Genomic DNA, 49,099 nt, shown 5'->3' on the forward strand with positions numbered 1-49,099 from the left:
TGCGCGTCGTGCCGGCTCTCGGCCCGCGTCCGACCGGAGTCCTGCGCGTCCCAGCAGGCGTAGGCCACGGTGGGGACACCCACGATTCCCAGAACACCGACGGCTATGACTGTTTTCCTGTAGGACTTCTTCTTCCGATGCTTCTGCATGCCGTGACCTCACTCGTGGGGCTGGAGGAGCCGCCATTCTTAAAAGGCCGCCAACGGCCTGGCAAGTTTCCGTTCCCGTACCACCGGGGGCATGCGAATCCCGGCTTGAAACGGGCCGGTGATCGTGCATGGTCACGATTCGATCACTGCCGCAACCGCCTGATGGATTCTCAGAAATACCCGTGACCAGGCAGGTCGGGGGAGGGTCCACCGGTACTTTGGATTCCGTTCCCGCAGGAGAGGGGAATGTCAATCTCAAACAGGACAAACGACGAAATATCGACGACCCGAAACCCCTTCCAGGCGCACCACGTCAACCTCCATGTCGTGACGCATGTCACCTCGCGCATGGTGGAACCGGTCAGCGCGAGGCCCCGACGCCGCAGACCCAGACGGGGAAAGCCGCACTCTCCGGCTCGATGTCCGCCTGCTCCGAGTTGCTCCCCGAATCGTCCAAGTCCGCCCAGGCGACAAAGCCCGGCTCGCTGTCGGCCAGAAAGCCCGCGACGACAGGACGGAGATCATCGCAAGCGAGGTAATTCCCGCCGAACGGCAACGCATCGGGGGCCAGAGAGGCAGTCGAGCACCGGAGCTGCCCGGCCTGCTCGTCATGCCACACGTAGAAAGTGGCCACTCCGGGAAAACCCAGCTCGCGAACGCGGCCCCGGATGGCGACAGCGGTCCGCTCGAAGGCGGCCACCACCTCGGAAACGGACAGCGATTCCCTGTCCCCTTCCGCCGCACTCAGCCGCCAGGTGTTGGTCTCCAACTCCACCCGCCGGTCGGCAGGGTCGAGCACCAGGGGTTCGTCCGCCACTTCGGCGATCCACGTCAACAGCACCGGACAAGTATGAAAGGAAACGGCATTCGCATTCACGCGGGGTCGGATAGCGTGCGCAGCCATGGGTGAGTTGATGGTGATCAGGCACGGGCAGACCGAGTGGAGCCTGTCGGGGCGACACGCGGGCCGGACCGACGTTCCACTGACCGACGCGGGCGAGACCACGGCCAGGGCTCTTGCCCCGAGACTGGCGGACCGCCGTCCGGTCGCCGTGTTCAGCAGCCCGCTGAGCCGCGCCATGCGGACGGCAGAGCTGGCCGGCCTGACCGGCGTCAGGCCCGATCCCGACCTGCTGGAGTGGGACTACGGCGGCTACGAGGGCCTGACCGCCGAGCAGATCCGCGAGTCCAGGCCGGGCTGGGACCTGTGGCGGGACGGCGTCGTACCCGGCGACGCCGATCATCCGGGCGAGCAACTCCGGCAGGTGGCCGCGCGCACGGACGCGGTACTGGACCGCATCCGTCCGCTGCTGAGCGACGGCGACGTCGCCGTCGTCGCGCACGGCCATCTCGCCCGCGTGCTCACCGTGCGCTGGCTCGGCCTCGACGCGTCCGAGAGCCGACTCCTCGGACACCCCCACCCGGGCACCCTCGCCTTCCTCGCCGCCGAGGACGGGCAGCCGTTCATCTCCGCCTGGAACGTCCCGTAGTCGATGCCCGGGTCCGCGGCGAGAAGGGCGTTCGCCGGGGCGGACGCCCCGCTCGCGACCGCGGTCTGATCAGCTGCCTTGAACGGCCGTGCGAAGTGCTCACAGCCCCTGGATGATCAGCCGCTTGCTGTCGGTGTTGCGGATGCGCAGCGGAGCGATCGCCTGATACTCCGGCGAGTCGTTCCACGCCCGCGCGGCAGCCGCGTCCGGGAACTCCACAAGCACGATCTGTCCAGGCGTCCAGGCGCCCTCCACGACGTCGACGTCTCCGCCCCGCGCGAGGTACCTGCCACCGTACGGCTCCAGCGTCGCGACAACCTGCGAGCGGTACGCGGCCAGTTCCTCGGCGTCACCGGTAAGTTGCACATCTGCGATCAGGTAAGCGGTCATGGGCCGACCCTATCCAGGGCGCACGGAGCCGTGATCACAAACCCGGCGAACCTTCACGGTCGGAGCGCTGGACGACTCGGTCCGGCAGCTCGGTGGGGCGCACGGTGGCGTCGTTCCGCTGGTTCTCGCGAGCCCCGATCTCGATCCAGTACCGCCGGGCCGGACCGTATTCCGTGTCCCGGATGCCTTCGAACACACCGCCGTTGCCCTCGATGGTCCTCACCGACGCGAGGTTGTCGACCGCGCAGACGAGCAGTACCCGGTCCAGGCCGAGCGCCCGCCCCTCGTCGAGGATCCGGCCCAGCGCCCAGGTCGCCAGCCCGCGCCGACGCGAGGACGGCCGGATGCCGTAGCCGATGTGGCCGAACTCCAGCACGAGGTCGTTGAGCCCGTACCGGAGCGCGATCCCGCCGTGTATCCGGTCGTTCTCGACGATCCATCGGTAGACACAACCCTGGCCGTTCTCGGCCCCCTTCGGGTCCGACCCGTCGGTCGACAGCCGTGCCACCCAGGCGGCGAACCCCTCGGGCGAGTCGACGTCATCGGACGGTCCCAGCCCGAAGCCGTCCTCGTGCGGGCCGGTACCCCACTCGTGATGCGCCTCGAGCCAGGCGGAGTGCAAGTCGGTGGTGGGCGCGATCAGTTGAGGCATGACGCAACGCTATCGACCCGGACCGACACGATCCACGGGTCAGAGTGCCGGGGCGGCCCTCTCCAGCCGGTGGGGGAGGGATCCCGCGGCGAAGGCGAGGATGTCGCCAGCCGCTTCGCGCAAGGTGCCGAAGTGGCGGTGCACGCCGTCCACCGGCGCGGAGGTGTTGACGCCCCACACCGTCATACCGGCACGCAGGCCGGCCTGCACCCCGGAGGGGGCGTCCTCGATGACCAGGCAGTCCTGAGGCCGGGCACCGAGCAGCGCGGCCGCCCGCAGATACGGCACCGGCGACGGCTTGCCCTCCTCCACGGCGGCCGCGTCCACCACGACCTCCGGGACCGGCAGGTCCGTCCGCGCGAAACGGCCACGCACTCGGTGCTCGTAGTTGGACGTCACCAGCGCCCAGGTCCCGGGCCGCAAGGCATCGAGCAGTTCCGAGGCACCCTCGAAAGCCGCGTAGACCCCGGTGCGGACGTCCTCGTCCTCCAACTCGTGCAATGCGGCAAGACACTTCTGAGGATCCTGGTCCGGAGCGACCTGAGCGAAGGTCTCCATCGGCCGGGTTCGCAGCGCCACCCGATGGACCTCGTCGGGGTCCAGCCCGTATCGCTCCGCCCACGTGCGCCAGACCAGGCGCTGATTGTCCAGGGCATCGATCAACGTGCCGTCGACATCGAACAGGACATACCTCATGGCGCCGGACGGGCGGGCTTCACTGATCACGCGCCGATCATGCCATCAGGCACTGAACAGGGGGTTTGCGGGACTGCTCTTACCGGGCCCACGCGGCGGCCCACCACCCGGACCGAGGCCCCGGGAACCGGAAGGCTTCGCCCGCCGACCTCACGGGTAAGGGACGCGAGCACCGGTGCGACGGGGGCCACGGCGCGGAGGACGGGGTGACGGGGTGAGGGAACGGACAGGGGTGCGGGAACGGACAGCAGTGCGCGCGTCGGCGGGGCTGCGGGGCCCGGGATGACGGTCCCGGGCCCGGCCCCGGCCACGGGCGTGGTGACCCGGGTGCGTGCGGCCCTGGCCGGGGTCGGGGGTGTGCTGGGGATCCTGATCGGGATCTACGCGGACGAGGCCCGCGCCGTGCTCGCCTGGGCCGGGGTGCACGCCGTCGCGCCGGCCGGTGTCGCGCTCCTCGCCGCGGGCGCCGGTTTCGGCCTCGGGTGGTGGGGCGGCAGCAGGGCCGGTACGGGCGGTCGGGGCGCGGGGCCGGTGGTGGTCGAGGGTTCCTTCGAGATCAGTGCCGACGACTTCGACGTGGACCTGCCGGCGGACCACATGGTCTTCGGGCGCCGGCTGCGCTACCTGGAGCGGGCCACGGCTTCGCGTGACCTGGTGGTCCTGTTGCACGGTCTGGGCACGGACGCCTCGGAGTTCCGCCCGTACATGGCCTCGGCCCGGCCGCACACCGTCGCGTTGACGGCGTTCGGTCACCATCCGGAAGAGGCGCGCGACGCGCGCTACCGACCGATCGGCCTGGCCACGCACACCGAGTTGGTCGGCGGCGCCATCAGGGCCCTCGCCCGGCGCCACCCGGGCAAGCGGCTCGTGCTCGTGGGGTTCTCGTACGGGGCCGACACGGTGCTGCGCCTGGCCGAGCGGTGGGCGGAGAGTCCGGAGCAGCGGCCCGCGCTCGCGGGGGTGCTGCTGCTGGATCCGAACATGAACCGGTCCACTCTCCCCGTCACCCGCGCCCTGGCCGGGCTGGACCTGTCCGATCCGGCGGCGGCGTTGCGCGGGATCGTGGCGGGGACCCGGGACCTGGACGCCTTCGGGAACTTCTGCGACTACCTGCACCGGATAGCCGGGAAGGACCTGGCGCAGGTGTGCCGGTACGCGGGCGAGGTGTGGGAGGACACCGAGGAGGTGGGGTCCTACGAGCGGTTCGTGCGCCGGTGCGAGCGGCTGAAGTCGGTGTGCGGGGGGCCGGTGCGGATCCATTTCTCCACGCGCTTCGAGACGCATTTCAACGATCTGGTCGCGCACGCGCGGCGGCGTGGCGTGCGGGGGGTGTTCGACCTGCGGCGGACCGATCACTTCGCGCTGTGCGCGGAGCCCGCGCTGAGGGCCCAGGTGGAGGCGCTGGTGGCAGGCTCTCCCGCCCCCGCTCCCGAGGGGTGAGCGCGGGCCGATGGCGCGGGCGGCCTCGGAGCCGCTCACGCGACGGCGGTCGCGGAGGCGCAGTCGGCGCAGTGGCCCGGGGTGGCCGAGCGAATGCCGCGCCCGCAGTCCTCGCACGCGCGGAGCGGGAGGACCGTGCGGTCCGGGAGTGCGGGGCCCCCGGCCCGGGAGTCCGTCAACCGGGGCGGTACGAGCTCCCGCAGGCGGTGGGCGAGCAGCGCCGCCGGGGAGTGGATCGCCGTCAGCGGCAGTGAGTTCGTGAGCGCGGCGGCCACGGCACTCGGGACGAGCCCCCGCTCCAGCCACACGGCCGCGGCGGGCGCGAGCCGGACGGTGTCCCGCTCGGACAGCACCAACCGCGGATCGCGCAGCCGCAGCCGAGCGAGCAACTCCCGCGCTTCGAGCAGCACGGCCTGCGGTACGTCGGGGACCGGTTCGGGCTCGGTATCCGGTTCCGGTTCCGGGGCGGGGGCCGGAGCCGGCTTCGGCTCGGACGCCCGGGGCGGGACATGCCGCTCGCGGGCGGCCTCCGTGAACCTCGCGGGCGGGTTGTTGTACGAGACCGTGCAGGTCACGACACGCCCGGACGGGAGCCGATCCCGGAAGCGCGACAGGTAGCCGTGCTCCTCCAGCTCGCGCAGGGCGGAGGCGATACGGACCTCGCCCTCCGGGAAACGGGCGGCGAGGGCCTTGATGGTCACCTTGGCGCCCGGCGGCAGCGACTGGATGTGCGTGGCCAGCCCGATCGCCGTCAGGGTCAGCTCGCGGTGCTGGGCGAGGTGGTTGCCGATCTTGACGTAGGCGCGGTGGTGGTCGTGGTTGATGTGTCGGATGCCCGACGGGGCGCGCAGGGGCGCGCTAAGCTGCTGGTCAGCCATTGGAAGGATGCTGCCTTCTCGATGGTCAGGCCCTCGGCGGGATGGCAGTCCCGCGCGGGGGCCGAACGCGTTTTAAGGTTGTTGAGGGTCAGACTGCCCGGCGAATTGTCATATGCGCCAGCCCGGTTGGGGTGATTCACCCGACCGAGTGAGAGGGGAGGGGGAGGTATGGAGAGGTCATTTCCCCCGGTTATTTAGTCCTTATACGTCGTGCGCGACCGGGCTTCGGTCCACCGGGTCGTGGAAACCTCGATCCGGCGAAATCGGACTCCCCAAAGCCATTTCCGCCCATACGGTTTTCAGCGGAGCCGGCCCGTGGTCGGTCCCCCAGCGCGTCGCCAACGCGGACACCAGGGCCAGCCCCCGCCCCGACTCCGCCCCGGACTCCGGCACTTCGGCCACTGCGGGCGGCCCGGCCTCGCGCCGGGTGTCCGACACCTCGATACGGAGCGTAGGCCCGGGCGCGAGCAGCAACGCCAGCCGGAAGTCCCGCCCGCGCACCCTCCCGTGCGTCACGGCGTTCGCGGCCAGTTCGGCGACGACCTGTGCGGCGTCTTCGAACGGAAGTCGATGTTCAGCGAGTTGGGCCACCGCGAGCGCGCGGGCGGCGCGTGCGCCGCGCGGGGTGGAGGGGAGCGTGGCGACGAGGCGGATTCCTGATTCACGTGACTCAGCGTGGCCATCCGTGCGTAACCTGAACAGAGTTGAGGGCGCTGTGTACGACGGTTGTCCAAGCGGGTCCCGTGGTGTCCTCCCGGTCCAAACGGAGGTGGCATGAACACTGACGGCGCCGACGAGTCGAGCTGGGAACTCGACCCGGACGACGAATCCGGGGCGGTCATCGCCACGGTGGGACGCCAGTTGAAAATGTGGCGCGAGGCCGCCGGCCTCGACCGTGCCAAGTTCGGTGAGCGGATGGGATACGGCCCGAACTTGATTTACAAGATCGAGCGCGGGGCCCGTATTCCGCGTCCGGAGTTCCTGGACAAGGCGGACGAGATCCTGGGGGCTGGTGGGAAAATCGCCGCCATGAAGGCGGATATCCAGCGGGCGCGGTATCCGAAGAAGGTTCGGGATCTGGCCAAGCTGGAATCCGAGGCGGTGGAGATCGGCGCCTACGCCAGCATCGTTCCGCACGGACTGTTGCAGACGGAGGAGTACGCCCGAGCCCTCTACGCGCAACGTCGACCGTCATACCCCGAGGACGAGATCGAGCGCTTGGTCGCGGCCCGTATGGCCCGTCAGCAGGTTCTCGGTCAACCCGAGACCCCGTTGCCGACTGTCGTGCAGGAAGAGGCGGTGCTTCGGCGGCCTGTCGGGGGGAGGATGGTGTTGCGCCGCCAGTTGGAACACCTGTTGGAAGTTGGCAGTCGGAGGCAGGTCGAGATCCAGGTCATGCCGACGACTGTGGAGGAGCACGCCGGGCTCGCCGGCTCACTCCAGTTGATGCGGCTCAGGGACGGAACGACCGTGGGACACAACGAAGGTCAGCTGGTCAGCCGCTTGATCACCGAACCCAAAGAGGTCCAGATCCTGGACATGCGCTATGGCATGATCCGGGCACAGGCTCTGACGCCTCGTGAATCGCTGAAGTTCATCGAAAAGGTACTGGGGGAGACATGAGCATCAAGCCGTCGACCGAAGGGCTCTCCACGCTGATGTGGGTGAAGAGCAGCTACAGCACCAACGACGGGCCCGAGTGCGTCGAGGTTGCCTGGACCAAGAGCAGTTACAGCGCCAGTGACAGCAACGAGTGCGTCGAGGTCGCCCGTACCCCCGGCACCGTCCTCGTCCGTGACTCCAAGCGCCCCGAGGACGCCCGCCTCGCCCTCACCCCCGCCGCCTGGACCGGCTTCGTCGCCCACGCAGCGACCGCGTGAGGAGACTGGGTCCCGCCGTCGAGGCCGTCTTCCGGTACCGGCGGCCGGACCCGGAGTGCTGGGACACCGTGATCAAGGCGCTCATCGCCGGACGCGTGGACCGGGACGCCGAGTACGCGCTGATCCAGGCCGGCCGGAGCGTCTCCGGCCAGGCCGACCGGCTGGCCCGGGGCTTGGCGGCCGACACCTGGGACAGTGGCGCCACCATGGCGTGCGCGTTCGCCCTCGCTGGGATGGGTGACAGCCGGGCGGTGCCCTCGCTGGAACGTTCCCGCTTTCCCTTCGGGCGTCTGCACGCGCACACCCTGGCCCAACTGCCCGCAGCCGATCTGCTGCCGCTGGTGCGGGCCTGCCTCCGGGATCCGGAGCGGCGCCGCGTCGACATCATGCTGGAAGTGCTGGCCGCGTGGGCCCCGCCGCCGGGCCCGCCGTGCCGGAGGTGGTCCCGTTCCTCGACATGGGCGCGGACTGGGCCTACCAGGCCCTGCGCGTCCTCGGCGGTGTCGGCCCCGCCGCGGCGGCCGTCGCGGACCGGCTGGCCGACTTCGCCACCGGACGGGACCCGCGCGCCCGCCGTCACCACCTGCGGCGGGCCGCCTGGGCGCACTGGCGGGTGACCGGGGACGACACCCTCGCCCTCGCCGTGCGCGGAGCCGCAGTCTGCACGCCCGTCTTCCTGGCTGACCTGGGGCCGGCGGCGTCCCGGTACGCGGGGACGGTGCGCGCGCTGATGGACTCGCCCGGGGCGTGGACCCGTACCGCGGCGGCCCACGCCTACTGGCGGATCACCGGCGAACCGGAGCCGGCCGTGCCGGTGCTGCTCGCGGCCGTGGACCCGGCCTGGACGGGGAACCCGGCGCAGCCCGTACGGGAGGCCGTCCGCCGGCTCGGTGAGATCGGCCCCGCGGCCGCCGTGGCCGCGCCCCGGTTGCGGGGGATCCTGGCCTCGGAACGCCGCCTCGCGTACGGGTTCCGGGGCGTATCCATCCTGGCGGACGAGATGTACACCCGCACCCTGGCCGAAGCCCTCACCCGCATCGACCCGTAGCCGGGAGGCGCCAGGCGTCAGGCGCGGCGGAAGCGGTTCGCCAGGGCCTCGGAGAAGGGGTGGGCGCCCGCGTGCTCGGGGTGGCGCGGGAGGCGGTGGGGGAGGGAGCCGTACCAGGCCCGCGAGACGAGGTAGCCGAAGGTGAGGCAGAGCATGCCGCCCACCGCGTCGAGCCAGAAGTGGTTGGCGGTGGCCACGATGACGACGAGCGTCGCCGCCGGGTAGAGCAGGCCCAGGATCCGGGCCCAGGGGGCCGAGGCGACCGCGAAGATCGTCAGCCCGCACCAGAGCGACCACCCTATGTGCATCGAGGGCATGGCGGCGTACTGGTTCGACATCTGCTTGAGGTTGCCGGAGGCCATGGAGCCCCAGGTGTGGTGGACGAGGACCGTGTCCACGAAGTCCTGCCCGCTCATCAGCCGGGGCGGCGCGAGCGGGAAGAAGAAGTAGCCGAGCAGGGCCACGCCCGTGGTGGCGAAGAGGATCAGACGGGTGGCCGCGTAGCGGCCCGGATGGAAGCGGTAGATCCATACCAGTACGCCGATGGTCACGATGAAGTGGAGCGTGGCGTAGTAGTAGTTCATGCCGACGATCAACCACGTCACCGAATCGACGGCGTGGTTGACGGACTTCTCCACGGCGATGCCGAGATCGTGCTCGATGCGCCAGATCCAGTCGGCGTTCGCGAGCGCGGCCGCCTTCTGCTCGGGCACCGCGTTGCGGATCAGCGAGTACGTCCAATAGCTGACCGCGATGAGGAGGACCTCGAACCAGATCCGCGGCCGGCGGGGCGAACGCAGCCGGGAGAGCAGGGCGCGATCGGACCGGGGGCGGGTGTCTGTCTCCGTCACGGGGGGTGACGAGACATCCGTCCCGGTTTCCAGTGTCTTCACGCTCGCTTCACCCATGAGATAGGAGTCTGCCAGATGCGTTCCCGCCTCCGATCATCCCTCGGGACGGTCTTGGCCGCAGCCTCTCCGACCTGGGGACGACCGACGGCCCTAGGGGCGGTTCCGCCCCCGGGCCTGACCGGGACCGGAGGCCGTGGAGCCGCGTACGACCAGCTCCGGGAGGAAGACGAATTCGCTGTGCGGGGCCGGCGTACCGCCGATCTCCTCCAGCAGCGTCCGGACCGCGGCCTGCCCCATCGCCTGCACGGGCTGCCGGATGGTGGTCAGCGGCGGATCCGTGAACGCTATGAGCGGGGAGTCGTCGAAGCCGACGACCGACACGTCCTGCGGGACCCTGAGGCCCTGCTGCCGGGCGGCCCGGATCGCGCCGAGCGCCATCATGTCGCTCGCGCACACCACCGCCGTGCAGCCCCGCGAGATCAGCGCGGAGGCGGCGGCCTGGCCGCCCTCCAGGGTGTAGAGGGAGTGCTGGATCAGCTCCTCCACCTCGGCCTCGTCGAGCCCGAGCCGCTCCTTCATCCCGAGCCGGAAGCCCTCGATCTTGCGGAGCACCGGGACGAAGCGCTTCGGCCCGACCGCCAGCCCGATCCGGGTGTGGCCCAGCGCGGTGAGGTGGGTGACGGCGAGCTGCATCGCGGCCCGGTCGTCGGGGGAGACGAAGGGCGCCTGCACCTTGTCGGAGAAGCCGTTGATGAGGACGTACGGGACGCCCTGCCCGCGGAGTTGGTCGTAGCGGCCCATGTCGGCGGTGGTGTCGGCGTGCAGACCGGAGACGAAGATGATCCCGGAGACCCCGCGGTCGACCAGCATCTCGGTCAGCTCGTCCTCGGTGGACCCGCCGGGCGTCTGCGTGGCGAGGACCGGGGTGTACCCCTGCCGGGTCAGGGCCTGGCCGATGACCTGGGCGAGCGCCGGGAAGATGGGGTTGTCCAACTCGGGGGTTATCAGCCCGACGAGCCCCGCGCTGCGCTGGCGCAGCTTCACGGGCCGCTCGTAGCCGAGCACGTCGAGCGCGGCCAGCACGGATTCACGGGTGCCTGCGGCCACACCGGGCTTGCCGTTGAGCACGCGGCTGACTGTGGCTTCGCTGACCCCCGCCTGGGCTGCGATGTCGGCTAGCCGTGCGGTCACGGGACTGGACTGTACCGGCTCCCACCTCACGAAGCCCACCACGTGCACGAATCCGTGGGAAGACGGACGGTGCGGCCGTCCGTCTCGACCGGGGCGCTGGAGAGCACGGGTCGGCCGGGCGCCGGCAGTTCGACGGGCTCCGGGCGGGTGTTGAGGGTGCACGCGAAGCCGGGCCGGGTGAAGAGGAGCACGCCCTCCGGTGCGGGGAGCCAGGTCAGCGGGCCGGCTTCCGGTGCGCCGAGGCCCGGCATGGCCCGGCGCAGTTCCAGGGCGGCGCGGTAGAGCTCCAGGGTGGAGTGCGGGTCGCCGGTCTGCGCGGCCACGCCGAGGTCGCCCCAGCCGTCGGGCTGCGGGAGCCAGGTGCCGCCGGGCCCGAAGCCGTACGGGGGCTCCGTGCCGGCCCAGGGCAACGGCACCCGGCAGCCGTCGCGCAGCCCGTCCTGCCCGGCCGTGCGCAGGAAGGCCGGGTCGCGGCGGGCCTCGTCCGGGAGGTCGGTGACCTCGGGGAGGCCGAGTTCCTCGCCCTGGTAGACGTACGCCGATCCCGGCAGGGCCAGCATCAGGAGGGCGGCGGCGCGGGCGCGGTCCAGGCTGCCGTAGCGGGTGCGGTGGCGTACGACGTCGTGGTTGGACAGCACCCAGGTGGTCGGGGCGCCGACCGAGCCGGTGGCGGCCAGGGACTCGTCGATGACGGTGCGCAGCTCGGCCGGGTCCCAGGGGCAGTTCAGGAACCGGAAGTTGAAGGCCTGGTGCAGCTCGTCGGGGCGGACGTACAGGGCGAGGCGCTCGGACGTGGGGGCCCAGGCCTCGGCGACACCGATGCGCCCGCCCTCGTAGGAGTCGAGGAGACGGCGCCAGGAGCGGTGGATCTCGTGGACCCCGTCCTGGTCGAAGAAGGGGAGCGGCTCGGTGCCGATGAGGGTGGCCTGGGCGCCCCGGCCGATGTCGGGCATGCCCGGGGCCTTGACCAGGCCGTGGGCGACGTCGACGCGGAAGCCGTCGATGCCGAGGTCGAGCCAGAAGCGCAGGACGGAGTCGAACTCCTCCGCGACCTCGGGGTGCTCCCAGTTCAGGTCGGGCTGCTCGGGGGCGAAGAGGTGCAGGTACCAGTCGCCGTCCGGGAGCCGGGTCCAGGCGGGGCCGCCGAAGACGGACTCCCAGTCGTTGGGCGGGAGCTCGCCGCAGGCCCCCCGGCCCGGGCGGAAGTGGTAGCGGGCGCGGGCGCCGTCCCCGGGCCGCGCGCGCAGGGCCTCCCGGAACCAGGGGTGCTCGGCGGAGGTGTGGTTCGGGACCACGTCGACGATCACCCGCAGCCCGAGCGCGTGCGCGGCCGCGATGAGGTCGTCGGCGTCGGCGAGGTCCCCGAAGAGCGGGTCGACGGCCCGGTAGTCGGCGACGTCGTAGCCGCCGTCCGCCTGCGGGGAGACGTAGAAGGGGGTCAGCCACACCGCGTCGACCCCCAGGCGGGCCAGGTGCGGGAGGCGCTCGCGGACCCCGCGCAGGTCCCCGACACCGTCCCCGTCGCTGTCCGCGAAGGAGCGCACGTAGACCTGGTAGATGACGGCATCGCGCCACCAGCCGCCGCTCGCGGCCGTACTCGCGGTCGCGTTGCTGGAAGCGCTTGCAAGCCGGGAGGCGGTCAGCTCATGGGTCATATCGGGGTCAACGCGAGTACACGCCCCGTGGTTGCGGGCCCGGACCCTCGAAGGTGACTCGAACTAACAGCAAGCTGCGGCAACCGTACGGACACACGGATGTAACGATCAGCTCGTCTTGCAGAAAATTGCCGCAAGCTCTTTCGGACGGCTTGCAGGCTTGTTACGTTCCCTGCAACTCGGGACCGCACGGGCGCGGCCGGGATCCATCGAAGGAGTTCATATGCGGCGTGGCATAGCGGCCACCGCGCTGGTCGCGACCCTGGCGCTCGCGGCGACGGCTTGCGGCGGTGACACCAAGGGCGACGGTGGCGAGACCAAGTCCGGCGGCGAGCTGTCCGGCACGGTCACCTGGTGGGACACGTCGAACGACGCCGAGAAGGCCAGCTTCCAGAAGATCGCCGAGGCGTTCACCGCGAAGCACCCGAAGGTCACCGTCAAGTACGTCAACGTCCCCTACGGCGACGCGCAGAACAAGGTCAAGAACGCCTTCAGCAGCGGTTCCGACGCCCCCGACGTGATCCGCGCCGACGTCGGCTGGGTCGCCGACTTCGCCTCCCTCGGCTACCTCGACGAGGTCCCGGCCGACACCGCGAAGAAGGTCGACGCCGAGTTCCTGAAGCAGGCCGCGGCCAGCGGCAAGTTCGAGGGCAAGACCTACGCCGTGCCGCAGGTCATCGACACCCTCGGCCTCTTCTACAACAAGAAGATGCTCGCCGACGCCGGCGTCCAGCCCCCCACCACCCTGGAGGAGCTGAAGACCGCCGCCGCCGCGATCAAGGGCAAGACCGGCAAGGCCGGCCTCTACCTGCGCGGCGACGACTCCTACTGGTTCCTCCCGCTGATCTACGGCGAGGGCGGCGACCTCGTCGACGCCAAGAACAAGACCGTCACGGTCGACAACGCGGCGGGCGTCAAGGCCTTCAAGACCGCCCGCGACCTCGTCACCTCGGGCGCGGCGGTCACCAACGCCACCGACGGCTGGACGAACATGCAGACCGCCTTCAAGTCCGGGGAGGTGGCGATGATGATCAACGGTCCGTGGGCCGTCGCCGACACCTACGCGGGCGACCAGTTCAAGGACAAGGCCAACCTCGGCGTCGCCCCCGTCCCGGCCGGCTCCGCCAAGGCCGGCGCCCCGCAGGGCGGCCACGACCTCGCCGTCTACGCCGGTTCCAAGAACCGCGAGGCCGCGCACGCCTTCGTCGAGTACATGACCTCGCAGGACGTGCAGGTGCAGTCCGCCAAGGAGCTCAGCCTGCTCCCCACCCGCACCGCCGCCTACGACCAGCCGGACGTGAAGGGCAGCGAGATGGTCGCCTTCTTCAAGCCGGCCGTCGACAAGGCCGTCGAGCGCGCCTGGATCCCGGAGAACGGCTCCCTCTTCGAGCCGCTGAAGGTCGAATACACCAAGGCGATCACCGGGGCTTCGAGCCCGGAGGACGCGGCCAAGGCGGCCGGAGTCGAGTTCCGCAAGATCCTCAAGGGTTGGAAGTAGTAGATACAGATGGCTGCTCACACCAGCCAGTCGGTGGCGAAGGCCGCGGGCGACGAGATCGGGAACACCGATGTCGCCCGCGGCCGGAGCCGCAGGACTGAGCGCAGCGCCGACGGCAGGACCGGCGGCAGGAACGCGGGTGGACTGAGGCGCGCCCTCGCCACCCACTGGTACGCCTGGGCCATGGTCGCCCCGGTGGTGCTCGTCCTCGGCGTGATCATCGGCTGGCCGCTGGTCAAGGGCGTCTACCTGTCGCTGACCAACGCCACCGAACGCAACGTCTCCCGCACCATCGGCGTCCGGCACATCGAGGCCACGTACGAGTTCGTCGGCCTCGACAACTACACGGCCGTCCTCAGTGACCCCGTGTTCCTCCAGCGGCTGGTGTGGACGGTGCTGTGGACCGTCGGCTGCGTGTCGATCACCTTCACGATCGGCCTGGTGCTGGCCAACATGCTCAACCGGGAGTTCCGGGGCCGCGCCGCCTACCGGATGGCGCTCATCCTGCCCTGGGCCGTCCCCGGATTCGTCTCCGTCTTCGCCTGGCGGTTCCTCTTCAACCGTGACAACGGCATCCTCAACAAGGTCCTCGACGGCGGCGGCATCGCCGCGATCCCGTGGCTCGACGACCCGACCTGGGCCAAGTTCTCGGTCATCGCCGTCAACGTCTGGCTCGGCGTCCCCTTCATGATGGTCGCCCTCCTCGGCGGAATGCAGTCCATCCCCGGCGAGCTCTACGAAGCCGCCGAGATGGACGGGGCCACCGCCTGGCAGCGGTTCCGCCACATCACCCTGCCCGGACTGCGCGCCGTGAGCATGACGGTGATCCTGCTCTCCACCATCTGGACCTTCAACATGTTCCCGGTGATCTTCCTGCTCACCCGCGGCGGACCGGGCGACTCCACCGAGATCCTGGTGACCCAGGCCTTCCGCGAGGCCTTCATCACGAGCCCGCGCGACTTCGCCGTCTCCGCGACCTGGGGCGTCCTGATCCTCCTGCTGCTCATGATCTTCGCGCTGGTCTACCGGCGCTCGCTGCGCAAGCAGGGAGAGGTGTGGTGACCGTGACCACGAAGCCCGCCACCGTCCGGGGCCGGGGCCACCGGTCCCCGCTCGCCTCCGCCGGCCTGCACGCGACCCTCGTCGTCGCGTCCGTCATCGCCGTCTTCCCCGTGCTGTGGATCCTGCTGACCTCGCTCAAGCCGGCCAAGCACGCGATCACCACCGACTTCGTCAAGGAACCCACGCTCGCCAACTACCGGTACCTGCTGGAGTCGAGCCACTTCCTCAGCTGGTTCGCGAACTCCGTCCTGGTCGCCGGCGTCACCACCGTCCTCGGTGTGTTCATCGCCGCCACCACCGGATACGCGGTCAGCCGCTTCAAGTTCCCCGGCATGAAGCCCCTGATGTGGACCCTGCTCATCACGCAGATGTTCCCGATGGCGATCCTCATCGTGCCGCTCTACAACCTGATGGGCGACCTCGGGCTGCTCAACCAGCCCCTCGGGCTGATCATCACCTACCTCACCATCGCCGTGCCGTTCTGCGCCTGGATGATGAAGGGCTTCTTCGACTCCATCCCGGTCGAGATCGACGAATCCGGCCGCGTCGACGGACTCAACCCCTTCGGCACCTTCTGGCGGCTCATCCTGCCGCTCGCCAAGCCCGGCCTCGCCGTCACCGGCTTCTACGCCTTCATCACCGCCTGGGGCGAAGTCGCGTACGCCTCCGCCTTCATGGTCGGCGACGAGAACCTCACCCTGGCCGGCGGACTGCAGACCTTCGTCACGCAGTACACCTCCAACTGGGGCGCCATGAGCGCGGCCTCCGTGCTCATCGCCATCCCCGCAGCGATCTTCTTCGTCTTCGCCCAGCGTCACCTCGTCGCCGGAATGACGGCGGGCGCCACCAAGGGCTGACCACCCTGCCCGCCCCGTCGTTCCCGCCCGATCTCTTCAAGGACACCATGACCCAGCACCTCGCCGACGCACTCCCCACCTCCACCGGCACCCTGCCCGGCTGGTGGAGAGAAGCGGTGATCTACCAGGTCTATCCGCGCAGCTTCGCCGACTCCAACGGGGACGGCATGGGGGACCTCGAAGGCATCCGCAGCCGACTGCCCTACCTGAAGGAACTGGGCGTCGACGCCGTCTGGCTCAGCCCCTTCTACGCCTCCCCGCAGGCCGACGCCGGCTACGATGTCGCCGACTACCGGGCCATCGACCCCATGTTCGGCACCCTGCACGACGCCGACGCGGTGATCCGCGAAGCGCATGGGCTCGGCCTGCGGATCATCGTCGACCTCGTGCCCAACCACTGCTCCGACCAGCACGAATGGTTCAAGCAGGCCCTGAGGGAAGGGCCCGGCACGCCGCTGCGCGAACGCTTCCACTTCCGTCCGGGACGGGGGGCGGACGGCAGCGAACCCCCGAACGACTGGGAGTCCATCTTCGGCGGCCCGGCCTGGACGCGCGTCGTGGACGAGGACGGCACCCCCGGCGAGTGGTACCTGCACCTCTTCGCCCCCGAACAGCCCGACTTCAACTGGGAACACCCCGCGGTCCAGGACGAGTTCCGGTCCGTGCTGCGCTTCTGGCTCGATCTGGGGGTCGACGGCTTCCGCATCGACGTCGCCCACGGGCTGGTCAAGGCCCCCGGCCTGCCGGACCTCGGCCGCGGCGAGCAGCTCAAGCTGCTCGGCAACCAGGTGCTGCCCTTCTTCGACCAGGACGGCGTCCACGAGATCTACCGGTCGTGGCGCAAGGTGCTGGACGAGTACGCGGGCGACCGCATCGGCGTCGCCGAGGCCTGGACCCCCAGCGCCGACCGCACCGCCATGTACCTGCGCCCCGACGAGCTCCACCAGGCCTTCAACTTCCACTACCTGAACACCGACTGGGACGCCGAGGCGCTGCGCGCCACCATCGACGAGTCCCTTGACGCGATGCGCCCGGTCGGCGCCCCGACCACCTGGGTGCTGTCCAACCACGACGTGGTACGGCACCGGACGCGCTTCGGCAGCCTGGAGCGGGCGCGGGCCGCCGCGCTGCTGATGCTGGCCCTGCCGGGGTCCGCGTACGTCTACCAGGGCGAGGAGCTCGGCCTGCCGGAGGTCACCGACCTCCCGGACGAGGTGCGCCAGGACCCCTCCTTCTTCAAGGCCAACGGCCAGGACGGGCTGCGCGACGGCTGCCGCGTCCCGATGCCGTGGTCCGGCGACCAGGCCCCGTACGGCTTCGGCACCGGCGGCAGCTGGCTGCCCCAGCCCGCCGAGTGGGCCGGACTGAGCGTGGCCGCCCAGACCGGCGACCCGGACTCCACCCTGGAGCTGTACCGCGCGGCCCTGCGACTGCGGCGCGAGCGGCCGGAGCTGGGCGCGGGCGAGGGCGTGGAGTGGCTGGAGGCGCCCGAGGGCGTACTGGCCTTCCGCCGCGGGGACTTCGTGTGCACGGCCAACACCACGGGCGCGGACGCTTGCATCCCGGTGCGGCCGGGCGCCCGGGTCCTGCTCTCCAGCACCGAGGTGGCGCCGGACAGCGGCGTGCTGCCCGCCGACAGCACGGTGTGGTGGCAGGTGTGACCTCCCCGTCGGGCTCCCCACTGCGGCTGACGGACATCGCCTCGCAGGCCCGGGTCAGCGAGGCGACCGTCAGCCGTGTGCTCAACGGCAAGGCGGGCGTCGCGGCCGGCACCCGTCACAAGGTGCTGGCCGCGCTCGACCTGCTGGGCTACGAGCGGCCCGTACGGCTCAAGCGGCGCAGCAACGGCCTGGTGGGGCTCCTGATCCCCGAGCTGACGAACCCCATCTTCCCGGCGTTCGCGCAGGTCATCGAGCAGGCGCTGGCCGGGCACGGGTACACGCCGGTGCTGTGCACGCAGACCCCGGGCGGGGCGACGGAGGACGAGCTGGTCGAGCAGCTGGAGGAGCGGGGGGTCACGGGCATCGTGTTCCTGTCGGGCCTCCACGCCGACTCGACCGCCGATCCCTCCCGCTACCAGCGGCTGGCCGCCCGCGGAGTCCCCTTCGTCCTGATCAACGGCTTCAACGAAGCCGTCAACGCCCCCTTCATCTCCCCGGACGACCGGGCGGCCGCCGAGATGGCCGTACGACACCTGGAGGACCTGGGCCACCGGCGCATCGGCCTGGCGATAGGGCCCACGCGCTACGTCCCCTCGGCCCGTAAGGAGCAAGGGTTCCTGGCGGCCGTTCCGTCGGCCGCCGCCGAAGGCCTCGTCCAGCGGACGCTGTTCACGGTCGAGGGCGGTCACGCCGCGGGCATGGCCCTGCTGGAACGGGGCTGCACGGGCATCGTGTGCGGTAGCGACCCGATGGCCCTCGGCGTCATCCGCGCGGCCCGCGAACGGGGCCTGCGGGTGCCCGAGGACGTATCGGTGGTCGGCTTCGACGACTCCCCGCTGATCGCCTTCACGGACCCCCCACTGACCACGGTCCGCCAGCCGGTCCGCGCGATGGCCACGGCCGCGGTGGGCGCCCTCCTGGAAGCGGTGTCGGGCACCCCGGTCCAGCGCACGGAGTACGTCTTCCAGCCGGAGTTGGTCGTGCGGGGGTCTACGGGGCAGGCGCCGTAGGGCTCACGGGGGCGGGGGGAGCGAGGGGCGAGGGGCCGCCTGTACGAGCTCCCCGCGCGAGCCCGCCATCTCCCCCCTCGACCTCCGCCCCCGGGCCGGTGGTTGCCCACCCGCCCCCTCGGGTGCGGGTGGGGTGTGGCGGGCGCCGTCGCGGGAGGCTGGCTTTCGGTACGGGCCAGGCTCCGGACGGCGGTCGCGCACCCCGGGGCTGATGACCGGGCGGGGGTGGGGAGGCGGCGACCTGGCGGTGCCCCGGCCGGGCGGCAGTGAAAAGGGTTGGGGATTTCCCGTCAGTCCCATCGTCCTTCCGCGTCGGGCCGGCCTGTCAAGGGCGCTCCCTTCGGTCGCGTCGCTGCGCGATCGCCTACGGCGACCCTTGACAGACCGACCCGCCACGGAAAGACAAGGACTGCCGGGAAACCCCCAAAAGAACGGGCCGGGGAGAGATCCAAGGACGGGCCATCAGCCATGTCCGACCCGGTTGAGGTGGGGCCGGGCCTCCCCTCGGGCCCACCGGGCCACCGGCCAGGCCGGGCAGGCGGCCACCCTCCCCGAAACCCCGACCACAAGAGCCCCGGCGGAGGGATGGGCGCGTCAAATCGCTACGCGCTCCTCGACGACGGCGTCCGGCTCCCGTCTGGGGCTGGTGCCGCGTCAGATCGCCACGCGCTCCTCGACGACGGCGTCTGGCTCCCGTTCTGGGGCTGGTGCCGCGTCAGATCGCTACGCGCTCCTCCTTGACGGCGTCCACGGTCGATTGGGGCTGGTCATGGGCCGCCTACGATCGCTACGCGCTTCTCGACGACCGCGACCGACCCCCGTCCGGGGCTGATGGACCCGAATCCAGCTCGGAATAGCCGCCGTCCGGCTCCTTTCTCCCCTCGACGGCGGTCAGACGCGGTCATGGAAGAGGATTCGAGGGCTTGGGCGGCCTATGACCAACCCCTGACGACTGGTGGACGCCGTCAAGGAGGAGCGCGTGGCGATCTGGGGCGAGACCAGCCCCAGGCGGTCGTCGGACGCCGAGATATGAGGAGCGCGTAGCGATTTGACGCGCCCATCCTCCCGCCGAGGGGCTTGTGGTCGGGGTTTCGGGGAGGGTGGCCGCCTGCCCGGCCCTGAAGCCGAGGTGGAGGGCCCCGAGGCCGGGCCCGGCCCCTGCCGGAGCAGGGCAGGACATCTCCGACTGGGCCGCTTGTCGTTCTTCCGCCCGGCCCGTTCTTTTGGGGGTTTCCCGGCAGTCCTTGTCTTTCCGTGGCGGGACGGTCTGTCAAGGGTCGCCGAAGGCGATCGCGCAGCGACGCGACCGAAGGGAGCGCCCTTGACAGGCCGGCCCGACGCGGAAGGACGATGGGACTGACGGGAAATCCCCAACCCTTTTCACTGCCGCCCGGCCGGGGCACCGCCACACCCCGGCCCCCCCCCCGCGCCCAACGACCCCCGGCGCGGGTACCGCCCCAGCCCCCCGGCCCGGACGAACAACCCACCCTCCCGCGAGGACGCCCGCCACCGCCCCACCCGCACCCGAGGGGGCGGGTGGGCAGGTGCCGGCCCGGGGGCGGGGGCTGCGGGGGGAGAAGTCCCGCCCCGGAGAAGCCGTCAGCCGCCCGGCGCCTCCGTACCGCCGCCCGGGGGCTTCGGGGCGGGCCAGCCGCGCGGTCGGCCCTCCGGCCGGCCGTACGGTTTGGCTTCCGCCCCCGTGAGCTGCTCGTCCAGGGCCAGGGCGGCGGCGATCAGGGCGAGGTGGGTGAACGCCTGCGGGAAGTTGCCGAGTTGCTCGCCGGAAGGGCCGATCTCCTCGGCGAACAGGCCGACGTGGTTGGCGTAGGTGAGCATCTTGTCGAAGGCGTAGCGGGCCTGGTGCGGCTTCCCGGCGCGGGCGAGGGCCTCGACGTAGAGGAAGCTGCACAGGTTGAAGGTGCCCTCGGAGCCGCGCAGGCCGTCCGGGGACGCCGCCGGGTTGTAGCGGTAGACCAGGCTGTCGCTGACCAGTTCCTCGTCCATGGCGGCGAGGGTGCTCAGCCACTGCGGATCGTGCGGGGAGATGAACCCGACCCGGGGCATGAGCAGCAGGGACGCGTCCAGGACCGTGGTGTCGAAATGCTGGACGAAGGCCTGCCGCTCCTCGTTCCAGCCGCGCTCGACGATCTGCCGGTAGACGGCGTCGCGCGCCTCGCGCCAGCGGGCGAGGTCGGCGGGGCGGGAGTGCTGCAGGGCCAGCCGGATGCCGCGCTCGAAGGCGACCCAGGTCATCAGGCGGCTGTAGGTGAAGTTCTGACGGCCGCCACGGGTCTCCCAGATGCCCTCGTCGGGCCGGTCCCAGTGGTCGGCGAGCCAGTCCAGCACGTCCGCGAAGTCCTGCCAGCCCTTGATGGCCCCGAGGGCGGCCGAGGACTGGGCCAGCGCGTCGGCGGCCTCGCCGTAGATGTCCAGCTGGATCTGGTCGGCGGCGGCGTTCCCGGCGCGCACCGGTGCCGAGCCGCGGTAACCCTCCAGGTGGTCGAGGTTCTCCTCGGTCAGGTACGGATCTCCGTCGATCCGGTACATGATCTGCAGGGGCTCGCCCGAGGCGGTGCCGCCCGCCTTGAGGCGGTCGCGGATCCAGTGGCGGAAGGCGTTGGCCTCCTCGGTGAAGCCCAGGTCGTTCAGTGCCCTGACCGACAGGGAGCCGTCCCGGACCCAGGTGTACCGGTAGTCCCAGTTCCGCTCGCCGCCGATCTGTTCCGGCAGGCCCATGGTGGCGGCGGCGATCGGGGCTCCGGTCGGGGCGTAGGTGAGCAGCTTGAGGGTGATGGCGGAGCGGTAGACGATGTCCCGCCAGCGTCCGGCGTAGGTGCACGCCCGCAGCCACGTCTGCCAGAACGAGCGGCACGACTCCAGTTCGTCCGCGAGCGTCTGGACCGAGGGCGCCGGTCCGGCCGGTCCGCCGGCGGCCGTACTCGTCAGCACCACGCCGGAGGCCTCCCCGGCCCGCAGCGTGAACCGGGCCGTCACGTCCTCGCCGTCCGCCTCCAAGGTGATGCCTTCGGCGGCCTGGACGTGCAGGTCCGTGTCCGGCCCGTGGAACACCACCGTGCGGTCGTCGACCCGCTCCAGGGTGTGGGAGGCGCGCCCGTAGTCGAAGCGGGGGCGGCAGTTGAGGGTGAACGAGAGGCTGCCGCGCACTACGCGGGCGACCCGCACCATCTGGTGCCGGTCCGTCGCCTGCGGGGCGTGGACAGCGGGCATGAAATCGGCGACCTCCCCGACCCCGCCGGGGGCCATGTACCGGGTGACCAGCACCGCGGTGTCCGAGAGGTACAGCTGGCGGACCGTGGCGCCTTCGTCGTCCGCGACGTCCGCGGCCAGCCCGCAGTGCCCGCCGCGCTCGCTGTCGAGGAGCGAGGCGAAGATGCTGGGCGAGTCGAAGCGGGGGGTGCACCACCAGTCGACCTCGCCCCGGGAGGACACCAGCGCGGCAGTCTGCAGGTCCCCGATCAGGCCGTGGTCGGCGATCGGCGGGTAGCGGTTCGCGAGGTTCACGAGCCCTCCCTTCCTCCAGGGCGGTCGCGCAGGCCGTCCCGGGCCGTGCGGAACCGGTGCCCCGAGTGCGCGGAAGGCGGGACGCGCGGCTCGCTCCGACGCCGCACGTCCGTCCCACGATCACAGGGTGCCCTGCCTCCCCGCCCGCCGCACGCGGAACGTCCCGGCGGCGGGCGCGTTCCGGGTTCCTCAGTGGCCGCCGCCGGCGTCGGTCCTGGTGCCGGGGGCGACGATCGTCCACGGGCGCATCAGGTCGTCGTCCTCGTGTTCGAGGAGGTGGCAGTGGTGGACGTACGTGGCCGGGTACGCGGTCCCGCTGTCGGGAATGGACGCGATCGTTTCCGTGGGTGGCGTGAACTCACGGCTGATGATCCTGGTGACCGTTTCCGGGAAGGACTTGACCGTGTCCTTGTCGGAGTGGGCTTCGTCCGGTTCCGGAGGGATCGGCGGGCCGGTGAGGTACTTCTCCAGGACCGGAAGGTCCTCCGGCTTGCGGCCGCCGTCGATCCACTTCTCGTAGTCCGCCTGGTACGCGGCCGCGTCGATGGGCTGCCTGTTCAGCACCTGGAAGTTGACGAGGTGGACGTGCATCGGGTGGGCGTCGTGGTTGGGGTTGATGTACTCCCAGATCTCGGACGAGCCCGCCTCGATGAAGTCCGCGGACGGCTCCATGAACGGCACCGCGTTGAACGTCATCGTGCCGAAGAGCTTGTGCTGGTAGACGACCCACTGCCGGCGGCGGGTTTCCGGTTTCACCGCGATGGGCGTGACCGTCGGCAGTTTGAGGGCCTTGGGCGGCGTCGTCCCGTCCGCGCCCCCGGACGGCCGCTTGGCCACCTTGAACTGCATGATCTCCGAGATCTGCGGTCCGGTTCCCGGGACTCCGGGATAGTGGACCGGCGCGTGGTAGTTCGTCAGCGTGACATCGGTGCCGGGCACCTGGCTGAAGTCGACGATCAGGTCGTACCGTTCGGCCGGCCCGATGAGCAGGTTCACCATCTGCAGCGGAGGGCGGAAGCCGCCGTCGGTGCCGATCAGCCAGAACGGCAGCGACGGCTGGGTGGCCAGGCTCTCGGGTACGGCGAACCGCAGCCGCCAGAAGCGCTCGTTCGAGGCGTTGAGGAGGCGCAGGCGGTAGCGCCGCGGCTCGACGGCCAGGTAGGGGTACGCCTTCCCGTTGACGACGGGGGTGTCCTCTCCTTCCTGCAGGGTCATGGTGTAGGCGAGGGAGCCGTCCGGGTGGAAGGTCCGGTCCTGCAGGATCAGGGGGACCTCGTACTCGCCGCGCGGCAGGTTGAGCCGCTCGTCGGCGGGGTCGTTGATCATCCAGAGGCCGGCCAGGCCCGCGTAGACGTTGAGGCTCGTCATCCCCATGCCGTGGTCGTGGTACCAGAGCATGGACGAGCGTTCGTGGTTGGTGTAGGCGCAGATCGCTTCGTTGGGCTTGACCCGGCTCGGGTCCAGTGTGGTGTAGGCCTCGGCGTGGATGCCGTCGGGGCTGAACGAATGCAGTGGCATTCCGTCGGACTGCGGTGCGGTGAAACCGCCGTGCTGGTGCACGACGTTCCACACGTTGACGTTGTCGGGGAACGGCAGCATGGGTTGGTAGGGAGGCGGGGGCGTCGGGGTCAGCTGGGGGTCCCCGTTGCGAATGGCGTCGATCACGAACTGGAACAGGTGGGTCGTCGGCAGGTGATTCCGGTATTTGACGACCGTCGGCTGGTCCTTGTTCACACTGATGGTCGGCCCGAGGTAGCCCATGCCGATCGGCCTGCGGGGGCTGTGCGGGTTCGTGGCCCAGTAACCCCACACGTCCGCCGGGCCGAGATCGCGGTGGAACCGCCACGAGCCCGGCCGCATCGTGAGCTCGTAGTAGTCGGCTCCCGGATAGACGGACGGATCGGGGACGGCCGTCACCGGTGTGGGCAGCGGGTCGACGTACTTCTCCAGTGGCGGGGTCTTCGGGATGGGGGCGTCCCCGGCCCCCTTGCGATGGCCCTTGCGATGGCCATGGCTGCCGCCTTGATCCGTATCCGCCCGTGCTTGTGGACCACCGGGTGAGAGCGCGGCCGCACCCCCGAAGGCGCCGGCCATGAGGAAATTCCTTCGCCCAACCATCGTTTCCAGCCTTCCCACGACGTCCTGCGTGACGTTGCAGGGATACAGCTGGTTCCGGAGGCCTTGCCGCAGCACGCCCGTCAGGCCCGGGAAACCCACTCGATGAGCCCATCTGGGCAGGAATTCGGCAGGAACTGAAATCGAATCATCAGCTTCACCGGACCGGGAGGCCCTCACGCCCGGCCCTGCTGCCCTCGGGCCGATGCCCGCGCCGAAGGACGATCAGAGGCGTGAGCGGATCACGCCTTCTCGGCGCGGATCGAATAAGTGAGGGGGAATCGCGGTGCGCCTTCACGATGTCGGTAGACGTCGCCACCGTCGTGGCTCTCCAGCGACCGGCGCTGGAGGTAGAAGGTGTGGTCGTGCTCGTGGAGGAACTGGATCCGCAGGCCGGCGCCGGTGATCGCCGAGACAACGGTCGCCAGACTGTGGCGCCTCTCGACGGTCTCGTTGTGCTCCGTCGTAGCCGTCTCATCGGCGTAGGTGCCGGGGCCTCCCGAGGCTTCCGGACCTTCGTCGAAGTAGTCGTGCGTGACCGTGGTTCCGGTCTCGTCATCCAGGACGTGACTGAAGGGGTGGAACTCCGCGAGGTAGAGGCACCCGGCGGGTGCGACGAGTTCGGCGGCCACCGAGGCCCAGCGGTTGATGTCGGGAAGCCGGTTCAGGGCTCCGAAGCCGGCATGGACGATGTCGAACGCCTCTCCTTCGACGGCCGATACCGCGTCATAGACGCCGGCGGTCAAGAACCGTGCGTTGATGCCGAGTTCGACTGCGAGTCGTGAGGCCGCTCGGTCGCGGGCGGAGAGAAGTCCAGTCCGGTGACCCGCGCTCCTCGCGCCGCCCAGGACAGCGTGTCCCTGCCGAAGTGACACTGCAGGCCGCCTGCCCGGTCCGGGAGCGGGGCTTCGAGGGCCCGAGCCCACCCCCGCCGCACAGGACCGTGGGTCTGCGATGCGGGGCGTGGGTCAGGCGGCGGACTTGAGTCGGTCCACCTGGTGCTTGGCGGCGACGTTCACCTGGTCGAGGTTGGTCTCCACGGCCCAGATGTACACGAGGACGCTGCCGACGCGCATGGTCGTAGCGGTCACCCGGTTGTTCCCGAACGCGTCGGTCTCGTCCGCTCCGGCCTCCACCTTCACAGGCTGGGGAGTGGGCTCTATGTCCGTGCGCCGCTTGGCAGACAGGCTCTTCATCGCCGCCGTCGCGGACTTCGGGGAGTCGAACGAGAAGAGGCTGAACTCGACCTTGGTTTCGTCCGGCCCCCTCCTCGTGAGCTCCTTCATGCCCGCGGCCACCAGCCCGTCGCACGTTGCCGCGGTGGTCTCGGTGCAGTACGTCCGGGCTTCTTCCCCTCCTGTGGCCACCGCCTCGTCCCCGGCGAGGTTGTTGCCCAGGCTCGTATCCGTCGGGAGTGCCGACCGGATCTGTTCCACGGACAGGGGGCCGGAGGTCTTGCCCTTGGCGCCGGCGCTTCCGGGCGTCGGCGTGCCTCCCGCGTCATTTCCGCAGCCGGCCAGCGCCGCCACCAAGGCGATCGCGCAGACAGTTCCCCGTACAACGGCCTTCACTCTGAACTCCAGTCGTCTCTTCCTGATGTGATGATCAGTTAAGCATCGACCGTCCCGGGCGCCCACCCCGCTCGGTGCTCCGCCCGGCTCCCCACGATGCGTTCCTCTCGGCGGCTCCTCGGCGGCTCCTCGGTGGTTCCCTCGGCGGCCCCCGGCGAGACACCTGACGGAAACAATTCTGCAATTTCTTGCGCAAGGTATTGCAGGCCGGTTGGCGGCGCCATACGGTCGCCTGCAATCCCCCCTCTCCGCCAGGAGGTCCCACATGCCCCCCACCGTGCGAACCGCAAGAACCGGCAGAGCCCTGCTGGCAGTCGGCGGTCTCGCCGCCGCGACCCTCACCGCCGTCGCGCCGCAGGCGCAGGCCACGCCCCCCGGGGGGAAGGACGTGACCGCCGTCCTCTTCGAGTGGCGCTTCGACTCCGTGGCCAAGGCCTGCACGGACAGCCTCGGGCCCGCCGGGTACGGGTACGTGCAGGTGTCGCCGCCGCAGGAGCACGTCCAGGGCGGCCAGTGGTGGACCTCGTACCAGCCCGTCAGCTACAAGATCGCCGGGCGGCTCGGCGACCGGGCCGCCTTCAAGAGCATGGTCGACACCTGCCACGCCGCCGGGGTGAAGGTCGTCGCCGACTCGGTGATCAACCACATGGCCGGCCCGGCGGACGCGGGTGCCACCTACACCGGGACGGGCGGGTCTTCGTACACGAAGTACAACTACCCGGGCACGTACTCCGGTTCCGACATGGACGACTGCCGGGCGACGATCTCCAACTACCAGGACAAGGCGAACGTCCAGAACTGCGAGCTCGTGCAGCTCGCGGATCTGGACACCGGCGAGGAGTACGTCCGGGGGCGGATCGCCGGGTACCTGAACGACCTGCTGTCGCTCGGGGTGGACGGCTTCCGGATCGACGCCGCCAAGCACATGCCCGCCGCCGACCTCGCCAACATCAAGTCCCGGCTGACGAACCCGTCGGTGTACTGGAAGCAGGAGGCGATATACGGCGCCGGGGAGGCCGTGTCGCCCTCCGAGTACCTCGGCAACGGCGACGTGCAGGAGTTCCGGTACGCGAGGGACCTGAAGAGGGTCTTCCAGAACGAGAACCTCGCCTATCTGAAGAACTTCGGCGAGGCGTGGGGGTACATGCCGAGCGGGCAGTCCGGCGTCTTCGTCGACAACCACGACACCGAGCGCGGAGGCGACACCCTCAACTACAAGAACGGGTCCGACTACACGCTCGCCAGCGTGTTCATGCTGGCCTGGCCCTACGGGTCGCCCGACGTGCACTCCGGGTACGAGTGGAGCGACAAGGACGCCGGTCCGCCCAACGGCGGCACGGTGAGCGCCTGTTACGCGGACGGATGGAAGTGCCAGCACGCCTGGCGGGAGATCTCCTCCATGGTGGGCTTCCGCAACGCGGCCCGCGGGCAGGCCGTCACCGACTGGTGGGACAACGGGGGCGACCAGATCGCCTTCGGACGGGGTACGAAGGCGTACGTGGCGATCAACCACGAGGCGAGTGCCCTGACCCGTACCTTCCAGACCTCCCTTCCGGGCGGCGACTACTGCGACGTGCAGAGCGGGCGCGCGGTGACCGTGGATTCCGCCGGCCGGTTCACCGCCACGCTCGGGGCGGGGACCGCCGTCGCGCTGCACGTGAACGCCCGCAGCTGCTCGGGCGGAACCACCCCGGTCGCTGCCGGCGCCGCCTTCTCCGTCAACGCCACCACCGTCCCCGGCCAGAACGTCTACGTCGTCGGCGACCGCGCCGAGCTCGGTGCCTGGAACACCGGCAGCGCGCTGAAGCTCGACCCGGCCGCCTACCCCGTCTGGAAGCTCGACGTCACCCTTCCGGCCGGCACGTCCTTCGCGTACAAGTACGTCCGCAAGGACGCCTCAGGCAACGTCACCTGGGAGAGCGGCGCCAACCGCACGGCCACCGTCCCCGCGAGCGGCAAGGTCACGCTGACCGACACCTGGCGCAGCTGAACCGCCCGCCCTCCACAGACCAGGGCCGCCCGGCACCCTTCTCCCCGCCACCGCCGGGCGGCCCTCATCCATGCGCCGTCCATGCGATATGTGATCCGTACACAAGGAGATTCGCCTTGATACGCCCTGCCGCAGGAGCCCTCGCCGCCGCCCTGGCCGTGACCCTCCTGCCCGCGCTCCCGGCCGCGGCCGCCGCCGCGACGCCTCCCGCCCCGCCCTCGGACGCGAAGCTCGCCGCCGAGCCGGCCCGCCACGACCTGACCAGGGAGCAGTTCTACTTCGTCCTCCCGGACCGGTTCGCGAACGGCGACCCGCGCAACGACCGGGGCGGACTGACCGGCAGCCGGCTGGAGACCGGCCTGGACCCGACGGACAAGGGCTTCTACCAGGGCGGTGACCTCAAGGGGCTGACGGATCGGCTCGACTACATCAAGGGGCTGGGGACGACGGCCATCTGGATGGCGCCGATCTTCAAGAACCAGCCGGTACAGGGGAAGGGCGCCGACGTCTCGGCCGGGTACCACGGCTACTGGATCACCGACTTCACCCAGGTCGACCCGCACTTCGGGACCAACGCCGACCTGGAGAGGCTGATCGAGAAGGCGCACGGGAAGGGGATGAAGGTCTTCTTCGACGTCATCACCAACCACACCGCCGACGTCGTCGACTACCGGGAGGCGTCCTATTCGTACCTGTCCAAGGGGGCGTTCCCGTACCTGACGAAGGACGGCGTGCCGTTCGAGGACGGGGACTACGCCGACGGGAAGGGGAAGTTCCCGAAGGTGGACGGGGAGTCCTTCCCCCGGACCCCCTTCGTGCCGGAGGCGAAGAAGAACGTCAAGGCGCCGGCCTGGCTCAACGACCCGACGATGTACCACAACCGGGGCGACTCCAGCTTCGCCGGGGAGTCCTCCGAGCAGGGCGACTTCTTCGGTCTCGACGACCTGTGGACAGAGCGTCCCGAGGTCGTCGGCGGGATGGAGAAGATCTACGAGAAGTGGGTCGAGGACTTCGACATCGACGGCTTCCGGATCGACACCGTCAAGCACGTCAACACGGAGTTCTGGACGCAGTGGGCGACCGCCCTCGACAAGTACGCGGCCAAGCGCGGCCGGGACGACTTCTTCATGTTCGGCGAGGTGTACTCGGCGGACACCGCCGTCACCTCCCCGTACGTGACGCAGGGGCGGCTCGACGCCACCCTCGACTTCCCGCTCCAGGACGCGATCCGCGCGTACGCCTCCCAGGGCGCGGCGGCCTCCCGGCTGGGAGCCGTACTGGCCGACGACTACCGGTACACCACCGACAAGGCCAACGCCTACGAGCAGGTGACCTTCCTCGGCAACCACGACATGGGCCGCTTCGGGACCTTCCTGAAGCAGGACCGGCCGGGGGCGGGGGAGCGGGAGCTGCTCGACCGCTACCGGCTCGCCAACGAGCTGATGTTCTTCTCCCGGGGCAACCCGGTGATCTACTCCGGTGACGAGCAGGGCTTCACGGGCGCCGGAGGCGACAAGGACGCCCGCCAGCCACTGTTCGCGACGCAGGTCGCCGACTACCTCGACGACGACCAGCTCGGAACGGCGCGCACGCACGCGAGCGACGCCTACGATCCGGGGCATCCGCTCTACAAGCAGATCAGCGCTCTCTCGAAGCTGGTCAAGGACCACCCCGCACTGCGCGACGGCGTCCAGAGCGAGCGCCTCGCCGACGGGTCGGTCTACGCCTTCGCCCGGACCGACGCGCGTACCCGGACCGAGTACCTCGTCGCCGCCAACAACGGGGGCGAGCCGAAGACCGTGGAGATCGACGCCCCGGCCGGTGCCCTGTACCGCACCCTGTACGGCGGCAGCGGCACCTCCGCGATCTGGGCCTCCGCCGCCGGCAGGCTCACCGTCACCGTCCCCGCCTTCGGATCGGTGGTGCTCCAGGGAGCCGCTCCCCTCGCCGCTCCGGCCGCCAAGCCCGCCCTCACCCTCAAGGCCCCCGCCCCCGGCGCCACCGGGACCGTCGAGCTGAGCGCCGACGTGACCGGCAACGGCCCCGGCGCCCTGAACCGGGTCGTCTTCGCCGCCCAGACCGGCAACGGCAAGTGGCAGGTCCTCGGCTCCGCCGACCACGCCCCCTACAAGGTCACCCAGCACATCGACGCCACGACCCCCGCCGGCACCGCCCTGCGCTACAAGGCCGTCGTCGTCGACTCCGCCGGCCGCACCGCGAGCGCGCTCGCCGACTCCGTCACCGGCCAGACTCCGCCCACCCCGGTCCCCACCGCCACCCAGCGCGACTACGCCGTCGTCCACTACAACCGGCCCGACGGCGACTACACGAACTGGCGGCTCTACGCCTGGGGCGACATCGCCGACGGCGAGCAGACCCCCTGGCCGGCCGGCCACGACTTCACCGGCCGCGACGCCTACGGCGCCTTCGCGTACGTCCGCCTCAAGCCCGGCGCCTCCTCCGTCGGCTACCTCGTCATCGACAAGGACGGCAACAAGGACGTCTCCGCCGACCGCACCATCGACGTGACGAAGACCGGCGAGATCTGGCTGGAGCAGGGCAGGGAACCCGCCCGCACCGACCGGCCCGCCTATCCGCCGCAGGACACGGCCAAGGCCGTCCTGCACTACCAGCGCCCGGACGGCGCCTACGACGGCTGGGGGCTGCACGTCTGGACGGGCGCCGCGAACCCCACCGACTGGTCCAAGCCGCTGATGCCCGTCCGCACCGACTCCTACGGCGCGGTGTACGAGGTTCCGCTCGGGGCCGGTGCGACCTCCCTGAGCTACATCCTCCACAAGGGCGACGAGAAGGACCTCCCCTCCGACCAGTCCCTCGACCTGAAGGCCACCGGCCACGAGGTGTGGATGCTCGGCGGCAAGGAGAAGTACCTCCTGCCGCAGCCCGCCGGCTCCTCCGCCGCCCTGGACCTCACCAAGGCCCAGGCCGTGTGGATCGACCGCGACACCCTCGCCTGGAACGCCCCCGCCTCCGCCGCCTCCGTGCAGCTCCTCGCCTCCCGCGACGGCGCCGTCAAGGCAGCGAACGGCACCCTCGAAGAGGGCGGCGCCCAGTGGCTGCGGCTGGGGGCCCGCTCCGAGCTCACCGCCGCGCAGAAGCAGAAGTTCCCGCACCTCGCCTCGTACGCCGCCTTCACCGTCGACCCCCGCGACCGGGACCGGGTGCGCGACTCCCTGCGCGGGCAGCTCGTCGCGAGCGCCCGTGCCGCGAACGGGGCCGTCCTGGCCGCGACCGGCGTGCAGCTCGCCGGGGTACTGGACGACCTGTACGCGAACACGGCCCCCCTCGGCCCGGTCTTCAAGGACGGGCGGCCCACCCTCTCCGTGTGGGCCCCCACCGCCCGGCAGGTCTCCCTCGAACTCGACGGCGGCCGGACGATCCCGATGCGCCGCGACGACTCCACCGGCGTCTGGTCCGTGCGCGGCGACCGCGACTGGGCGGGCAAGCGCTACCGCTACGCCGTCACCGTGTGGGCACCCACCGCCGGGCAGGTCGTCCGCAACCTGGTCACCGACCCCTACTCCACCGCCCTCACCGCGGACTCCGCCCACAGCCTCGTCGTCGACCTGGCCGACCCGAAGCTCGCCCCGCCCGGCTGGAGGGAACTGCGCAAGCCCGCGCCCGTCCCCTTCACCTCCGCGCAGATCCAGGAGCTCCACATCCGCGACTTCTCCGTCGCGGACCGCACCAGCGGCCACCCCGGGCAGTACCTGGCCTTCACCGACACCGGCTCGGCGGGCATGCGGCACCTGCGCGACCTGGCCGGCGCGGGGACCTCGTACGTCCACCTCCTCCCGGCCTTCGACATCGGCACCATCCCCGAGAAGGCCGCCGACCGCACCGAACCGGCCTGCGACCTCAAGGTGTACGCGCCCGACTCCGACCGGCAGCAGGCCTGCGTGGCCGCCGCGGCCGCCAAGGACGCCTACAACTGGGGTTACGACCCGCTGCACTACACCGTCCCCGAGGGCTCGTACGCGAGCGACCCGAACGGCACCGCCCGGACGGTCGAGTTCCGCCGCATGGTGCAGTCCCTGAACGGGGCCGGGCTGCGGACCGTCATGGACGTGGTCTACAACCACACCGTCGCCGCCGGGCAGTCGGACAAGTCCGTCCTCGACCGGATCGTGCCGGGCTACTACCAGCGCCTGCTGGCCGACGGCTCCGTCGCCAACTCCACCTGCTGCGCGGGCACCGCCCCCGAGAACGCCATGATGGGCCGCCTCGTCGTGGACTCCGTCGTCACCTGGGCGAAGGAGTACAAGGTCGACGGCTTCCGCTTCGACCTCATGGGCCACCACCCGAAGGCCAACATCCTCGCCGTCCGCAAGGCCCTCGACGAGCTCACGCCCGCCAGGGACGGGGTCGACGGCAAGAAGATCGTCCTCTACGGGGAGGGCTGGAACTTCGGCGAGGTCGCCGACGACGCCCGCTTCGTGCAGGCCACGCAGAAGAACATGGCCGGCACGGGCATCGCCACCTTCTCCGACCGGGCGCGCGACGCGGTCCGCGGCGGCGGCCCCTTCGACGAGGACCCGCGCGTACAGGGCTTCGCCTCGGGCCTGTTCACGGACCCCAACGCGTCCCCCGCCAACGGCGCCCCCGCCGAGCAGAAGGCCCGCCTCCTGCACGACCAGGACCTGATCAAGGTCGGGCTGTCCGGCAACCTCGCCCCGTACACCTTCACCGACAGCACCGGCCGCCGGATCAAGGGCTCCGAGCTGGACTACAACGGGGCCCCGGCCGGCTACGCGGCCGCCCCCGGCGACGCCCTCGCCTACGCGGACGCCCACGACAACGAGTCCCTGTACGACGCCCTCGCCTACAAGCTGCCCACCGGGACGCCCACCGCCGACCGGGCCCGCATGCAGGTCCTCGCCATGGCCACGGCCGCCCTCTCCCAGGGCCCGGCCCTCTCCCAGGCGGGCACGGACCTGCTCCGCTCCAAGTCCCTGGACCGCAACTCCTACGACAGCGGCGACTGGTTCAACGCCGTCCACTGGGACTGCCGCGAAGGCAACGGCTTCGGCCGGGGCCTGCCCCCGGCCGCCGACAACGCCTCCAAGTGGGTGTACGCCAAGCCGCTCCTCACCGGACCGGCCCCGGGCTGCCCGGACATCACCGCCGCCTCGGCCGCCTACCGGGACCTGCTGAGGATCCGTACGACGGAACCCGACTTCGCCCTGACCACGGCGGAGGCCGTCCAGAGCCGGCTCGGCTTCCCGCTCTCCGGCACGGACGAGACCCCGGGCGTGATCACCATGACCCTCGGCGGCCTGGTGGTGGTGTTCAACGCCACCCCCACCGACCAGGCCCAGCGCGTCCCCGCCCTCGCGGGAACCGCCTACACCCTGCACCCGGTCCAGGCCGGCGGCTCCGACGCCACGGTCAAGCGGTCCGCGTACGACACGAGGACAGGAGAGTTCACCGTGCCCGCCCGCACCGTCTCGGTCTTCACACGGCGGTGAGCCGGTCCAGCCGCTTCTCCAGCAGGATCACCCCGTAGACCCTGCCGTCCTTCCCCACCTTGTTGGGGAGCTCCCCGACCACCCGGTAGCCCGCACCCTGGTAGTACGCGAGCAGCCGGGGGTTGGTGGAGACGCAGTCCAGCCGCGCCCGCTCCCGTCCGGTCCCCGCGATCCGCCGCTCGGCGTGTTCGAGCATGCGGCGCCCGGACCCGGCGGGCGCGGCCTCGCGTTCCACCATCAGCCGGTGCACGTAGCCCGCCACGGGCGGCTGCACGCCCCAGGCCTCCTCGTCGGACCACCACAGCTCGTACGCGCCGATCACGCGCCCGTCGGAGTCCCCGGCGAGCCACACCTCCCCGTCGCGCATCCGCGCGCGGAAGTGGTCGGCGTCCTTGTCGCCGGGCTTCCACTGGTCGATGCCGTTGGCCCGCATCCACTCGGCCGCCCGGTCGTACAGGGCGACCAGGGTGCCGGCGTCCTTCTCCTCGGCCTGCCGGAACAGGATCCCGCCGTCAATGATCACGCGGACATTATCGCCACACGCAAGATCATCGCGGGCCGGGTACGGCCGGTACGAGCGCGGCCAGCCGCCCGACCAGCTCCCCGAACGGCCCGTCGGCCGGCTCGTCCGCCAGGATCCGTACGAGGATCCCCGCCATCTCCGCGTCGTACGCGGCGCTCACCGCGGCCAGCGCGGCGAAATCGTGCACCAGCTGCAACTCCAGCTCGGCGCGCGGGATCCGGCGCCCGTCCAGCCAGATCAGCGCGGTGGACTCGGCGAGCGACACCCAGGACCGCACCACGAGTTCGAGGCGGGCCGGCGGACTCTCGATCCCGATGCCCAGGTGGGTCAGGATCTGCTCGTAGGCGGCCTGCCGGACCTCGTCGATCATGGCGTTGGTGCGGCTGCTGCCGGCCGCCGGACCGCCCCGCATCAACGCCGAGAAACCCGGCCCGTGCTCGTCGACGAAGGCGAAGAACCGCCCCATCACCCGCAGCAGCCGCGCGCCCAGCGGCCCCTCCCGGGGCTCGTCGAAGCGCGCCGCCAGGTCGTCGGCGGCCCGGCGCAGCGCGGCCTCGTACAGGCTCAGCTTGCCGGGGAAATAGTGGTAGACGAGCGGCCGGGATATCCCCGCGGCCGCCGCGATCTCGTCTATGGACACGTCGTCGGGCGAGCGGTGGCTGAACAGCTCCAGGGCAACCCCGATCAGCTGCTGCCGCCGCTCCTCGACACCCATCCTGCGCCGCACGCCGGTTGTCATGCGGGACACCCTACTTCGGACGGGTCAGAGGTCCAGGACGAGGCGGTCCCCCTTCGCACGAGAGACGCACAGCAGCATGGAGTCCTCGCGTTCGCCGTCGGTCAGCAGCTCGTCGCGGTGGTCCACCTCGCCCGCCAGCACCCGGTGTTGGCAGGTCCCGCAGAACCCCTGCTCGCACGAGTAGGGAGTGGCGGGCAGCTCCCGGCGGACCGCGGCCAGGGCGGATTCGTCCGCACCGACCTCGATCTCGCGCCCCGAGCGGTGCAGTTCGACCGTGAACGGCTTCGCGGGACCGGGCGCCGCCGCCGGAGCGAAGCGCTCCAGGTGCACCGCCGCCGGATCCGGGACCGCCGCCGTGACGGCCGCCATCAGGGGCTCGGGGCCGCAGCAGTAGACCGGCGTGCCGGGCCGGACGGAGGCGAGCGCCGTCAGATCGGGCAGACCCGTCTCGTCCTCGGGGGCGAGCGTGACCCGGTCGCCGTACGCCGCCAGTTCGGCGAGGAACGGCATCGAGGCGCGCGAGCGGCCCCCGTAGAGCAGGGTCCAGTCCGCCCCGGCCGCGGTCGCCGCCCGGAGCATCGGCAGGATCGGGGTGATCCCGATGCCGCCCGCGACGAACGCGTACGAGGCCGCCGGGACCAGCTCGAACCGGTTGCGCGGCGGGCGCAGTTCCAGCTCGGCGCCCTCCACCAGTTGGGCGTGGGCCTCGCGGGAGCCGCCCCGGCCGTCCTCGATCAGCCGGATCGCGATCGTGTACCGGCCGGAGTCCGCCGGGTCCCCGCACAGGGAGTACTGGCGGACCAGCCCCGAGGGCAGGGTGATGTCCACGTGCGCGCCAGGGGCCCAGGCCGGCAGCTCGGGCGACTCCACGGTCAGCCGGACCACGCCCGCGGCCGGCTCTTCGCGGGAGACGATCAGCGCGCGCAGCGTCCGGCGCGGCGAGTAGCCGGAGACCGGGGTCTCCAGGGCGGGCAGCGGCCACAGCGGGGACTTCCCGATCCGGCGGCTCACCGCGCGCTTGGCGACCCAGGCGGCTCCGGCGACGGCGGTGACGGTCAGAGCGCGCCTCATGCCTTCACCCCGCCGTGGCCTCCGTTGGCCCCGGGGGAGGAGGCGAGGTAGGCCACCGCCTGCGCCGTCGAGCCGTGCTGCGAGGGGTGGTACGTACGGGAGAGGTACTGCGGGATGGACTTCAGCATGGCGCCCGTGGAAGGCAGTACGCCCTGCTGCCCGGCCCGGAAGAACTGGCCGAAGGAGGCCTTGCCGTCGACCAGGTGGGGGTCGTTCTCCATGAAGAAGCGCACCCCGCGCTGCCACAGGAACACCAGTGCCGAGAAGGCCGTGGCCCACGTCCTGGCGCGGCGGCGGTAGTTGCCGTCCAGGTGCATGAAGAGGTCGAAGGCCACCGAGCGGTGCTCGACCTCCTCCGCCCCGTGCCAGCGCAGCAGGTCGAGCATCATCGGGTCGGCGCCCCGCCGGTCCAGCTCGTCCGCGTTCAGCACCCAGTCGCCGAGGAACGCGGTGTAGTGCTCGATCGCCGCGATCATCGCGACCCGCTCCATCAGCCACCAGTGGCGCGCCTTGCCCGGGGGCAGGGTCCGGTCGCCCAGCAGCTTCTCGAACAGCCAGTCCACCTGCGCCGTGTACGGGGTCGGGTCCAGGTCCAGCCGCTTGAGGTGGGGGAGTACGTCGTCGTGCGCGGCGGCGTGCATGGCCTCCTGGCCGATGAAGCCGATGACGTCCGCGCGCAGCCGCTCGTCCGTGATGTGCGGGAGCACCTGCTTGTAGACGTGGACGAACCACCGCTCACCGGCCGGCAGCAGCAGGTGCAGCACGTTGATCATGTGCCCGGCGAAGGGGTCGTTCGGCAGCCAGTGGAGCGGGGTGTCCTCCCACCGGAAGGACACGTTCCGGGGGTTCAGGTCTATGTGTTCCGACGCCACGGGGGCGGGCGCGAGCGGCGTATTAGACATGGCGTCAATGTACTGAGGGGTAGGGGAGAGGAAAAGCCCTCTGCACCCACTTCCTGCGCGCGGCCGCGGCGGCCCGGGCGTTGACGCGGGCGTGACGTAAGACGGGACCCTTCGTTGGTCCCTGCATGAAGATCAAGAACATGCTGCTGACCGGCTTCGCGACCGCTGCCGCCCTCGCCGCCGTGGCCCCCGTGGCCTCCGCGGACACGGGCACGGGCCAGACCCCCCAGAAGGCCGGCGCGGCGACCGCCACGGCCGACCTCTTCGGGCAGGCGCACCACGACCTCGGCCTCGACCGCATCGGGGACCACGGCAACGTGGAGACCCTGAAGGCCTCCCCGCTCACCGTCGGGGTGGCCGACGGCATCGAGGAATCCCCCGAGACCGTATCCGCCCTCGCGGGCCCGGTGGACGGCCTGAGCGGAACCGGGGAACTGGTACTGCCCACCGGCTCCTGAGCGTCCTCGTCCGTCACGGGTCCCTCCTCCCGGCGGCAGCCGGGAGGAGGGACCCGTCCGGTCACAGGGCTACCGCAGCACACCCGCCTTCGACCCGTCCGTCAGCTTGCCCGACAGGTCCACCTGCGCACCCTCCTTGGCCTTCACCGCCAGCCGGTTGCCGTTCGCGGAGCCGTTGACCCCGCCACCCGACACCGACAGCGACGCGAACTGCGCGCTGCCCGCGGCCAGTACGTACCACTGCCCCGCACGGGACTTCCACAGCACGCCCGCCAGCACCCGCGGCTCCCGCGACCCGCACGCCTGCGATCCCTCCGCCTTGGCCGCCTGCGCGGCGAGCGGGGCACCCGGAGTCAGGAACTGCGCCTGCACCCGGTCCGCCGAGCCCTGCCAGGTCTCGGCCCGCGTGCACAGCCAGGTCGCCGTCCCGTCCCCCTCCGGCAGCGGCTGCTTCGCGTACGTCCAGGCGTTGACCGTACGGACCCCGTGCGAGCGGACCGAGGGCAGCAGGCAGGCGATCCGCGACCAGTCCGCGAGCTCCGCGCCCTCCGTCACATCCCGCTCCGCACCCGGCGCGCCCGACGTCAGCCGGGCCGGGGTCAGTTCACCGAGGTCCGTGATCAGCCGGGTGGCGCCGTCGCCGGTCAGCGCCAGCGCGTTCCAGCTCGTACAACTGCCCGCGGGGGCGGGGCTCGGCACCGGCGGGGTCACCCCGTCCGGCGCCGTCTTCAGCGTCACCGGGGCCTCGCCGGGCTTGAGCAGGTCCCGCAGGGCCGCGCCCGTGACCCAGGGCGCCGTCAGGTAGCGGACGTTGCCGTCGACCCGGCTGAGCACCAGCGCCGTCGCGGTGTCCGCCGAGGCGCCGTCGGTCCGGGCGAAGTCGAGGGCGGCGCCCGCGGACCCCGTACGCGGCTCGGCGTAACGGACCACGCGCAGGCCGTCGTACAGCAGGACCACCACGGCCTGGTCGACGGCGCCCGCGAACAGCAGCTGCGCCGGGCCCATCGGCGGCCCGGCCGGAGTGCCCGGGGTTGCCGAGACGACCACGGAGGAGCCGGGCCGGGCCCAGACGGCCAGCGCCCGCCGCAGCAGCGCGGAGTCGGCGGCGCGGTCGCCGCGGGCGGGCCAGGTGGAGAAGTCCGTACGGGAGGACGCCCGCCAGAGCGCGGGCTCGGCGCGGACCAGCTTCGCCGGATCCAGGGCCTGCTCGGCCGCCGCGTTGCGGGAGTACGGCGGGGCGGCCGCGCCGTCCGCGCCCCAGCCCCCGCCGGGCAGCGCGAGCAGCGTCCCGCACACGGCGAGCGCGGCCCCGGCGGCGAGCCCGGCCCGCACGAGCCGGCGGCGGCGCAGCAGGTCGGTGGGCCGGGCCTGGAGCACGCACGGGTCGAACTCGGGGGAGGCGAAGAGGGCGTCGTTCGCCGGATCCCCCGACTCGGCGACCGCGGCGGCCGGGTCCGCGACCCCGGCCTCGGTGAGCACCCGCAGCACCTCGGACTCCGGCAGCCGCTCCAACGCCCGCAGCGCGCAGGCGGCCCGGCCGGGCCCGTTCAGGGTGGCCAGCCACTGGTCGAGGGCGAGCTCCTCGGCCCCGCCCGAGCGGGGGAACAGCCGAAGCCCCCACACCTGGGGGAGCAGCGGCGGGAGCTGCGCGCGGCGCGGAAGGGCACGGAAGGTCAGCGGGATCCCGGCTTCGAGGGCGGCGCGCAGCACGCGCAGCCGTACGTACGCGTACCCCGCGTCGCCCGCACCGCCGTTCCGCTGCCCGGGAACCCCGCCGGGGACCCCGCCCTGCACGGCCGCGGCGGCCGCCACCGCGTCCCGCCGGCCGCGCGGCAGCGCCCGCTGGGCCAGCGAGTGGGCGGTGAGCACCCGGCGGTTGCGTCCGAGGGCGGGAGGCAGCACCAGGTAGGCGAGCCGCACCAGCCGCGGATAGTGCTCGACGATGGCGGCCTCGGCCTGCTCGACGTCGGGCGGCACGGGAGACGGGGGGCGGGTGGCGGTATCCGGCGCAGTCACGTTCAGCAGAACGAGCGAATGGTCGGATGGTCACCCGCGAGTGGCGCCCGCGGGGTGGGGCGTCGGCGTCAGGCGATCAGCCGGGCGCGCAGCGCCTCGACCTTCTCGTCGGAGACGCCGAGCCCCTCGCGGACGTACTTCTCCATGGAGCCGTAGCGCGTCTCGACCTCGTCCAGCGCGGCCTCCAGGTAGGAGGGGAAGACGCCTATCAGGGCGAGCGCTATCTCCGGGTCGCCGCCGGCCGCCGTGAAGCCCTCGATCATCGGGGCGAAGGCCTGCTTGACCGCCGGGTTGACGGACAGGTACTCGGCCATCAGCGTCTCGTCGTCCGCCCCGAGCAGCGACAGGATGATCGTGGCGCCCCAGCCCGTACGGTCCTTGCCGGCCGTGCAGTGGAAGAGCAGCGGGCCCGCCTGCGGGTCGGCGAGCTCCTCCAGCAGCATCCGGTACGAGGCCTGCGCGGAGGCGGCGGCGACGAAGGACCGGTACACATCGGCGAACAGGGCCTGCGCCTTGCCGCCGCCGAGCCGCTCCTCGGCGACCACCGGGTCCGACAGCAGGTCCTTGAGCTGCGCGGCCGCGGGCATCTTGCCGGAGCTCATCTTGTCCGCCAGCACGTCACCGACCAGCGCCTTCGCCCCTGCCGGAACCCGGTCGGGGTGGTCGGTGCGCTCGGCGGAGCTGCGGAAGTCGATGACGGTGGCCAGGCCCAGCGCGGCCACCGCCGGGTCGGCGTCGAGGTCGAGCCGGTCGAGCTGGCCGGAGCGCAGGACCAGGCCGGAGCGAACGGTGCGGCCGCCGGTCAACGGGGTGCCACCGAGGTCGCGGAGGTTGGCGACGGTGGTGGAGGGCAAGGCGGTCATCGTGGCGGCTCCGGCGGTAGCTGTATGCGGTTGGTTCGAGCGGTCAGACGATCAGACGGTCAGACAGTCAGGCGATTCGTGCCATTTTCCGATGTTTCGCGTCGGAAAGACAATCGAAGACCAGCGAGATCCCCACGCCGATCCCCAGCGCCGCCAGGTGCCCGGCGTCCGTGAAGGTCCGGCCGCGCTTGACCACGGGGGCCACGGCGAGGGCCAGCAGCCCGGCCCGGGCGGTGGTGCGCACCGCTCCGCGTGGTAGTGCCGAGGTCAGCGCGCCGAGTACGGCGTTGAATCCGTAGCTGGTCCCCACGTCCAGGGCGCGCCGGGTCCGGGTATCGGTCGTCCTGCGCAGGGCGCCGTATACGAGGAGCGTCGCCGCGGCGTGCCCGAACAGGAACACCGCCGCCGTCCACCAGGCTCCGTACGCGTACTCGGCGTATCCGAGCACCGCGACGAGCAGCAGCGCGTACGGCAGGGGCATGGGCTCCTCGACGACGAGCGCGCTGGTCAGCAGCGTTTCCCAGCGCCCGCCGGCGAGATTTTCGACGTTCGTCGAGCAGCCCCGGAGCAGCCGCTCCCGCTCGGCCGGCTCCAGCCGGTCCAGGACGTGCGCCCCGAGCTGGACACCGCCGGAATACACCACTCCCAGTGGAATCGGATTCACCGCTCCATGATCGGATACGGCCCTCTGGCGGCCGCCACCGGGCCCCGTGCGAACATGTCCCGGCCATGTCCATGACCCCCGCGCCGATGCGCATCACGCGAGCCGCGACATTCGCGGCGATGTGCGTCGCTTTGGGTGCGCTGGGGCATTCGTACATGTCCGGTACGGACATCCCCCTCGCAGGGCTTCTGTGTGCTTTCGCGGTGACCGCAGGGCTCGCCTGGACGGCCACCGGACGGCGCCGGGGCCCCGCCGGGATCGGCGCGGCGCTGCTCGCCGTGCAGGGGGTGCTGCACCTCGTCTTCTCCCGGAGCCAGACGGCGAAGCCCGCTCCCGCTCCCGCGCACCATCACATGCCGGGCATGGACATGGGCATGGACATGGACATGGGCGCGGGAGCGATGGGCTCCGCGGCCCCCGGCACCGCCGACCTGAGCGGCACGGCCGACATGGCCGACCTGGCGGACATGGCCGGCATGGCCGGGTACGGGGGCGCCGGGATGATCGCCGCCCACGTGCTCGCCGGGCTGCTCTGCGCCGCCTGGCTGGCCTGGGGTGAGGCCGCGGTCTTCCGGCTCGCCCGCGCCCTCGGCGCCGCCGCGCTGCACGCGGCCCGGCCGCTCGCCCGCGCGTTCGCCCTCGCGGCGGCCCGGGTGGCCGCCCCGCCGGCCCCGCCCGTCCTCCGGCCCCGGTCCGAGCGGCCGCGCCGGCTGCGGGGCGCCCTGCACGCCCACGCCGTGGTGCGCCGGGGGCCGCCCGCGTACCGAGCGTTCAGCACCACGGCCCCCGGCCACCCTGCCCGCGCCTGACCGGCGCGCTCCTCGGCGAGGAGGAGGCGAGACCCGGGGCCGCTTCCCCCATGTCTTCGCCAACCCCTAGGACCCGACATGTCCCTTGACGAGACTCAGGACGTCCGCACCCCGGACGCCGATCCCGACACCACCGCCATACCCAAGAAGAGCCCCGGGGGCTGGGCCGCCCTGCGGCCGCTGCTCCTGCGCATGCACTTCTACGCGGGCCTGCTGATCGCCCCGCTGCTGTTCCTCGCCGCCACCACCGGGCTGCTGTACGCCGGTTCCTGGCAGGCCGAGAAGATCCTCTACTCCGACGAGCTGACCGTCTCCCGGGTCGGCGACAGCGCCCTGCCGCTCAGCGCCCAGGTCGAGGCGGCCAAGAGCGCCGCGCCGGAGGGCGAGGTCGTCTCCGTATGGCCCGGGCCCGACGCGGAGGCCACCACCCGGGTGATCATGGAGAAGTCGGGTCTCCCCGAAGGCGAGACCCTCACCGTCTTCGTCGACCCGTATACGGGCGAGGTGCGCGGGCAGCTCGCCACCTCCGGCGACGCGCTGCCGCTGCGGGCCTGGCTGAGCGAGTTCCACGCCAGCCTCCAGCTCGGCGAGTTCGGCCGGAACTACAGCGAGATGGCCGCGAGCTGGATGTGGGTCGTCGCCCTCGGCGGACTCGCCCTGTGGATCGGCCGCCGCCGCAGGCGCCGGGCCGAGCTCGTCCTCCCCGACCGGACGGCCACCGGCCGCCGCCGCACCCTGTCCTGGCACGGGGCCGTCGGACTCTGGTCCGTCGCCGGGCTCGTCGTGCTCTCCGCCACCGGTCTGACCTGGTCGAAGTACGCCGGCGAGAACATCGGGCAGCTCCAGGACCGCCTCGGCGGCGCCACCCCCAGCGTCTCCGCCAAGCTGAAGCCGGGCGCCGGCGCGGCCGACGGGGGCGACGAGCACGCCGGCCACAACATGGGTCCCGGCGAGGAGATGCCGCCCGCCGCGCCCACCGCGGACATCGGCCTCGACAAGGCCGTGGCCGCCGCCCGCGCCGCGGGGGTCACCGAGGAACTCCGCATCACCCTGCCCGCCAAGGGCAAGGGATACGTGATCAAGGAGCAGGACAAGCAGGTGCCGGTGCACCTGGACGCCGTCGCCGTCGACCCCGCCGACGGCAAGGTCATCGACGAACTCCGCTTCGCCGACTACCCGCTGCTCGCGAAGATGACCCGCTTCGGCATCGACCTGCACATGGGCAAGACCTTCGGGCTCGTCAACCAGATCGCGCTGGCCGCGCTCGCCGTCGCCGTGATGTTCCTGGTCTTCTGGGGCTACCGGATGTGGTGGCTGCGCCGCCCGACCAAGGACCGCAGGCTGTCCGTCGGCCGCGCCCAGCCGCGCGGAGCCTGGCGCAAGCTGCCGGTCACCGCGCTGCTGCCGCTGGTCGCGGTGACCGCGGTGGTCGGCTGGTTCGTCCCGCTGCTCGGGATCAGCCTGGTGGCGTTCCTGGTGATCGACGTGGCCCTGGGCTTCGTCGCGCGACGCCGGGCGGCTGCCGCCGGGGCGGGCGCGTGAGCTGACGCGACGTGGGCCCGTACTCCCTGGGAGGGGGTACGGGCCCACGCGCGCCCTCTGGTCGAGCCCGGCTCAACGGGCCGGTCAGGGGGCGTACTTGTACCCCACCCGGCGGACCGTCTGGATCGCGTTGCGGTGGGCGGCGCCCAGCTTGCGGCGCAGCCGGGCGATGTGGACGTCCACGGTGCGGCCGTCACCGACGTGTCCGTAACCCCAGACCGTGGTCACCAGCTGGTCGCGGCTGTGCACCCGGTGGGGGTGCTTCACCAGGTGCGCCAGCAGCTCGAACTCCAGGTACGTCAGGTCGAGCACCTGCCCGTCGACGGCGGCCGTGCGCTGGGCCGAGTCGATGCGGACCAGGGCGTCGTCGTCGCCGTCACCGGCGGCTTCGGGAGCGAGGGAGGGTGCCGGCCCCGCCACGGCGTGCGGGGCGAAGGCGATCGGCGGCTGCTGGTCGGCCGGCACGAGCACCAGGTAGCCGATCATCGGCGGCTGCCCGGGCAGGGTCGGCAGGGCGTGCTGGGGCGCGGGAAGCCAGGTGGCACCGGGCGGAAGCAGATCCGCCACGCGGGCCACCTCGTTCCGGTCCACGGCGCGCAGCCGGTGGCGCGGACTGGGGGGATAGGACAGGGGCGAGGTCGCAGCGGAAGCGGAGACGAGGGAACGGGTGTTAGCCATGAGTGGTCAGCTCTTTCACGCGGAGGAATCGGCAGGAGACGTGCGTAGTGGCGTACGTCATCGGTGTCGTTCCGCGCAGACCGAAGGCCTGGGGCAACTCAGGTAGGAGATCCCGGAGGCTTTAGAGGGCCGGCGCGTTCTTCGCGCGGCAACACACCCGGTCGAAATCGTGATCCTGACGGGACGGCCAGAACGGCTCGAGGTCGCTGCGACCTGACGAGGTGTACGAGTGGCTGGCCATGGCCCCATTCAAGCAGAAGACCGGGCCCTCGGGCAGGCCCCGTCTCAGACCTTGGATCGGAATCTCATATTCCGGCATCAAGTTTCCATTAATTCAGGACAAACGGGCTGCGGTTCAGCGGCAGTTCCCACGCGTCACCGACAACGGCGCCCGCCGAGCCGCGGGGGCTCGGCGGGCGCCGTTGTCAGGAGGATGGTGTGACGTGGCCGGGGGTCAGACCAGGCCGTCCTTCTCCAGGCCCGTGCAGCAGGTGTCCACGATCAGGCGGGTCACCACGTACGGGTCCACGTTCGCGTTCGGGCGGCGGTCCTCGATGTAGCCCTTGCCGTCCTTCTCGACCTGCCACGGGATGCGGACCGAGGCGCCGCGGTCCGAGACGCCGTAGCTGAACTCGTTCCACGGGGCGGTCTCGTGCAGGCCCGTCAGGCGCTCGTCGATGCCCGCGCCGTAGTTCTTCACGTGGTCGAGCGGCTTGCTGCCCTCGCCCAGCGCCTCGCACGCGGAGATGATCGCGCGGTAGTCCTCGCGCATCGCCTTCGTGGAGAAGTTGGTGTGCGCGCCGGCGCCGTTCCAGTCGCCCTTCACCGGCTTCGGGTTCAGCGTCGCGGAGACGTTGAAGTCCTCGGCGGTGCGGTACAGCAGCCAGCGGGCGATCCACAGCTGGTCGGAGACCTCCAGCGGGCCGACCGGGCCGACCTGGAACTCCCACTGGCCGGGCATGACCTCGGCGTTGATGCCGGAGATGCTCAGGCCCGCCGCGAGGCAGTGGTCCAGGTGCTTCTCGACGATGTCACGGCCGAAGATCTCGTCCGAGCCGACACCGCAGTAGTAGCCGCCCTGCGCGGCCGGGAAGCCGCCGACCGGGAAGCCGAGCGGCCGCACGCCGTCGAAGAACGTGTACTCCTGCTCGATGCCGAAGATCGGCTCCTGGGAGGCGAACTTCTCCGCGACCGGACGCAGCAGCGCGCGGGTGTTCGACTCGTGCGGGGTCATGTCGATGTTCAGGACCTCGCACAGGACGAGGATGTTGTCGCCGCCGCGGATCGGGTCCGGGCAGGAGAAGACCGGGTTCAGCACGCGGTCGGAGGCGTGGCCCTCGGCCTGGTTCGTGCTCGATCCGTCGAAGCCCCAGATCGGCAGCGTGTCGCCGTCGGCCAGGATCTTCGTCTTGGAGCGAAGCTTCGCCGTCGGCTCGGTGCCGTCGATCCAGATGTACTCAGCCTTGTAGCTCACGGGCCCCATCCTCAGACTCTGCGGGTGCTGTGCCGGCCGCTGCCCTGCTTCATTGCCGCGCTGCGGTGATGACCGCAGCGTGCCCGCCCGCGATTTCCCTTCCGTTGCCCACGTGTGAACCCCGTGTTACCGAGGTTCGCGCCGCAGGTCGGGTGGGCTGTGCGGACCGGAAGCGGCTTGCGGCCGGGCGTCCGTCCGGGTGGGGCACCGGGTGGGGCAGACTGGGGCCGTGAGCATTTCGTCTGATTTGAGCTCGGTCGCGAACCCCCGCCCCAGGGTCGGGCTGCTCGGCACCGGCCCCTGGGCCCACCGCACCCACGCCCCCGCCCTCGCCGCGCACACCGGCTCCGAGTTCGCCGGAGTGTGGGGCCGCCGGCCCGAAGCCGCCGCCGAGCTGGCGGGCGAGTACGGCGTGAAGGTGTACGAAGACCCCGACGCGCTGTTCGCCGACTGTGACGCCGTGGCCTTCGCCCTGCCGCCCGACGTCCAGGCCCCGCTCGCCGTCCGCGCCGCCGCGGCCGGCTGCCACCTGCTGCTCGACAAGCCCGTCGCGACCACCGTCGAGGAGGCCCGGGCCGTCGCCGACGCGGTGGCGCGCCATCAGGTCGCCTCCGTCGTCTTCCTCACGCTGCGCTTCGCCGAGCCCACCGCCGGCTGGGTCGCCGAGCAGGCCGGCCGGGAGGGCTGGTTCACCGCGGCCGCCCACTGGCTCGGCGCCGTCTTCCCGCCCGACGGCACGCCCAGCGCGTACGCCGACTCGCCGTGGCGCAAGGAGAAGGGCGGGCTCTGGGACGTGGGCCCGCACGCGCTGTCCGTGCTGATCCCGGTCCTCGGCGAGGTCACCGCCGTCAGCGCCACCCGGGGCCCCTCCGACGTGGTCCAACTGGCCCTGCGGCACAGCTCCGGCGCGGCCAGCACCGCAGTCCTGAGCCTGGGCGCCCCGCGCGAGGCGGCCGGGGTGGGGCTGGAACTGCGCGGCACCGAGGGCGTCCACGCCCTGCCGGGCTGGAGCGACGTACAGGGCGCGTACGGGCGGGCCCTGGACGCGCTGCTCACGGCGGGCCGCACCGGGGTGCCGGATCCGCGGGGCGCGGAGTTCGGGGCGCGACTGACGGAGATCCTGGCGGAGGCGGAGGCGCAGCTTCCCGGCTGATGCCCCGCTGTCGGGCCTTCGGCCGTCAGGTCTTCATTTGATGACCGCGTTGGCCACGATGATGACGAGGCCGATCGTGGCGTCGGCCAGGCCGATGAGCAGTGCCGAACCGAGCCGGTAGCCGACCCGGAGCGCCACGAAGGAGCCCCAGGCGAAGAGCAGCGCGGTGTTCAGGCCCAGTCCGACCGCGGTCACGCCGGAGCGGTTCCAGTCCGTGATCCCGGCCGCGACCAACAGCAGCACGGTGGGCAGGGTGGCCACGATCATCGGCCACTCGTTCCACAGCGCCCGGACGAGCACGTGCCACCGGTGGGCGGCGGACCCGCGGTGGTGGGTGGTCATGTGGTGCGAATAGCCGTGCGCGAGCCCGGCGGCGGCCGCCGTCACGAGGACCCAGCTGGCGTCGTAGAACGGGGTGTACTCGTCGCCCTGCTGGTCCAGCGCGGCGAGCAGGGCGCTGGCCAGTACCGTCCCGTACACCCCGCCGAACATCCAGTCGGCCCCGCGCCGGGGAGGGGGGAAGGGGGAGTGGGACGTGGACTTGGCCTGGGGCTGGGGCTGGGGCTGGGGCTGGGCCTGGGCCTGGGGCTGGGATTCGGGCTGGGGCTCGGGCTGAGGCGTCGGAGGCGTCGGCTCGGTCACGGCGGGTCCTTTGTTGCGGTTCGTCCGTATTCGTTATCCCGCCACCCTACGAGCGTCCAGGACGCGGTACGTCAGGTGGGTGACCGCCGGGGAGCCGATCACCCGTACGCGCTCGAAGGAAGGGAGAAGCTCCTCTCCCGGATCGTCCTGGCCACCACCGACCGAGTCGATGGCATGATCACCCTCATGGCCGACATGACGTGGTCCGAGCGGACCGTGGTGCGGGACGGGGTGCGGCTTTCCTGCCGGGACTGGGGCGGGGACGGGCCGGCCGTCCTCCTGCTGCACGGGCTGGCCGGGCACGCGGGCGAATGGGACGCGGTGGCGCGGCACTTGAGCCCCCGGTACCGGGTCGTCGCCGTCGACCAACGGGGGCACGGCGCCAGCGAACGCCGTCCGCGGGACGTGTCGCGTGCCGCCTACGTCGCCGATGTCCTGGCGGTGGCCGACCGGCTGGAGCTGGGGCGTTTCGTGGTGGCCGGGCAGTCGCTGGGGGGCCACGCGGCCATGCTCTTCGCTGCCGCGCACCCGGAACGCGTTCGAGGACTCGTACTCGTCGAGGCCGGACCGGGCGGGGGGAGTCCGGAGCTCGTCGACGAGATCGGAGCGTGGTTCGACTCCTGGCCGCAGCCCTTCCCCACGCGGGGAGCCGCCGTCGAGTTCCTCGGCGGCGGACCCGTAGGCGAGGGGTGGGCGGACGGTCTGGAGGAGCGGGATGGCGGATGGTGGCCGCGGTTCGACCGCGACGTCATGGTCGGCTCGCTGGAGGAGAACGCCCGACGGTCCTGGTGGGAGGAGTGGGAGCGGGTCGCCTGCCCGGCCCTCGCCGTCATCGGCCAGAACGGCATCATCGACGGGCCGGAAGCCGGGGAGATGCTGCGGCGACGGCCGGACACCCTGGCCGTGAGCGTCCCGGGCGCGGGGCACGACGTACATCTGGAACGTCCCGAGGTGCTGGGCGGGCTGGTCGCGGAGTTCCTGGCGCGGTGAGCGGGCCGGCCGCCCTTCCTGTCCGCGGTGGCGTCCGGGCTCGCGGCGATTCGACAGCGTGGCGCAATGCGGCTGCTCCCGGTTGGCGCATGATCGGTGACATCGTTGCCGACCACGGGGGTTCCCACATGTCCGACATCCGCGTCCGCGCCGCCCGGCCCGAGGACTTCGCCCAGTGGCGGGTCCTCTACCGGGGCTACGCCGACTTCTACAAGGTGGAGCAGACGGAGGCCGCCGCCGAGACCGTGTGGTCGTGGGTGAACGACCCCGGCCACGAGGTCGGCGCCCTGGTCGCCGAGGACGCCGACGGCCGGCTCCTCGGCCTGGCCCACTACCGTCCCTTCGCCCGGCCGCTGTCCGCGACGGTCGGCTGCTTCCTCGACGACCTGTTCGTGGCGCCGGAGCACCGCGGCTCGGGCGCCGCGGACCTGCTGCTCGGGGCCCTGCGCGAGCTCGCCGGGGAGCGCGGCTGGAGCGTGGTGCGGTGGATCACCGCCGACGACAACCACCGGGCACGCGGCAAGTACGACCAGGTGGCCACGCGAACCATGTGGGTCACCTACGACATGGCGCCGGGGAAGACGGAGTAGGTGCGGGGCGGGCGGGGGTAGCACGACTTCACGCGCTCGGGACCATCACCCCCTCGGGCCACCGGGGCCGGGCGGTGGCTGCCCACCCGCCTCCTTGGGTGCGGGGCGGTGGGCGGGGAGCCCCGGAGGGGCGGAGGAGATCCGTCGTCCGGGACCTGGGTTGGCGGTGCCCCGGCCGGTCCGTGGTGAAGAGGGGTTGGGGGTTTCCCGTCAGTCCCATAGTCCTTCCGTGTCGGGCCGGCCTGTCAAGGGCGCTCCTCCTTCGTCGTCGCGTCGCTGCGCGATCGCCTGCGGCGACCCTTGACAGACCGTCCCGCCACGGAAAGACAAGGACTGCCGGGAACCCCCCAAAGGAACGGGCCGGGCCAGAGATTCCAACACGGGCCGACAGCAATGCCCGACCAGGCTCCCGCCCAGCGGGCCTCACCTCGGGCCCCCCACCTCGCCCTCCGGGCCGCGCAGGCGGCCACACCCCTCCAAAGGTCGACCACAAGAGCCTGAGCGGGAGGAAGGGCGCCACAAATCGCTACGCGCTCCTCACGTCTCGGCGTCCGGCCCCCGTCCGGGGCTGGTCACGCACCAGATCGCTACGCGCTTCTCCCTGACGGCGTCCACGGCCTCTTCGGGCTGGTCATAAGCCGCCGACGATCGCTACGCGCTTCTCGGCGACGGCGACTGACCCCCGTCCGGGGCTGATACTCGCGGTGACCCGAAGGGAGCCCGAAATGGCCGCCGTCCGGCTCCTTCTCTCCTCTCGACAGCCGTCGGACGCCGTCATGGAGGACGATTCAAGGATGTAGGCGGCTTATGTCCAGCCCACGGCAGCTGTCGGACGCCGTCAAAGAGGAGCGCGTAGCGATCTGGGGCGAGACCAGCCCCAGACGGTCGTC

Annotated in this window: 42 protein-coding genes (1 of these 42 only partly in view); 18 read left to right on the top strand and 24 right to left on the bottom strand. The window is 71.5% G+C overall.

Going from position 1 to position 49,099, the window contains the following annotated elements:
• Nucleotides 1-149, bottom strand: partial view of a CAP domain-containing protein gene (locus ACIQ5Y_RS22235; RefSeq protein WP_403882964.1) — the 5' end (the start) only. It extends 619 nt beyond the left edge of the window; the window shows 149 of its 768 coding nt (coding positions 1-149); its start codon is at nucleotides 147-149; the stop codon falls past the left edge of the window.
• A gap of 361 nt (nucleotides 150-510) precedes the next feature.
• Nucleotides 511-990 (bottom strand): hypothetical protein, encoded by a 480-nt coding sequence (locus ACIQ5Y_RS22240; RefSeq protein ID WP_403882967.1) that lies wholly within the window; start codon nucleotides 988-990, stop codon nucleotides 511-513.
• 61 nt (nucleotides 991-1,051) lie between these two features.
• Here ACIQ5Y_RS22240 and ACIQ5Y_RS22245 point away from each other — a divergent pair, with 61 nt between their 5' ends.
• A complete protein-coding gene (locus ACIQ5Y_RS22245; RefSeq protein ID WP_403882970.1) occupies nucleotides 1,052-1,639 on the top strand; it encodes a histidine phosphatase family protein in 588 nt (195 codons plus the stop codon).
• 99 nt (nucleotides 1,640-1,738) lie between these two features.
• Here ACIQ5Y_RS22245 and ACIQ5Y_RS22250 read toward each other — a convergent pair whose 3' ends face one another.
• From ACIQ5Y_RS22250 to ACIQ5Y_RS22260, 3 genes are read right to left on the bottom strand one after another with little or no spacing between them, the layout of a single operon-like run.
• The gene (locus ACIQ5Y_RS22250; RefSeq protein ID WP_403882973.1) at nucleotides 1,739-2,029 is read right to left on the bottom strand and encodes a DUF1330 domain-containing protein; all 291 of its coding nucleotides are present in this window, start codon (nucleotides 2,027-2,029) and stop codon (nucleotides 1,739-1,741) included.
• A 34-nt stretch (nucleotides 2,030-2,063) separates the two neighbouring features.
• The gene (locus ACIQ5Y_RS22255; protein ID WP_403882976.1) at nucleotides 2,064-2,681 is read right to left on the bottom strand and encodes a GNAT family N-acetyltransferase; all 618 of its coding nucleotides are present in this window, start codon (nucleotides 2,679-2,681) and stop codon (nucleotides 2,064-2,066) included.
• 39 nt (nucleotides 2,682-2,720) lie between these two features.
• On the bottom strand, nucleotides 2,721-3,377 hold the full coding sequence (locus ACIQ5Y_RS22260) for an HAD-IA family hydrolase (RefSeq protein WP_403883097.1): 657 nt from the start codon (nucleotides 3,375-3,377) through the stop codon (nucleotides 2,721-2,723).
• Nucleotides 3,378-3,659: 282 nt separating this feature from the next.
• On the opposite strand from ACIQ5Y_RS22260, the gene ACIQ5Y_RS22265 reads away from it, so the two are divergent.
• Nucleotides 3,660-4,817 (top strand): hypothetical protein, encoded by a 1,158-nt coding sequence (locus ACIQ5Y_RS22265; RefSeq protein WP_403882979.1) that lies wholly within the window; start codon nucleotides 3,660-3,662, stop codon nucleotides 4,815-4,817.
• Nucleotides 4,818-4,852: 35 nt separating this feature from the next.
• Here ACIQ5Y_RS22265 and ACIQ5Y_RS22270 read toward each other — a convergent pair whose 3' ends face one another.
• Nucleotides 4,853-5,695 (bottom strand): helix-turn-helix domain-containing protein, encoded by an 843-nt coding sequence (locus tag ACIQ5Y_RS22270; RefSeq protein ID WP_403882981.1) that lies wholly within the window; start codon nucleotides 5,693-5,695, stop codon nucleotides 4,853-4,855.
• Between the two features lie 201 nt (nucleotides 5,696-5,896).
• Nucleotides 5,897-6,286, bottom strand: coding sequence for an ATP-binding protein (locus ACIQ5Y_RS22275; protein WP_403882984.1), 390 nt, complete (start codon nucleotides 6,284-6,286; stop codon nucleotides 5,897-5,899).
• Between the two features lie 183 nt (nucleotides 6,287-6,469).
• On the opposite strand from ACIQ5Y_RS22275, the gene ACIQ5Y_RS22280 reads away from it, so the two are divergent.
• The 3 genes from ACIQ5Y_RS22280 to ACIQ5Y_RS22290 all read left to right on the top strand — a co-directional run bounded on the left by ACIQ5Y_RS22280 (nucleotide 6,470) and on the right by ACIQ5Y_RS22290 (nucleotide 8,623).
• The gene (locus ACIQ5Y_RS22280) at nucleotides 6,470-7,318 is read left to right on the top strand and encodes a helix-turn-helix domain-containing protein (RefSeq protein WP_403882987.1); all 849 of its coding nucleotides are present in this window, start codon (nucleotides 6,470-6,472) and stop codon (nucleotides 7,316-7,318) included.
• Entirely contained in the window at nucleotides 7,315-7,575 is a 261-nt protein-coding gene (locus ACIQ5Y_RS22285; RefSeq protein ID WP_403882990.1) for a DUF397 domain-containing protein, read from the top strand. Before ACIQ5Y_RS22280 ends, ACIQ5Y_RS22285 begins: the two co-directional genes overlap by 4 nt.
• A gap of 406 nt (nucleotides 7,576-7,981) precedes the next feature.
• Nucleotides 7,982-8,623 carry a hypothetical protein gene (locus ACIQ5Y_RS22290; protein WP_403882993.1) on the top strand — a complete coding sequence of 214 codons (642 nt, stop codon included), beginning with the start codon at nucleotides 7,982-7,984 and terminating at the stop codon, nucleotides 8,621-8,623.
• A gap of 17 nt (nucleotides 8,624-8,640) precedes the next feature.
• On the opposite strand, the gene ACIQ5Y_RS22295 is transcribed toward ACIQ5Y_RS22290, so the two are convergent.
• The 3 genes from ACIQ5Y_RS22295 to ACIQ5Y_RS22305 form a co-directional block, all read right to left on the bottom strand.
• Nucleotides 8,641-9,531, bottom strand: a complete 891-nt coding sequence (locus tag ACIQ5Y_RS22295; RefSeq protein ID WP_403882996.1) for a phosphatase PAP2 family protein — start codon at nucleotides 9,529-9,531, stop codon at nucleotides 8,641-8,643.
• 93 nt (nucleotides 9,532-9,624) lie between these two features.
• The gene (locus ACIQ5Y_RS22300) at nucleotides 9,625-10,665 is read right to left on the bottom strand and encodes a LacI family DNA-binding transcriptional regulator (protein ID WP_403882999.1); all 1,041 of its coding nucleotides are present in this window, start codon (nucleotides 10,663-10,665) and stop codon (nucleotides 9,625-9,627) included.
• A 26-nt stretch (nucleotides 10,666-10,691) separates the two neighbouring features.
• Entirely contained in the window at nucleotides 10,692-12,320 is a 1,629-nt protein-coding gene (locus ACIQ5Y_RS22305) for a glycoside hydrolase family 13 protein (protein ID WP_403883002.1), read from the bottom strand.
• Between the two features lie 223 nt (nucleotides 12,321-12,543).
• Here ACIQ5Y_RS22305 and ACIQ5Y_RS22310 point away from each other — a divergent pair, with 223 nt between their 5' ends.
• Genes ACIQ5Y_RS22310 through ACIQ5Y_RS22330 form a run of 5 tightly spaced genes read left to right on the top strand, consistent with a single transcriptional unit; the run spans nucleotide 12,544 to nucleotide 18,408 of the window.
• Entirely contained in the window at nucleotides 12,544-13,818 is a 1,275-nt protein-coding gene (locus ACIQ5Y_RS22310) for an extracellular solute-binding protein (RefSeq protein ID WP_403883005.1), read from the top strand.
• A gap of 9 nt (nucleotides 13,819-13,827) precedes the next feature.
• Nucleotides 13,828-14,880: a carbohydrate ABC transporter permease gene (locus tag ACIQ5Y_RS22315; RefSeq protein WP_403883008.1), complete on the top strand. Its 1,053-nt coding sequence runs from the start codon at nucleotides 13,828-13,830 to the stop codon at nucleotides 14,878-14,880.
• Nucleotides 14,877-15,737, top strand: coding sequence for a sugar ABC transporter permease (locus ACIQ5Y_RS22320; RefSeq protein ID WP_403883011.1), 861 nt, complete (start codon nucleotides 14,877-14,879; stop codon nucleotides 15,735-15,737). The genes ACIQ5Y_RS22315 and ACIQ5Y_RS22320 overlap by 4 nt, the downstream gene beginning before the upstream one ends.
• 47 nt (nucleotides 15,738-15,784) lie before the next feature.
• Nucleotides 15,785-17,398, top strand: coding sequence for a glycoside hydrolase family 13 protein (locus ACIQ5Y_RS22325; RefSeq protein ID WP_403883014.1), 1,614 nt, complete (start codon nucleotides 15,785-15,787; stop codon nucleotides 17,396-17,398).
• The gene (locus ACIQ5Y_RS22330) at nucleotides 17,386-18,408 is read left to right on the top strand and encodes a LacI family DNA-binding transcriptional regulator (protein ID WP_403883016.1); all 1,023 of its coding nucleotides are present in this window, start codon (nucleotides 17,386-17,388) and stop codon (nucleotides 18,406-18,408) included. The genes ACIQ5Y_RS22325 and ACIQ5Y_RS22330 overlap by 13 nt, the downstream gene beginning before the upstream one ends.
• Nucleotides 18,409-20,007: 1,599 nt before the next feature.
• Here ACIQ5Y_RS22330 and ACIQ5Y_RS22335 read toward each other — a convergent pair.
• The 4 genes from ACIQ5Y_RS22335 to ACIQ5Y_RS22350 form a co-directional block, all read right to left on the bottom strand.
• Entirely contained in the window at nucleotides 20,008-21,930 is a 1,923-nt protein-coding gene (locus ACIQ5Y_RS22335; protein ID WP_403883019.1) for a glycoside hydrolase family 15 protein, read from the bottom strand.
• Nucleotides 21,931-22,119: 189 nt separating this feature from the next.
• Nucleotides 22,120-24,024, bottom strand: coding sequence for a multicopper oxidase family protein (locus tag ACIQ5Y_RS22340; RefSeq protein ID WP_403883022.1), 1,905 nt, complete (start codon nucleotides 24,022-24,024; stop codon nucleotides 22,120-22,122).
• Between the two features lie 263 nt (nucleotides 24,025-24,287).
• Nucleotides 24,288-24,791: a hypothetical protein gene (locus ACIQ5Y_RS22345; RefSeq protein ID WP_403883025.1), complete on the bottom strand. Its 504-nt coding sequence runs from the start codon at nucleotides 24,789-24,791 to the stop codon at nucleotides 24,288-24,290.
• Nucleotides 24,792-25,013: 222 nt separating this feature from the next.
• On the bottom strand, nucleotides 25,014-25,616 hold the full coding sequence (locus ACIQ5Y_RS22350) for a hypothetical protein (RefSeq protein WP_403883028.1): 603 nt from the start codon (nucleotides 25,614-25,616) through the stop codon (nucleotides 25,014-25,016).
• Between the two features lie 265 nt (nucleotides 25,617-25,881).
• Here ACIQ5Y_RS22350 and ACIQ5Y_RS22355 point away from each other — a divergent pair, with 265 nt between their 5' ends.
• Nucleotides 25,882-27,606 (top strand): carbohydrate-binding module family 20 domain-containing protein, encoded by a 1,725-nt coding sequence (locus ACIQ5Y_RS22355; protein WP_403883031.1) that lies wholly within the window; start codon nucleotides 25,882-25,884, stop codon nucleotides 27,604-27,606.
• 116 nt (nucleotides 27,607-27,722) lie between these two features.
• Nucleotides 27,723-33,095, top strand: coding sequence for a pullulanase-type alpha-1,6-glucosidase (pulA, locus tag ACIQ5Y_RS22360; RefSeq protein WP_403883034.1), 5,373 nt, complete (start codon nucleotides 27,723-27,725; stop codon nucleotides 33,093-33,095).
• Here pulA and ACIQ5Y_RS22365 read toward each other — a convergent pair.
• The 4 genes from ACIQ5Y_RS22365 to ACIQ5Y_RS22380 are packed head-to-tail and all read right to left on the bottom strand — an operon-like array spanning nucleotide 33,082 to nucleotide 36,330.
• Nucleotides 33,082-33,618 carry a GNAT family N-acetyltransferase gene (locus ACIQ5Y_RS22365; RefSeq protein ID WP_403883037.1) on the bottom strand — a complete coding sequence of 179 codons (537 nt, stop codon included), beginning with the start codon at nucleotides 33,616-33,618 and terminating at the stop codon, nucleotides 33,082-33,084. The two genes, pulA and ACIQ5Y_RS22365, sit on opposite strands and share 14 nt — an antisense overlap.
• A gap of 25 nt (nucleotides 33,619-33,643) precedes the next feature.
• Entirely contained in the window at nucleotides 33,644-34,357 is a 714-nt protein-coding gene (locus ACIQ5Y_RS22370) for a TetR/AcrR family transcriptional regulator (RefSeq protein WP_403883040.1), read from the bottom strand.
• Between the two features lie 24 nt (nucleotides 34,358-34,381).
• The gene (locus tag ACIQ5Y_RS22375; RefSeq protein ID WP_403883043.1) at nucleotides 34,382-35,428 is read right to left on the bottom strand and encodes a PDR/VanB family oxidoreductase; all 1,047 of its coding nucleotides are present in this window, start codon (nucleotides 35,426-35,428) and stop codon (nucleotides 34,382-34,384) included.
• Nucleotides 35,425-36,330 carry a metal-dependent hydrolase gene (locus ACIQ5Y_RS22380; protein ID WP_403883046.1) on the bottom strand — a complete coding sequence of 302 codons (906 nt, stop codon included), beginning with the start codon at nucleotides 36,328-36,330 and terminating at the stop codon, nucleotides 35,425-35,427. Before ACIQ5Y_RS22380 ends, ACIQ5Y_RS22375 begins: the two co-directional genes overlap by 4 nt.
• A 125-nt stretch (nucleotides 36,331-36,455) precedes the next feature.
• Between ACIQ5Y_RS22380 and ACIQ5Y_RS22385 the strand changes: the two genes are divergently transcribed.
• On the top strand, nucleotides 36,456-36,788 hold the full coding sequence (locus tag ACIQ5Y_RS22385; RefSeq protein WP_403883049.1) for a hypothetical protein: 333 nt from the start codon (nucleotides 36,456-36,458) through the stop codon (nucleotides 36,786-36,788).
• A 69-nt stretch (nucleotides 36,789-36,857) separates the two neighbouring features.
• Here ACIQ5Y_RS22385 and ACIQ5Y_RS22390 read toward each other — a convergent pair whose 3' ends face one another.
• The 3 genes from ACIQ5Y_RS22390 to ACIQ5Y_RS22400 form a co-directional block, all read right to left on the bottom strand.
• Nucleotides 36,858-38,804, bottom strand: coding sequence for a hypothetical protein (locus ACIQ5Y_RS22390; protein ID WP_403883052.1), 1,947 nt, complete (start codon nucleotides 38,802-38,804; stop codon nucleotides 36,858-36,860).
• 68 nt (nucleotides 38,805-38,872) lie between these two features.
• On the bottom strand, nucleotides 38,873-39,667 hold the full coding sequence (locus tag ACIQ5Y_RS22395; RefSeq protein WP_403883055.1) for a tyrosine-protein phosphatase: 795 nt from the start codon (nucleotides 39,665-39,667) through the stop codon (nucleotides 38,873-38,875).
• A 67-nt stretch (nucleotides 39,668-39,734) separates the two neighbouring features.
• On the bottom strand, nucleotides 39,735-40,331 hold the full coding sequence (locus tag ACIQ5Y_RS22400; protein WP_403883058.1) for a rhomboid-like protein: 597 nt from the start codon (nucleotides 40,329-40,331) through the stop codon (nucleotides 39,735-39,737).
• Between the two features lie 119 nt (nucleotides 40,332-40,450).
• Between ACIQ5Y_RS22400 and ACIQ5Y_RS22405 the strand changes: the two genes are divergently transcribed.
• On the top strand, nucleotides 40,451-41,140 hold the full coding sequence (locus tag ACIQ5Y_RS22405) for a hypothetical protein (protein WP_403883061.1): 690 nt from the start codon (nucleotides 40,451-40,453) through the stop codon (nucleotides 41,138-41,140).
• Nucleotides 41,141-41,218: 78 nt separating this feature from the next.
• Nucleotides 41,219-42,682, top strand: coding sequence for a PepSY-associated TM helix domain-containing protein (locus tag ACIQ5Y_RS22410; RefSeq protein WP_403883064.1), 1,464 nt, complete (start codon nucleotides 41,219-41,221; stop codon nucleotides 42,680-42,682).
• 84 nt (nucleotides 42,683-42,766) lie between these two features.
• Here the strand turns inward: ACIQ5Y_RS22410 and ACIQ5Y_RS22415 are convergent, their stop codons facing one another.
• Nucleotides 42,767-43,360 carry a winged helix-turn-helix domain-containing protein gene (locus ACIQ5Y_RS22415; protein ID WP_403883067.1) on the bottom strand — a complete coding sequence of 198 codons (594 nt, stop codon included), beginning with the start codon at nucleotides 43,358-43,360 and terminating at the stop codon, nucleotides 42,767-42,769.
• A gap of 454 nt (nucleotides 43,361-43,814) precedes the next feature.
• A complete protein-coding gene (gene glnII / locus ACIQ5Y_RS22420) occupies nucleotides 43,815-44,834 on the bottom strand; it encodes a glutamine synthetase (protein WP_403883070.1) in 1,020 nt (339 codons plus the stop codon).
• A gap of 235 nt (nucleotides 44,835-45,069) precedes the next feature.
• On the opposite strand from glnII, the gene ACIQ5Y_RS22425 reads away from it, so the two are divergent.
• Entirely contained in the window at nucleotides 45,070-45,987 is a 918-nt protein-coding gene (locus ACIQ5Y_RS22425) for a Gfo/Idh/MocA family protein (RefSeq protein WP_403883100.1), read from the top strand.
• 33 nt (nucleotides 45,988-46,020) lie between these two features.
• Here ACIQ5Y_RS22425 and ACIQ5Y_RS22430 read toward each other — a convergent pair whose 3' ends face one another.
• Nucleotides 46,021-46,629, bottom strand: a complete 609-nt coding sequence (locus ACIQ5Y_RS22430; protein ID WP_403883073.1) for a hypothetical protein — start codon at nucleotides 46,627-46,629, stop codon at nucleotides 46,021-46,023.
• A 195-nt stretch (nucleotides 46,630-46,824) separates the two neighbouring features.
• On the opposite strand from ACIQ5Y_RS22430, the gene ACIQ5Y_RS22435 reads away from it, so the two are divergent.
• Complete coding sequence (locus tag ACIQ5Y_RS22435; protein ID WP_403883103.1) at nucleotides 46,825-47,619, top strand: alpha/beta fold hydrolase; 795 nt, start codon at nucleotides 46,825-46,827, stop codon at nucleotides 47,617-47,619.
• Between the two features lie 128 nt (nucleotides 47,620-47,747).
• Nucleotides 47,748-48,209, top strand: coding sequence for a GNAT family N-acetyltransferase (locus ACIQ5Y_RS22440; protein WP_403883076.1), 462 nt, complete (start codon nucleotides 47,748-47,750; stop codon nucleotides 48,207-48,209).
• Nucleotides 48,210-49,099: the final 890 nt, after the last annotated feature.

The sequence above is a fragment of the Streptomyces sp. NPDC096339 genome (assembly GCF_044762985.1).
Lineage (GTDB): Bacteria > Actinomycetota > Actinomycetes > Streptomycetales > Streptomycetaceae > Streptomyces.

Excerpts from the sequence above, each read along its gene's own strand:
- ACIQ5Y_RS22270 (WP_403882981.1), bottom strand. The coding sequence starts at position 5,695 with ATGGCTGACCAGCAGCTTAGCGCGCCCCTGCGCGCCCCGTCGGGCATC.
- ACIQ5Y_RS22410 (WP_403883064.1), top strand. The coding sequence starts at position 41,219 with ATGTCCCTTGACGAGACTCAGGACGTCCGCACCCCGGACGCCGATCCC.
- ACIQ5Y_RS22280 (WP_403882987.1), top strand. The coding sequence starts at position 6,470 with ATGAACACTGACGGCGCCGACGAGTCGAGCTGGGAACTCGACCCGGAC.
- ACIQ5Y_RS22295 (WP_403882996.1), bottom strand. The coding sequence starts at position 9,531 with ATGGGTGAAGCGAGCGTGAAGACACTGGAAACCGGGACGGATGTCTCG.
- ACIQ5Y_RS22340 (WP_403883022.1), bottom strand. The coding sequence starts at position 24,024 with ATGGCCGGCGCCTTCGGGGGTGCGGCCGCGCTCTCACCCGGTGGTCCA.
- ACIQ5Y_RS22310 (WP_403883005.1), top strand. The coding sequence starts at position 12,544 with ATGCGGCGTGGCATAGCGGCCACCGCGCTGGTCGCGACCCTGGCGCTC.
- ACIQ5Y_RS22435 (WP_403883103.1), top strand. The coding sequence starts at position 46,825 with ATGACGTGGTCCGAGCGGACCGTGGTGCGGGACGGGGTGCGGCTTTCC.
- ACIQ5Y_RS22355 (WP_403883031.1), top strand. The coding sequence starts at position 25,882 with ATGCCCCCCACCGTGCGAACCGCAAGAACCGGCAGAGCCCTGCTGGCA.
- ACIQ5Y_RS22285 (WP_403882990.1), top strand. The coding sequence starts at position 7,315 with ATGAGCATCAAGCCGTCGACCGAAGGGCTCTCCACGCTGATGTGGGTG.
- ACIQ5Y_RS22385 (WP_403883049.1), top strand. The coding sequence starts at position 36,456 with ATGAAGATCAAGAACATGCTGCTGACCGGCTTCGCGACCGCTGCCGCC.
- ACIQ5Y_RS22315 (WP_403883008.1), top strand. The coding sequence starts at position 13,828 with ATGGCTGCTCACACCAGCCAGTCGGTGGCGAAGGCCGCGGGCGACGAG.
- ACIQ5Y_RS22245 (WP_403882970.1), top strand. The coding sequence starts at position 1,052 with ATGGGTGAGTTGATGGTGATCAGGCACGGGCAGACCGAGTGGAGCCTG.
- ACIQ5Y_RS22325 (WP_403883014.1), top strand. The coding sequence starts at position 15,785 with ATGACCCAGCACCTCGCCGACGCACTCCCCACCTCCACCGGCACCCTG.
- ACIQ5Y_RS22260 (WP_403883097.1), bottom strand. The coding sequence starts at position 3,377 with ATGAGGTATGTCCTGTTCGATGTCGACGGCACGTTGATCGATGCCCTG.
- ACIQ5Y_RS22395 (WP_403883055.1), bottom strand. The coding sequence starts at position 39,667 with ATGACCGCCTTGCCCTCCACCACCGTCGCCAACCTCCGCGACCTCGGT.
- ACIQ5Y_RS22250 (WP_403882973.1), bottom strand. The coding sequence starts at position 2,029 with ATGACCGCTTACCTGATCGCAGATGTGCAACTTACCGGTGACGCCGAG.
- ACIQ5Y_RS22440 (WP_403883076.1), top strand. The coding sequence starts at position 47,748 with ATGTCCGACATCCGCGTCCGCGCCGCCCGGCCCGAGGACTTCGCCCAG.
- ACIQ5Y_RS22380 (WP_403883046.1), bottom strand. The coding sequence starts at position 36,330 with ATGTCTAATACGCCGCTCGCGCCCGCCCCCGTGGCGTCGGAACACATA.
- ACIQ5Y_RS22265 (WP_403882979.1), top strand. The coding sequence starts at position 3,660 with ATGACGGTCCCGGGCCCGGCCCCGGCCACGGGCGTGGTGACCCGGGTG.
- ACIQ5Y_RS22370 (WP_403883040.1), bottom strand. The coding sequence starts at position 34,357 with ATGACAACCGGCGTGCGGCGCAGGATGGGTGTCGAGGAGCGGCGGCAG.
- ACIQ5Y_RS22255 (WP_403882976.1), bottom strand. The coding sequence starts at position 2,681 with ATGCCTCAACTGATCGCGCCCACCACCGACTTGCACTCCGCCTGGCTC.
- ACIQ5Y_RS22305 (WP_403883002.1), bottom strand. The coding sequence starts at position 12,320 with ATGACCCATGAGCTGACCGCCTCCCGGCTTGCAAGCGCTTCCAGCAAC.
- ACIQ5Y_RS22415 (WP_403883067.1), bottom strand. The coding sequence starts at position 43,360 with ATGGCTAACACCCGTTCCCTCGTCTCCGCTTCCGCTGCGACCTCGCCC.
- ACIQ5Y_RS22375 (WP_403883043.1), bottom strand. The coding sequence starts at position 35,428 with ATGAGGCGCGCTCTGACCGTCACCGCCGTCGCCGGAGCCGCCTGGGTC.
- ACIQ5Y_RS22405 (WP_403883061.1), top strand. The coding sequence starts at position 40,451 with ATGTGCGTCGCTTTGGGTGCGCTGGGGCATTCGTACATGTCCGGTACG.